Here is a 57,671-nt window from a genome sequence, read left to right as displayed (position 1 = left end):
GAGAGACGCTGATTAATTTTCCCAGCTCATCCCGCCTGGCCACCAAACGACGGCGAATTTCCACATCATGCTCAAGAATACCCTCTAACAGCTCTGCCTTGCGCTTCCTTGCCGCCTCATCAAGCACCGTTTCGGCATCACGCGAGCGCAACGCCTCAACGGACATCACATAGTGGGTGCGTTGCTCAATCAGCTCTGCCCACTGCTCCGCATTGGCGAGTTCGTGCATTTGTCTAACACACGTGAGTAGCTTGGCGTACGCATCGATGAGCGTTTGCTGGGCATTTTCACGAGCAGTTTCAGAAGCCGACATGCTTTGCCTCACGCACTTTGCTGTTGACCGATTTCACGCCATGCAGAGGCGATATCTTCAAGCAAGCGCTCTGCCTGATTGAGACTGTCTTCATCGTTTCGAAGGTTAGCCGCTAATAGTAAGCGGGCAATATAGTCATAGAGCGACGCTAGACGCTCTGCGATATCCCCCCCTTTTTCTTGATCTAATGCAGCTGCCAGGCCGTTATTGATGATATCCAGCGCCTTGGAAATCGACTTTCCTTTTTCAGCCGTATTGCCCGCTTGCATATGAATACGCGCCGCGCGGATGGCTGCCTGGGCACCATCAAACAACATAACGATGAGCTGATGAGGATCAGCTGACATAACGCCGCTTTCCACGCCAACGCGAGCGTAGGCGTTGGCACCTCGGCCATAAACAGTGCCGCCGCGAGAGTATGTCATAAGCGGGTCTCTCCTATATTGATGCGAATAACAGCATTGATGCGAATAACAGCGACCACAACCGCCGACACGCGCTGTTCTATTATCATTCAGAAACAAGCTTATTAGCTCAGTTACAACATATATCGGCGTCTCGCTAATAGACTTTAATATTTAACCTATATTTCACTCAGAAAATTTTACGTCTTTTCTGAGCAGGCTAGCCGACTATGTGGACACCGCCACTTCACGTTTTGGCTTACCTAATCGTTCAAGTACATCGCCTCGCAGAGTGTTGCCCAATGTCTCGCGCATGGGCGACTCTGCCTGATTTGTCAGCGTCACTTCAGCAGGAGCACCCTGCGCATCAAGGCGGATAATCCACGCCATCTGCTCACTGGAAAAGTGCGCAAGCGACCCCACCGGCAGTGGTTTGAAGTGCTCGATATAGCGCTTGGTCCAACGGGGGTCAAATTGATGCGGATGGCTCAGTAAATGCCGATAGATTTGTTGCGCTGTTTTGGCAGGACGATCTGCCCGATCGCGCCGCATTGCCTCTACCACATCTACCACTGCGCTCGCTTTGGCAAGTTCGTTAATGTCACTACCGGTTAAGCCATCAGGATAGCCACTGCCGTCCAAGCGTTCATTAATGCCACCTATGACCGCTTGGGCAACGGCAGCGGAAAGCCACTGGCAATGCTGTAAGCGGCCTAGTAACAACGACACATGCTCACTCATAGCTTGGCGATGAGTAGCTTCAAAATGCGGGGCCTTAAACAGTATTTGCGGAATAAGCGCCTTACCAAGGTCATGCACCAAACCACTCGCGACGATCGCCTTACGTACGTCACGAGGCATATTTGCACCAACCAAATCAAGCAAATGCACCGCTACCGCGATTCCATGGCGAACTAATAGCGGCTCTGGCGATAGACATCGTGTCGCAAACAGCAATGCCTCGCGATCCTCTTCATGCAGCTGCAAAAGACGATCTGCGTTGCGTGACAGCTGGCGAGAGTCAATGTCGCTCCCTTGCTGTAAAAGCAGCAACTGAGCATCTAAATAAGCCGCTATTTTCACCAACCGCCGTGCCATAGGCGTGGCATAGCGACGGATATCTCGCCGCCCCACGTGCTCATTTCCTGGCGCGCGCTTGCTTGGTTGTTCAAACAGCGGCGATGGCTGACGATCCTCTTGCGCTTCTTTGCTGTAACGGGCAGCTTCGCGCTCAATTTCACAAACAAAATACCAAATTTGTCGCTCTTGCTCGGACGAGCAATTGGCGAAATGGAAACCTACCCGCAATAAGTGTCGCTCAGGATCGGTTTTTTGATGGCGCGGCACTCCTTGCACTTCAAAATAGGTGCCATCTGGAAACGTAAAAGCAAGTGCAAGGGGCCTATCAGCTTCAGAAAGCACACCGCTGGCGGTTAGCGGTAGCTCTATTTGGCAGCCATCCTGGGAAAGGTCTCGCAGTTCCCCCACAATATGTTCGCCACTTTCACCGCTCAACGAGGCTGGTACGGCCATACCAAACCGCAGCTCGGCGCGAAACGATTCGCGGCGTTGCAGCACGTCTAGAGTGGCGGGGTAATCGCTGCAGCATAAAAAGCGTCCACCCGCATGACGAGTCTCTGTCAGCGATAAAAGCGGCGTGCGCACCACCTTACCCTGGGATTGGCCACGTAGAAAAAACGACTCACCTTGCTGTAAGCGGCTTAACAGATGATCAACTGAAGATAAGTCCATCACCAATGTCTTCCCAGCGTGTTGCTCCATCAACACGATAGGCTCTGGGCGAGCGTCCTCGGTAGCTAAACAAAGCGATACGCCCCCCCCTTCAATCAAGGTAGTTAAAAGAGAGCTGACTGCTGCAGGACTGGTAACACTTTCGTATTCATCTGGTCGGACTGACATTCTCGTTTCGCTTCCCTACCACGTTGTTATTACAGCACGTTATTACGCCAAGTTATTACGCTACGTCTATATACCCATCACAACGCGGCAAAGCATACCAGAAGGCCTCTGGCTACCGTACGCTCATGAAAAAACTAACTCCCCCTCCCATTTCATCTATAGTAAAGGAGCAACAACGGCGGGAAGCGACCGCTAGTGTGATAGCCTGCACCGATAAGCAGCCCTGCGCTTTATAAACAATGACATTGATTATACGTTTGCCGATAAAAATGAAAGAGGCTCATAGCGGCATGATGAATGGCCTCGTCACCTTTTCTTTGCTGCCTCTTGCGCGGCTTTTTTTAAAGGATTAACTATTATGGGCCCACTCTTCATTGACGACCTTGCCTCTACGGCATCAATACCTTACCAACCAATGCCCGTCCAACCCGCGCACACCCTAAAAGTTCAGTCTCTGCAGCCACCGCTTAGCACGTTGACAAGCACCTTACCAGGTACGCCGAGCAGCCAACCAAATGAACCTAGCCTGCTGTCTAAAGAAGCGCTCTTACCCCCTATACAGCGCATCAATGAAACACTACGGCCACGTGGGCTGGAATTTGCCCTAAGCGAGCAGTCTGAGCGGATTATCACGAAAGTCATCGACCGTGAAACGGGGGATGTTATTCGCCAAATACCAGCAGAAGAAGTACTGCTCGTTGCAGAGCGACTGGAGGAATTACAAGGCCGACTTATTTCTCTAGAAGCCTAATCGAGTGATGGGAGAGGAGACGTCGCTACCGCTGGCTTGGCACCCTCTCTTACTCCCCCACTTCGTTTCCTTCTTTGTTTCTTTCGTAAGCGTTTTTATCAATTCCGTATTAACGCCAGCGAATAAGTGTTATTTATACCTGCATATTCATTACGTCGCGGTAGGCGGTTACCAGGCGATTACGCACTTGCAACCCCATCTGAAAAGCGACGCTCGCTTTTTGCATATCGACCATCACATCACTCAGCTCAATATTCGGCTCACCTGCCTGAAACGCCATCGCCTTGGTATTCGCAGCCTGCTGCAAACGGTTGATGCGCTGAATAGATGCTTGTAGCTCACTACCAAAACCGCCTTGCCCCACCGCTGTGGCAACATGCTCTCCCTTAATAGGTTGGGCTGCTTGGGTAGCTAAGCCTTGCATTTGCTGTAGCGCTGACTGTATGGCAGGTGAACTCATAAACACGCCTCATCCAAAGGAAGGTGGAGTAATACCAAAAGCCTACCATTGGTAGTAGAACACTCATACGTACAAATACGCATTAAAAGCCGACCTGTTCGTTCATTTATGCTCGACTTGCCCCAGGATAATGGCGTTCATCACAATTCCGCTTCATTTTTTAGCGGATAACCGCGATTGACGGATATCAGCCTATGCTTTCTTTGGTGATGCGCCTGAGCCGTCATCAGTTTTGCCTGCCTTTATGGAGGCACGCATGAGCGAAACTGATGCTACGGCAGGCCGTCAGAACAGCACGACACAACAGACACCCCGCAGTGGAACGCCAGAAAATGACACTAAAAGTCCCTCAACGGTTGAGCGCACGTTAAAGCAACTGCGCGGTAACCCATTGGTTGTGCTATTGGTCGCTGCGGCGGCTTCTATTGCGATCATTGCTGCGCTTTTCATGTGGGCTAACAGCCCAGAGTATCGGGTTCTGTACAGCAACCTGAATGAAGCCGATGGCGGCCGTATTATTGCGGAGCTGGATAGTCGCGGCGTGCCCTACCAATTTAGCGAAGGTGGTCAGGCGCTGCTAATCCCTAGCGAACAAGTGCATACGCTAAGATTACAACTTGCTGAGCAAGGGCTCCCCCGTGGCGGTAACTTGGGCTTTGAGCTGATGGAGAATCAAGCGTTCGGTATCAGTCAATTTGCTGAGCAAGTTAACTTCCAGCGCGGTCTTGAAGGTGAGCTGTCCCGCTCCATTGAATCACTGGGTCCCGTTGATAAGGTCCGCGTACACCTTTCAATGGCCAAGCCTTCCGTTTTTATTCGTGACCGAGAGCCTGCCAAAGCATCCGTTGTTCTGACACTGCTACCTGGACGCGTACTAGGTGAAGGGCAAGTCAGCGCCATCGTTCATATGGTCTCCAGCAGTGTTCCTGAACTAGCGGCGGAAGACGTCACCATTGTCGATCAAAATGGACGACTGCTTTCCGCTAACACATCACAAGGTAATGACCTAGACGGCTCTCAACTTGAGTATATAGCGGAAGTTGAACGCTCCTATCAACGGCGTATCGAAAACATCCTTTCACCCATACTGGGTAGTGATAACGTCCGCGCGCAGGTGGCCGCACAGATCGACTTTTCGCGCCGTGAACAAACCTCTGAGCGCTATGCACCCAACCAGGCGCCCAATGAATCTGCGGTTCGTAGCCGCCAGCTTAGCCTATCTTTCGATGGTGAAGACCCGCTGGCAACCGGTATCCCAGGAGCCTTAACCAACACCCCTCCTGGCGTAGCACCCGCGCTGATCAATCAGCCCGACGCTGATGAAGAGGAAGAGGATGTCCCTGAAAACGCCCTCCAGAACCTGCGCCAAGAAGATGTCGTTAACTATGAAGTTGACCGCAGTATTGAACACATTCAGCATCGGCTAGGCCAGGTAGAGCGTCTATCGGCAGCGGTCGTCGTAAACTTTCGCCGTGTTATCAATGAAGAAGGCGAAGCAGAACAAGTTGCCCTAAGCCCTGAAGAAGTTGCTCAGCTTGAACGCTTAGTCCAACAGGCAATGGGCTTTTCGCAAGCGCGTGGTGATCAGGTAGAGGTCGTCAATACACCGTTCGCTACTACTGATGACAGTGCGTCTGACGTTGTTTGGTGGCAGCAGCCAGAAACACTCGCCATTGCTGCTACCTTGGGTCGCTATTTGCTAGTTGCCCTTGCGGCCTTGTTGCTTTACCTGCTGATTTTACGGCCTCTGATCAAGCGTTACACCCAGCCGCCGGTGATGGCTGCCGCAATGCCTGGCAGTACCTTTAGCGCTAGTGTCGGGGGTGAAGAAGATGAGCAAGAGAGTGGACAGTCTGCAGAGGCTGAAGACACCTATAGCAATAAACCTAAGCGTCGTCGTAAAACCTCGTTGTACGAACACAACCTCAACGACCTACGCGAAATGGCCCAGGAAGACCCCCGCATGGTCGCAATGATTATCCGCAGCTGGATGAACACCCATGAGTAGCCCGATTGCCGAGATGACCGGCGCACGTAAAAGCGCCATTCTCTTGCTTGCGTTGGATGAGGATAGCGCCGCTGAGGTGTTCAAGTACCTTAGCGCCAGCGAAGTACAAGACATCAGTATGGAAATGGCTCGCTTACATCAAGTCTCACACGAGGATATGAAAGCCGTACTAGAAGCCTTCCATAACGAAACAGAAGAGTTTGTGGCGCTTAACCTCAACTCCAGTGAGCATATTCGCTCTGTGCTTACAAAAGCACTAGGTAGCGAACGTGCAACGAGCCTTATTGAGGATATTCTCGAGACCACCGGTGGCAACTCAGGCATTGATGCGCTGAACCTTATGGAAGCCAACATGGTGTCTGAGCTGATTCGTGATGAACATCCGCAGATCATCGCCACTATTTTGGTTCATCTGGATCGGCACCAAGCCGCTGATATTCTTGAGCTGTTTGAAGAGAAACTGCGTAACGATGTGGTACTACGGATTGCGACGTTCAGCGGCGTTCAGCCCGCCGCGCTGCAAGAACTGACGGAAGTACTAACCAGCATGCTAGATGGTCAAAACCTCAAACGCAGCAAGATGGGTGGCGTAAGAACGGCGGCCGAAATTCTCAACTTGATGAACTCGTCTCAGGAAGAAGTGGCCATCGAAACCGTTCGCTCTCACAGCGAAGACTTGGCTCAAAAAATTATCGACGAAATGTTCCTCTTCGAGAACCTACTCGACCTGGACAACCGTGCTATTCAGATGGTGCTTCAAGAAGTCGAAACCAATTCCCTGGTGGTGGCCCTCAAGGGAGCCCAGGACGCGTTGGTCGACAAGTTCCTGCGCAACATGTCACAGCGGGCAGCAGACCTGGTTCGCGAAGATATGGAAGCCCGCGGCCCTATTCGCGTGTCACAGGTAGAAACCGAACAGAAAGCTATTTTGCAGGTAGTCCGTCGACTGGCTGATTCCGGCGAGATCGTCTTAGCGGGCGGAGACGATGAGTATGTCTAACGCCAAAACGCCGGAGTTTGACCGGCACGGCAGCTGGCGGCGTTGGCAGATGGATGAATTGACGCAGCAACCGAAAAACTCCCAACCGAGTGATGCGCCAACACCTTCCGCTCAGCAGCGCAAAGTAGAAGCAGCGAAGAAAGCCGCTGAACAGGCTCGTCAGCGTGAGGAAAAAGAGCGTCAAGCGTTCTACGAACGCATTCGTCAGGAAGCAGAGGAAACCGGCTATCAGGCTGGCTTAGCACGCGGCCATCAAGAAGGGCTTGAACAGGGTCTTAGCGAAGGACGCGCCCAAGCAGAGAAAGAGCTTGAGCAACAGGTGCGTAAAACCGTGGCTCCGCTGCGTTCACTTGCCAAGCAATTTTCTGATGCACTAGAGCGTATTGATGAGACAGTGGCACACGATCTTGCTGAACTCGCACTGGCTACTGGCAAACAGTTAGCCGCAGATGCACTGCGAGAACGCCCTGAGCAAGTATTAGAGATTGTCCGTGAGCTGCTCCACACCGAGCCTCCGCTTGTGGGTCAGCAACGCCTTTGGCTTAACCCGCAAGATCACACGCTAGTCAAAGAGCATCTTGGCAGCGAGCTACTGGCGGCCAGCTGGACCTTACAGCCCGATGACCAACTTGCGCGGGGCGGGTGCCGGATCACCAGTGCCCAAGGGGAGCTAGATGCTACGTTTGAAAGCCGCTGGCAGTCGATCGTTGCACAGTTACGCAAGCGCCATCATAGCCATGAACCTCCATCCTCTTAGTCACAGGTAATGCCATGAGCGACGCGACGTGCCCTCATCTATACCGCTGGCGCAAAGCCCTGCACCGAACAACGCAGCGCGTTAGTCAGTTGCCTCACTACCGTACCAGTGGCCGTGTGATACGTGCTACGGGCATGGTCATTGAGGTAGTGGGGTTACGCGTGGCAGTAGGAAGTGCTTGTCGCATCGAATTACCTGGCGCGGATGGGCGGTTAAACGATAGCGACAAACATGCAGAAGCAGAAGTTGTCGGGTTTTCTGGCGACAAGCTGTTTCTGATGCCATTAGAAGAAATTTCTGGCCTTATGCCAGGTGCCAGAGTCTCTCCGCTTAGCGATGGCAGTGGTCACAGCGCTCGCCGTTTTCCAATTGGCGATGACTTGCTAGGGCGAGTGCTCGATGGCAACGGCAACCCGTTGGACGACCGTGAAAGCGTTGAAGATACGCCGCGAGCAACCCTTAAAGCAACGCTGCTTAACCCGCTTTCCCGCGCGCCTATTGAGGAGCAAATCGATGTAGGCATTCGGGCGATTAATGCACTACTAAGCGTCGGCCGAGGTCAGCGCATGGGGCTATTTGCCGGCTCTGGGGTGGGTAAATCAGTTTTACTGGGCATGATGGCTCGCTACACCCAAGCGGATGTCATTGTGGTCGGACTCATCGGCGAGCGTGGCCGTGAGGTACAAGACTTCATCGACAACATTCTGGGGCCTGAAGGCCGCCGGCGTGCGGTGGTAGTGGCGGCACCTGCTGACACCTCACCACTGCAACGCTTACAAGGGGCCGCTTACGCGACGCGGCTTGCTGAAGGGTTCCGCGATGCAGGGCGAAACGTGCTGCTGATTATGGATTCGCTGACACGCTACGCCATGGCCCAGCGTGAAATTGCCCTCGCCATTGGGGAGCCACCGGCTACCAAGGGGTACCCACCTTCGGTATTCGCTAAGTTACCCGGCCTTGTTGAGCGTGCCGGAAACGCTGAGCGTGGTGGCGGTTCCATCACCGCGTTTTATACCGTGCTAACCGAAGGCGATGACCAGCAAGACCCCATTGCCGATTCAGCCAGGGCGATTTTGGATGGCCACATCGTACTTTCTCGAACACTAGCCGAGGCAGGGCACTACCCGGCAATTGATATTGAGGCCTCGATCAGTCGTGCGATGACCGCTATTAGCTCGCCTGAACAGCTACAAGAGGCGCGCACTTTTAAACAGCTTTTTTCACGCTATCAGCGCAATCGTGACTTGATCAGCGTAGGGGCTTATAGCCCAGGACATGATCCAAGACTGGACGAAGCGGTAAACCGCTTTCCATCATTGGAGCGATTTCTTCAGCAAAACATTGATGAGTGTGCAACGCTTGAAGCATCACGCCAAGCACTGCACGCGGTAGTGGGAGGTTAGCGATGAGTCATTCACAGCTCGACATGCTGACAGGCTTAGCCCGTGATGCCCGGGATAAAGCCGGGAAATTACTGGCTGAAGAACGCCAAACACAGCAGCAAACAGAAGCACAGCTTCAATCACTTAACCGCTATCGCGCTGAATATGCCGAGCGTTTACAAAAGGCGATGAGCGACGGCATCGACCCCGCCACCATGTACAACTACCAGCAATTCCTAGGGTCATTAGATGCCGCTCTCAGCCGAGCACGGCAAGCACTTGTGGCCCAGCAAAAACGTGTGCAGCAAAGCCAACAGCATTGGCAGCAGGAACAGCGTAAGCTCTCCTCCTACGACACGCTGACCTCGAGACGCGTATCAGAAGAGCATCGCCGTCAAGAGCGTTACGAGCAGAAAACTAACGATGACTTTGTAACTAACCGTTTAGCCCGCCAGCCGAATGATCAGTCGCATTAGCGCCGCGCCGAGGAGCTGTATCTATGACTATTGAGCTATTGCTAACCATGCAGGGTCAGGGGGCGAGCGCGTCATCAAGCCACCCTGCCGCCTCTAGCTCCCCGCGTGCGACACATGGCATGTTCCTTCAGGCGTTGACCCAGGCTGCAACAAGCCAACATCAGGCACGCACGCCCACTAACGCTCAGGCAGAAAACACGTCAACCGTTCCAATGAGCGATATCGTTGACCAGATAGCATCTCTCGATAGTGAGCTGGATGGGGAAGCGTTGGCGAACGTAGTGGCAAACGTAGCAGCAAATGTCGTGGCGAATGTAAACGCACACAAACAGCCTGCTGATAACCGCGCCACTAGTATCGATACCCAGGCATCTAGCCAATCGCTAGACATAGCACCAGCAGCGCCAGAGCAAGCGCTGACATCTGAACACGCTTCCGCGTTACTGGCCAACGACAGCGCTGAGACCTCGACACCGATAACTATTGAAGAGGTCGCTGCGCGCTTAGCCCTTATCGCTTCGTATTCTGCGCCGTCACCGGTGCGCAACGAAGCGGTTTCCAGTGCCAGCACTAACAGTGCAGCGCCAAAAGCAGCCTCAAGCCTAGAAACGGCGACTACTCAAGCGTCGTCGGATAATCCTTCAGATAGCCATTCAGATAGCTATTCAGATAGCGTGAAGCCTGCTAACGCTTCACCTTTCGCAGCTTCTTTTTTTGAGCACACAGCACTACCAATGCACACGGCGTTAGCTGATCGCGCGTTAGCCACGGAGCCTACTCCACTGGCACGGACACAAGGTCAGAATCAGACTCAAACACTGAGCCCTAACCAGCTGCCGTCTGTGCAAACATCTTTTACGGCGGCAAATAGTGGCGCTTCCTCTGTAGCGCCACAGCCAGCAGCACAGGCAGCGGCTAATACTAGCTCGCCACCGGTGGCGTCTTCCACGACGAATCTTGCCACGCCTGAGGCACTGTCAGCAGCTGCGCCCAGTGCCAACGCCGCACCAGCCGCGCCGCCGTTGACTGCTAATGGCGGCACGACTAGCGCTACTATGCCTATCGTTACTATGCCTACCGTTACGATGACCAACGCTAGTACGGCCACCGCGCTGCAGGACACTCCCACCAGCGCTATCCCACGTGAGGTGCAGATAGCACTCACTGGCGAAAGCGCCGTGGCAAACACACCGCAGCCAGCGGCACAAGCGCTAACACAGGCCACAACACAGGCAGCAGCTAATACTGGTTCGCCACAGGTGGCGTCTTCCACAACGAATCTTGCCTCGCCTCAGGCACTGTCAGCAGCTGCGCCCAGTGCCAACGCCGCACCAGCCGCGCCGCCGTTGACTGCTAATGACGGCACGACTAGCGCTACTATGCCTATCGTTACTATGCCTACCGTTACGATGACCAACGCTAGTACGGCCACCGCGTTGCAGGACACTCCTACCAGCGCTATCCCACGTGAGGTGCAGATAGCACTCACTGGCGAAAGCGCCGTGGCAAACGCACCGCAGCCAGTAGCACAAGCGCTAACACAGGCCACAACACAGGCAGCAGCTAATACTGGTTCGCCACAGGTGGCGTCTTCCACGACGAATCTTGCCTCGCCTCAGGCACTGTCAGCTGCGCCCAGCGACGGTGCTGCACCAGCCGCGCCGCCGTTGACTGCTAATGGCGGCACGACTAGCGCTACTATGCCTACCGTTACTATGCCCACCGTTACGATGACCAACGCTAGTACGGCCACCACGCTGCAGGACACTCCCACCAGCGCTATCCCACGTGAGGTGCAGATAGCACTCTCTGGCGAAAGCGCCGTGGCAAACGCACCACAGCCAGCGGCACAAGCGCTAACACAGGCCACAACACAGGCAACGGCTCATTTAGGCTCCTCATCGCTGGCCAGTGCCTTGGCAGCTGCAACACAGCAAACGGTTAGCAATACCTCTCTACGCCCAACCACACCAACTGCTAACGCGCGGTCTGCGGAAACAGTCAGCTCCCCAGCCAATGCCCCGACCTTAATGGCATCGCTGGAAACTATTCCAACCCAGCCGTTTACTACCATGCCACCAGGCATGCACGCGCTTTCTCCACTCAATACTGCACTCGCATCAGCACCTGCCATGAGCGCTGACGCGATGGTCGGTTTGCCTGCTGATGCAGAATCAGCGAATGCAATCAACAGCACTAGCAAAGGCAGCGAGCAGTCGTTGCCTACATCGCTAACTTCTCAACCTCAACCAATGCCTAATAGCCCAGCGACAGCAACTTTAAATACGCCGCTTGCCAGTCCCGCATGGCCTTCTCAGCTAGGGCAACAGCTGATTCAATTTGCTCAGCGCGGTGGAGAGCATCAGGTTAAAATGCAGCTGCACCCTACCGAGTTAGGGCCTTTGTCGATCACTCTTAAGGTGACTGAACAGGGCACCCAAGCGCACTTTTTATCGTCACATGCCCCCGTTCGTCAGGCGATTGAGCAAGCTATTCCTCAATTGCGTGAAGCACTTGCTGAGCAGGGTATTTCACTAGGTGAAACCTCAGTAGGTGAGCAGCAAACTCCCAACGAGCAGGCCTTTGCTCAGCAAATGCCTAACCAAACCGCTGGTGATCGCCTCACTGAGTCAGGCGGCGAAAGCGTGCCACTTAAAGAGACAAGCACTCTCCCGTTGCAGGATGGTCGTGTCGATCTCTATGCCTAAAAAGCGCTATGTCTGAGAATCGCTATGCCCGAAATAAAGTGTTGGCATTCAGTATGACAACACTGACTATTACGGCATCACGTAACTAAACCAAAAGATAGGCTCATCCAATGAGCCTGTTCATTTCATCATTTGTAACAGCGTTAGGCATAATGCTTAGCGAGCGTTACGGGTGACATTGATGGGAACAGCAAATGGCAGAAGCAAGCAGCGGGTCTAAAAAACTGCTTTGGATAATGATTGTACTAGTACTGCTATCGTCGGCGGGTGCCGCGGCAGCAATCTATTTAGTGCTTGATCAACGTAGCGGAAGTGCTGAAAACGATGAAACACAGCAAAGCGTTGAACATGTACCGCCTGTTTTCACACGCATTGACCCGTTTACTGTCAATCTAGCCGATGACCGTTATGGCTCCCGCTTACTTTATACCGGCATTACGCTTCGGGTTGGCAACGAACAAAGCAAGACGATTATTGAAGAGCACATGCCTCAGGTACGTAGCCGCTTGCTTATCTTATTATCAGGCAAGCAAGCCGATGAATTAACGTCTACTGAGGGTAAAGAAGAGCTAGCTCAAGCTATTATCAGCCGCTTGAACGTTCCTCTTACCGAAAATCAGCCTCCCTTAGATTTACGGGAAGTGCTGTTTACCGAATTTATTGTGCAATAACCCCGGGAACTGGAGCCGTTCATGTCGCAGGACGATCTACTGTCCCAGGAAGAAATTGATGCCTTGCTAAAGGGCGTTAGTGGAGATGATGAGCCTGCCACTTCGTCATCATCTGCGCAGGATGAAAACCGCGTTCGTCCCTACGACCCAGCAACACAGCATAGGGTCATCCGTGAACGCTTACATGCATTAGATTTTATCAATGAACGTTTCGCTCGCTACTTCCGTAATGGCTTGTTTAATTTGATTCGTCGTAGTGCGGACATCACCGTTGAGTCGATGCGGTACCAAAGCTTTAGCGATTTTTCGCGTAACGTTCCGGTACCCACTAACTTAAACCTTGTATCAATGAAGCCGTTACGCGGATCAGCACTCGTTGTTTTTCCACCAAACTTGGTATTTATGGTGGTAGATAACCTGTTTGGTGGCGACGGTCGTTTTGTGACAAAGTCAGATGGTCGCGAGTTTACCAACACCGAACAGCGTATTATCCAGCGTCTGCTCAACTTGGCTATTGATGCCTACCAAGAAGCCTGGAAGGTAGTTTATCCCCTGGAAGCGTTCTTTTTACGCTCCGAAGTTCAGTCTAAGTTTGCCAACATCACCAACTCGCCCAACGAGATTGTGGTGAATACCAAATTTAATATCGAAGTGGGCAACCTATCGAGCAACTTTCAGATTTGCATGCCCTACGCCATGATTGAGCCACTTAGGGATCTACTCGCCAACCCTATTAACGACAGTAACCATGATCATGACGGCACATGGTCACGGCGTATGGCGAGCGAGCTTCGTCAATCAGAAGTTGAGCTAGTCGCTGAGTTTGCACAAATACCCAGCCGCATTGCCCATGTAATGGGGCTAAAAAAGGGCGATGTATTGCCCATGGATATCCCCAACACAATCACCGCTCGTGTCGACGGTGTTCCGGTGATGGAGTGCGAGTACGGGAGCCAACAGCAGCAACGCGCATTACGCGTGCTACGTATGATCGACCATGCCGCTATGAACAACCTATCGTCCAAGGACTTTATTAAAGGTTCAACGCGACAGAAAGCCAAGGAACCCAAAGCATGACTGATCCAAACAACCCCGATCAAAAAGTCTCTGATGACGATTGGGCGGACGCCATGTCTGAGCAAGAAGAACCCACAAGTGCCGATGCCACAGGTGAGGAGGATCCTTGGGCAGCGGCGATGGCCGAGCAAGAAGCTGCGGAAGAGATCGATTCCTCAAGCAACGAGCCAGAGCAAGAAGCGCCTGTCGCTAAACCGGCAAGTGATGAAGTATTTCGCCCATTAACTGCTGAGAGTGGCCATTCTGAGTCTCGCGACTTGGAAATGATCATGGACATCCCGGTCAAGTTGACGGTGGAGTTAGGTCGTACAAAGCTGACCATCAAGCAACTCCTTGAACTTGCCCAGGGTTCGGTGATTGAGTTGGAAGGTCTCGCTGGCGAGCCTATGGATATTTTGATCAACGGCTATTTAATCGCCCAAGGGGAAGTCGTCGTGGTGGATGATAAATATGGCATCCGAATTACCGAGATTATCACTCCCTCTGAGCGCATTCATAAACTCAACCGATGAGCGCCGTACCCTCTTCTTCATCAGGCTCTTCACTTGATGCCATAAGCGGCAGTGGTGATGCCTTAATAGGCATGGCAGCACTCGGCAAAACAGCAGCGTCACTCGCGCTGGTCATTGCCATTATTTTGCTGTGCACAGCGGTACTGAAACGCTGGCAAACCGCGCGTCATCAACACGGAGCCCACTTAAAAATTGTGGGTAACACTGCGGTAGGCAATCGCGAACGTATTGTCGTGGTTGAAATAGAGGATACCTGGCTGGTGGTCGGCGTGAGCAGTGGGCGGATAACCAAACTGCATGAACGACCTGCGCCGACTGACCGCCCTAACTCGCCCCCCCCCGAGGCGCCTTCGCGTTTTTCTCAGCGTTTAGCCCAGGCACTTGCCAGCCACCGGGGCAAACAGGATAGCCCGCCTTCTACCGCCCCCGATTCAAACCACACATCATGAGATACAAGATGCATGTCGCTTGGCCTGTTGGGCGGCGTTGGTGGCTAATACTTGCCGCTATCGCCTGCTGCTTATTTATTCTACCTGCTCACGCTCAACAGCTGCCTGGGCTGGTGTCTCAACCGTTGGATAATGGCGGCCAACAGTGGTCGCTGTCGTTACAAACGCTCCTGTTCTTAAGCTCTTTGGCCTTTTTGCCAGCCATGCTACTAATGATGACCAGTTTTACGCGCATCATTATTGTACTTAGCTTGCTGCGGACCGCCATGGGCACCCAGGCAACGCCACCGAACCAAGTTTTATTGGGTATCGCGTTGTTTTTGACGTTTTTTATTATGTCGCCTGTTTTAAACCAAGTGTATGACGCCGCTTGGCTGCCGCTCACGAATGAAACAATCAATTTTGAAGAGTTCTTACTGCGGGCTCAGCAACCGTTTCGAGAATTCATGCTCGCCCAAACCCGCGAGCCTGACTTAGCGCTATTTGTTCGCCTTGCCGATGTTGGCCCGATGCAAGGCCCCGAAGAGTTACCTATGCGGGTCTTACTACCCGCCTTCGTTACCAGTGAGCTTAAGACTGCGTTTCAGATTGGTTTTACGATTTTTATTCCTTTTCTGATTATTGATTTAGTCGTGGCGAGTACGCTAATGGCACTCGGTATGATGATGGTGCCACCAATCACAATTTCACTACCTTTTAAGCTCATGCTGTTTGTGTTGGTAGATGGCTGGCAGTTAATTATAGGCTCACTTGCAGAAAGCTTTTACATGATTTGAGCGTCGCGTTCAGCGGCCAGGAGTATCTATGACCCCGGAAATGGTGATGAGCATTGCTTACCAAGGTATGCGGGTAACGCTTTTGCTTGCAGGCCCCATGCTGCTGGCCGCCCTTTTCACTGGCCTAATCATTAGCTTGTTCCAGGCGGCCACCCAAATAAATGAAATGACGCTAACCTTTATTCCTAAAATATTAGCCGTCTTTGCCGTTCTGGTACTTGCTGGGCCCTGGCTAATTGGTTTGATCACCGACTTCACGCATCGCCTCTTCACTAATATCCCCAGCATGGTGATGTAACGCCATGGTGGAGGTGACATTCGCCCAGTTACAGGCGTGGTTAGTGGCGTTTCTTTGGCCGTTTACTCGCATTACTGCCTTTATGGCAGCCTCGCCCTTATGGGGCCACTCCAGCGTTCCGAATCAGGCTAAGGTGGCACTAGCGGCTATTATTGCCATTGTAATTGCCCCGATATTGCCTGCCATGCCTGACGTTCCCATCATGTCGTGGGCGAGCCTGGGCATCATGATTGAGCAGCTGTTGATAGGCGTTGCTATTGGCTTAGTCATGCATATTATTTTCGCCGTGGTTCAAGCTGCCGGCGAGTTTATCGGCTTACAGATGGGGTTGGCGTTTGCCAGTTTTTTCGATATGTCGAGCGGCACCAACATTATGGTGCTATCACGTATTCTTTATATGATTACGCTGTTGATGTTTCTTGCCTTGAATGGCCACCTGATGGTGTTAGAAACATTAATAATGAGCTTTGAAACACTGCCTATCGGCATTGGTGCCTTAAACCCGAATGCGTTTGAGCTGCTGGCACGCTATGCGGGAACTATTTTTGCCTCCGGCATGTTACTCGCGCTACCGCTGGTCGGCTCACTGTTAATCATTAACTTAGCGCTCGGCATCCTCAACCGTTCAGCACCACAATTGACGGTATTCAATATCGGCTTCCCTGCCTCATTAACCGTGGGACTAATTCTGTTGATGGTGCTAATGACCGATATTGGCCGTTTTTTACAGCACCTTTTTAGCCAAGGGCTCGCCTTTATGCAGAGCTTGATCGAAACGATGGCTCCCTTGGGCTAAGTCATAAACCACTACATATAATCGAATAGCGACATGCCGCGAATATCGACGAACGCTTTCTGAGCGGCCTGTAGTCCTACTTGCCGCAGGCTATATTCAGAAATCGCGTCGGCATAATCCAAATCGACTAAGTCAGACAGCGTTTGCTCATAGTTAAGCATTCGGTTGCCGCCTACCGCATCAACCACATCTAGTTCATTCAGCCGGGCACCCGCCGATGCACGAACGGTCAGTACGTTATCAAGGGCGTTATCAAGGTCGCGCATTGACGTGTTTAGTGTATTACGCAAGGCGGCTTTATCCGTCGCACTTTGAGCTGGCGTTTCTAGTACGCTAATAGCCGCTTCCATGGTGCGAAACAGGTCAGCACCGCGCTGTTCACTGCCCGCTTGGGCGATCAGAATTTCATCATCAGGCTCAGCGCTGCCGGTTAGCGTGACATTAATACCACCAAAGCTAAGCTGCTGACCGTCGCCGACATATTCGCCACTGGCCACTGCGCTCGCCGCATCCTCTTGCCACGCACCTCCACTAAAGCGCTGTACGTGATAGCTGATGCCGCTGTCCAGCGACGTATCTTCTTTGAACACGACACGGTAGCTATCGCCATAGCCGGAAGCGTTAACGTCCGTCAGCTGGGGGCCGCTGAAAGTAACGCTTCCTTGATTCTCTGCATTGGCTTCAGCGATATAGCCGGCGCCACTGGGTACGCCCTGAAAAACGGTGACACCATTTTCAGCAACTGGCATCAAGCGGGAGGCATCAACACGCTGCTGGCGCACACTACTGTCACCGTTATACTCCACGCCGCCTTCCGCGGATTTTACAAATGGCGGCGCATTATCTTTGTAACCACCGAACAGGTAGCGACCATTACCATCGGTGGCATTCGCCTGCCCCAACATGGTTTCGTAGATACCTTTTAGCTCACTGGCAATGGACTCACGGTCCACATCACTCAGCGTATCGCTCGAGGCTTGGATTAATAGTGTTTTTGCACTAGTAACCGCATCACTGACGCTGTTCAGAATGCTCTCTGTCTGCGATAGCGAATTGCGTGCCGTCACCCGAGCATCGGCAAACTGTTGGGTCATCGCTTTGGATTGATCAACGCCCACGGCACGCGACGCAGCTTGGGGGTCATCAGAAGGATTAACCACGCGACGACCGCTGGCAATCTGTTGACTAACTTTTAAGAAATCACTTTGCTGACGGTTAATAGAAGCCGTGCTCTGCTCAAACATGGTGACCGTGCTGATACGCATCGCCTAAGCTCCTTATTAATTCCGCAGGTTCAAAATGGTGTCCATCATCGCGCCTGCGGTATCAATCACACGCGCATTCGCTTGGTAATACTGTTGGTAGCGAATCAGGTTAGCTGCTTCTTCATCAAGGTTAACGCCCGACTCAGATTGCTGAACGGCTTTCAATTGATCGGTTAACCCTTGGCGTGCATCTAAGTTCACCTGCGTAATATTAGTACGGTTACCCACATCGCTGACAATCACGCCATACGCGCCACTCACCGATGCGCTACCTCCCACAATGGGTTTTTGCTGTAGGTCCTGTAACGCCAAGGCATTGCGGTTATCACCAGCGCCCGCCGTTACCCAATCCTCAGGATTGTCTTCAGGGTTTGATGGCTTACCCGCTGCGATACGGTCTAGGTCATTGACCGCCACATTCATATCGCTAGCACCACGGCGTACTGGTTGCACTTCAAACCGGTCGCCATTGGCAGGTGTGTTGCTAAACGTGAGAGCGACTCCACCAAACGTCAGCGCGCCGGTTCCCGCATTCCAGTCAACATCGTCTACCGTCTCGCCGTTATCGTTGCGCGTTACCGTTGGCGTATTGCCTTCAAAACGAACGGTATAATCTGTTGCGCGAAGCTGATCTAGCGTGTCGATATCAAACTCAGCAGACTCAACGATGGCAACACCGCTGTTATCATCATGGCTGATCGTCTGAGGTGATCGTACAGTGAAGAAGTCTCCCCCTTGCTCACCATTCAGGTCGACCCCCTGCTTGTGCTGCTCATTAAACGCCACAGAAAGTGACACTGCCAGTTGGCCAATTTGATTCTGCGTTTTATCCAGAGTTTCTGAGCGAAACGTCATTAAACCACCCAACGCACCGCCTTTAATCGTTGACTCTTCCAGCTGAGTCACTTTTCCTTGGCCATCGCGATAGCCCACCACCGTTCGCTGTGGATCAGCCTCAGAAGGTATGGCTTCCAGCCTAAACGCATTGGTACCTGTTACCAGCGGCTGACCGTTTGGTAGGCTGAGATTGTAGCTTTTTCCATCTTGGATATTTAAACGTATATCCATGCGCTCATTAAGTTCAGAAATAAAATGATCGCGCTGGTTTAAAAGGCTATTTGGGGCTTCTCCACTGCGAGCACGAGCCAGAGCAATCTCACGATTTAGTCCAGCAATTTGCTCTACGGTGTTATTGACCTGGGTAATTTCGTCCCTAATCTGACTATTAACGTTGCTCTGCATGTCTTGCAGGTAACCATCAAAGGAACGGAACTGAGCGCTAAGTGTATTGGCATTACCTACGACCCCTTGGCGGGCCGCTGGGTCCGATGGTGCGCCGGCTAAATCTTCTAGCGATGAGAAAAACGACTGCATCAATGGCGACAAACCCGCTTCACGATCCGCGAGTAAGTTATCAATTTGGGTCACTTGGTTATTGTAAGTGTTCAACGCACTTGATTGCGTTTTGGCGTTGTTAAGCTGGTTCGAGACATAGGTATTGAATTGGCGTTCGATACTGTCAACTTTAACGCCGCCCCCAACCGGCCCTTGGCCAAGCTGAGCCAGCTCACGGTTATACCCAGGCGTATAAACGTTACTGATATTGTTGCTGGTAGTACTGAGGGCATTCTGCGCCGCATTGAGGCCGCTTAAGCCGATTGAAAACATGCTCATGGTCAATTCCTTAGGCCGATAACAAGTCTATCGGCAGTGCGCAGAAAAACTTGAATCGTGCGTTAGCGGGAATCTGCAAGAAAATCGCGTCCTGGTGCAATCGGCCCCATGGTATTCATAACGGCGACCAGTTTGTCAGCGTATTGGGGGTCCGTCGCATAACCGCCTCGTTGTAACTCGTGAGCGGCTTGATGCGCATCAGCGGCCTGGACTACGCCCGCGTAACGAGGATTATTGCCAATCAAATTGGCATAGTCGGTAAACGCATGTTCAAACGAATCATACACGCGGAAAGAGTCCACAATTTGAGTTCGACGGCCGTTAATGTATTCATGTGTCACGATATCGGTCGTCTTGCCTTGCCAGTGGCTGCCCGCTTTAATACCAAACAAATTGTGGCTATTACCACCGTGTTGGGTGGCAATTTCATGGCGTCCCCAGCCTGTTTCCAGTGCTGCTTGTGCCAAAATAAGCTCAGCCGGAACGCCGGTGGCATGACTTGCCGCCTGAGCTGGAGCCGCTAATGTCGTTAAGAAGCGCTGAACGTGATCAGGCGCATGGCTGAAACTAGCAGGTGTCGCGGCGGACGTAGGCGTAGCAGAGGAGAGCGCTGTAGAGGACGTGCTGGTATTGCTCACCTCAGCGGCTGACCGTTGGCTTATCGCGTCTAGCTCAGCTAAGAAGCGTCCATTACCCGACTCGGGGGCATAACCATGATTAGTCGGCTGCAGCGGATCATCCAGCACTTTAGGAGTACCACGGGGTATCCCAGCAATTAACGCCTGTAGTTCTTGATCGCCACCCTCTACCTTATTATTGACGACGCCCTGGCGCTGCAGCTGCTCTACTAGCATATCCGCCAACCCCATGCCTTTCGATGAGATGACTTGCGACCACTGTTGATCCAGCATCTGCTGATAGGTATCGGTGGTTGAACTACTCAACAAACCAGAAGAGGGAGTGGCATCGCGCATGCTTTTCATCATCATCTGCACAAAGAGCGCTTCAAACTGCTGCGCAGCACCATGAACACCGGCATCAGGGTTCATCCGAGCGTTATGCTGCAAGCGCTGGAAGCCATTCATATCCAGCGCAAATTGGCTGGTCATATCGCCAATGCTCATTAAATAACCTCAAGCTCTGCGCGAAGCGATCCGGAGGCCTTCAACGCTTCAAGAATCGACATTAAATCTTGGGGGGTGGCTCCTAAGGCATTGAGCGCATTAACCACTTCGTTCAACTGGGCGCCTTCTACAATTTGTAGAAAGGCTTCCTGCTGCTCAATTTCAATATCTGTATCAGGTACCACTACTGTTTCGCCTTCACCAAAAGGAGCTGGCTGGCTAACCCCGAACTGGGTGTCAATCATAATAGATAAATTACCGTGGGCGACCGCTGCTTGGCGAAGGGTCACCGCGCTATTCATCACTACGGAGCCGGTACGGGCATTGAGCACCACGCGCGCGGGGGCATCCATCGGCGTTACCTGGACATTTTCTACCCGCGCCATAAAGTTAACGCGGGCATTGTCATCCATAGGACCATCAAGTGCGATCACCCGTCCATTGCGCGCATAGGCTACCGATTGACCAAATTCATTATTAATCGCCGTGACCATGCGCTGGACCGTGCCAAAATCTGACTCGTTAAGCTGTAATTCTAACCGTCCACCGTTACCGCCGAGATTTAAAGGCACTTCCCGCTCAACCAACGCGCCGTTAGGAATACGGCCGGATGCTTGCTGATTGATCTGCACACTACTGCCGCCTGCTTGAGCACCCGCACCGCCCACCAGCATATTGCCTTGGGCAATGGCATAGGTATCGCCATCAGCACCTTTTAGAGGGGTCATCAACAGCGTTCCACCACGTAAGCTACGGGCATTGGCAATCGAAGATACAACGATATCCAAGCGCTGGCCTGGGCGTGAAAACGGCGGTAAGTCAGCAGTGACCATGACAGCAGCAACGTTGCGAAGCTGCAAGTTCGTGCCAGCCGGCACCGTAACGCCTAACTGCGAGAGCATGTTCGTTAAACTTTGGCTAGTAAACGGTGCCTGGGTAGTTTGGTCACCAGTGCTATCTAGCCCCACGACCAAACCGTATCCAACCAGCTGGTTGTCGCGCACCCCGGCAAAGCTTGATAATTCTCGTACTCGTTCCGCCGCTGCTGGCATGGCCAGTAAACAACTCGTTGTCACTACAGCCACATAGCGTAGCCAGCGTTTAACATCACGATAACGGTTTACCATGCTAGGTCTCTTTTCGCGGGCCGAATAACTCACTTAAAACGGCGATACATTTAAGAAAAAGCGTTGCAACCAGCCCATGTGCTGCGCTTCGTTTATATAGCCATCGCCAACATACTCAATTCTTGCATCTGCCACTTGGGTCGAAGGCACGGTGTTTTGCGCGGTAATTGTGCGTGGATTAACCACCCCAGAGAAACGAATGAATTCTGTTCCCTGGTTAATCGCTATCTGTTTTTCACCGCGTACCCGTAAGTTACCGTTATTCATCACTTCTAATACCGATACGGTGATGGTGCCCGTAAAGGTATTATTGGCCTGGGAACCGCCGCCACCAGCAAAGTCACTTGCCCCCGACACATCGAAACCATACTCGGCCAACGTATCCAGCACATCAGGCAACTGCGCAAGCTCTAAGCTGGCATTGCCTGCACGATTAGCGTTGGACTGAGCATTTTTGCTAGCGCTTACCTCTTCATCAAGTACGATAGTCAAAATATCGCCAATAGATCGCGGGCGGCGATCTTCAAATAGCGGCTGGTAACCCCGGCGTGCTTGATAAATGGAGCCATTAGCAATCGGCGGCGGCCGATCGACAATACTAATCTGCTCTTGCTCACCCACTACCGAGGCACGCGGAATTTGTGCACAACCGGCCGCTACTAAGATAAAAAGAGTAAGACTAACTAACGTAAAAAGACGTAAAGCAGCGTGTAAATCCAACATATTGGGACCTGTTAGTAAGCCCTATTCATCAATAGCTCATCAATAACATTAGAGCTGGCTCAAACGCGCTAACATCTCGTCGCTGGTTGATACCGCTTTACTATTAATTTCGTAGGCGCGTTGGGTTTGGATCATATTGACCATCTCCTCAACTACGTTCACGTTGGAGGTTTCAACATAACCTTGGAATAACCTGCCAGCACCGTTATTGCCGGGGGCATTTTGGTTAGGCGCGCCCGATGCACCGGTTTCTAAGTACAAGTTACCGCCAACACTCTCTAGGCCTGCTGGATTGATAAACGACGCCACGTTGATCTGACCAATATCGGCATCTTGCGCAATACCTGGTTGGCGCACACTAACAGTGCCGTCTTCACCAATGGAGACCGACAGCGCGTTTGCGGGAACAAAAATGGCAGGCTCAAGTGGGTAACCATTAGCAGTGACCATTTGGCCGTTTTCATTCAGCTGAAAACTACCATCCCGCGTGTAGCCCACGGTGCCATCAGGTAGCAGCACTTGAAAAAAGCCGTCGCCATTAATCGCCAGATCGCGAGAATTCCCGGTTTCCTCAAGGCCGCCTTGGGTATGCAGGCGCTCCGTAGCCACCGCACGCACACCGGTGCCTATTTGCATACCAGAAGGCAAACGATCCTGAATATTATTTTGCGCGCCAGGCTGGCGCATATTTTGATAGAGCAGATCTTCAAACACCGGACGTGAGCGTTTAAAGCCGTTCGTGCTTACGTTTGCTAGGTTATTCGAGAGTACATCTAACTTTGTTTGCTGAGCCTCTAGCCCCGTCTTAGCGGTCCACAAGGATTTAATCATTATCGTGTTCCCTCAACTGACAGACTGCCATCAGCCCTGAATAGATAGAATACTGTTAGCTCGCTGAGCGTTTTCGTCCGCTGTGCTAAGCATTTTCATTTGCATGTCATAACGCCGTGAAGCGTCAATCATAGACACCATGGCATCAACGGCACTAACGTTACTGCCCTCTAGTGCGCCACTGACAATTCGGGCGCCTTCATCACCTGGCAGCACCGCAGCAAAACCTTCTTCATTCAGTGGCCCACGAAATAGGCCATCTTCACCTCGCGTTAATGCCTGCGCTTCAGGTGTTACCAGCTTGATCCGGCCGACATCTACTAATGCCTCTGGTCCCTCTCCCTGTGGAATAGCGCTAATGGTGCCATCCGCGCCAATGAATACTTCTGCGCCTTGTGGTAATGCAATAGGCCCACCTTCGCCCATCACAGGGCGCCCAACACTGAGCAGTACGCCGTCACTGTCCAGCTGTAGGTCGCCGCGCCGCGTGTATGTTTCGGTGCCATCGTCTGCGAGTACCGCCATCCAGGCATCATCCTGCATAGCGATATCAAGCATTCGTCCTGTGCGTTCAATAGGGCCCTGCGAGAAGTCAGTGCCTGGGGTAGTGGTCACTGCCGATACCCGCGTATCAAGCAGCCCTGCGCCTTCCACTGGCACCGAGCGTGCCGCTTGTAGCTGAGCGCGAAAACCCGCAGTGGATACGTTCGACAGATTGTTACTTATCACTGCCTGCTGATCCATCGTGTGTTTAGCACCGCTCATGGCGGTATATAGCATACGATCCACAACTGACTCCTTAGCGCAGCATTACGCCATTATCACGAATGACTACAGGTTAATAATGGTCTGCAGGAGCTCGTCCTGGGTGCTGATAGTGTTGGAGTTAGCCTGGTATGAGCGCTGAGCGACAATGGTATCTACCAGCTCACTAGCCAAGTCAACGTTAGATGCTTCTACCGCTTCTGCTTGGATCTGACCCAGACGACCAGTACCCGGTGCCCCTAGGTTTTCTAGACCGGAGGTATTTGTCGCCGCCCACAGGTTGTTACCCAGTGGTTGAAGTCCTTCTTCATTGCGGAAGCTAGCTAGCGCAATCTGACCGGCTGCACGGGTTTCACCGTTGGTGAAATTACGCTGAATAACGCCAGTGTCAGTAACAGTAATGCCAGCCAGTGCACCAGAGGTATACCCATCTTGGCTCAACTCTTTTTGCAACGAGTCAGCGGCAAACTGAGTGGTACCATCGAATTTAAGTTCAAGATTAAGGGGCTCTGCATCGACACCGCCGGGAATGCCAGCAATAACGGCACTAGCATTGCCGCCATTAACGCCTGTCACAACACCATCCGCATCGGTTTGCAATCTGCCGCTTTGCGTAAAGTCCAATGTGAAGGTGCCTCTAGCCACCCCATTAGTAACGGCAGTGACATCCCACTGGTTACTGTTTCCTACCCTTTCAAAATAGGTAGAGACATTAACGGTATTACCCAAGGAGTCATAGGCAGTAAAGTTATTGGAAAAGTGGTAATCCAATTCATCCCCATTTGCCAATTCAAGCGTATTTAAATCTTGGCCACTGACTGCCCTAGCATCCAAGTTTAGTAGTGCATCAACTTCGGTGGTGGCTTTAGCCGGAATGTCATCAACGGGCACATTTAATGCTTGTGGGGCTCCGCCTACCAATACGTTTGAGAACGGGAACGCCTGCTGATCGTCAGTATCTTCGGTAACGCCTCGATCCATACCGTAGCCCATTAAACGATCGCCCTGGGCGTTAACGATATCGCCAGCAGCGGTGATGCCGAACTCACCGTTACGTGAATAACCGACTTCGCCAGTAGAACGCTCAAGACGGTAGAAACCTTCACCGGAAATCGCTAAGTCCAAATTACGGCCGGTACTTTCGATGCTGCCCTGGGTAAAGTTCTGGCGCACATCTGATACTTGAACACCAATGCCGCGTGAGGCCGCAAACACATCGGCAAACAAAACGTCAGAACGTTTGTAGCCCACCGTTTGCGAGTTGGCAATATTGTTACCCGCCGAGTTTAGCTTCTCTGATTGTGCGTTAAGACCAGCGACAGCTGTTGTAAATGACATAATACTTTCCTCATCAAAACGTCTTTTTCATTGAGACGTTCTTACTGTAAAAACGTCGTTCTACTTGAAGGTTGCTCAAAGAATCTGTTTGACCTGATCAAGCTGAACCTGTCCGTAAATAGCGCCTAAATCCAGCCGAACATTTCCGTTACCATCGTTAGGCGTCACGCTATTAACAACCGCATAGTTCAATGCCGTTGAATCTAGCGTTTCACCTTCGGCATCTTGAGCCTCAAGCTGAACTGTATAACGACCACTGGCAGCGGCTTCACCCTGCTCGTTTTTACCGTCCCACTGGAAAGACTGCACGCCGGCCTCTACCGCACCCAAGTTATAGCGTCTGATCACCTCACCACCTTGACCAACAATCACCGCGGTAAGCTGGTCTGCTGGCTTAGCAAGCTCGATACCAAACGGCGTCGTATAGGGCTTTCCTTCACTATCTTGCTCTAGCATGACCTTGTCACCAGGCACCATCACGCCTTGGCCAATCAAGCCACTTGCTTGCAGAGCTTGGTTAGCATCCATTTGGCTAGTAATGCTTTCCAACGTGGTATTTAACTGCTCAATCCCACTCACCGTATTAATTTGTGCGATCTGGGAAGTCATTTCCGCATTTTCCATTGGATTCAGCGGATCTTGGTTCTGCAACTGGGTAATCAGTAGCGTCAGAAAACTACTACGCAGCTCATCTGATGCACTTTGCTTTAACTGGGCACCGCCGCCGCCATTAATTGTCGAAAGTGTTGTCGGGTCGATTGTACTCATGACTATCCCTCTCCCAGCGATAGCGTCTGCACCATCATCTGCTTCGTTGTGTTGAACACTTCTACGTTGGCTTGATAGGAGCGTGATGCCGAGATCATATTGACCATTTCATGCACGGGTTCAACATTGGACTTGGCGACGTACCCTTCTTCGTCGGCAGCAGGGTGGTTAGGCATATATTCCAAACGTAGCGGAGAGTCATCTTCAACCACTTCATTGACACGTACGCCACCGACGCCATATCGATTATTATGTGCCTGGGTTTCAAACATCACGTGTTTGGCCCGATAGGTCTCGCCATCAGGTCCCGCAACGCTGTCGGCATTGGCCATATTGCTAGCAGTAACATTCATACGCTGCGCTTGAGCGCTCATCGCCGAACTAGCAATATCAAAGGCTGAAAACATCGACATAAATTACTTTTCTCCTACCGCTAAATTATTCCGGCTGCATCGCGTTTTTCAGGCCCTGAATTCGGCGATTCATAATAGTTAGCGCAGCTTGGTAACGAACGGCATTGTCTGCAAACTGTGTCCGCTCACGATCCATATCAACCGTATTACCATCAAGGCTAGGTTGATCAGGGACACGATAAAGCAGCTCTGCACTGCCTGCACCACGCCAAGCAGGCCCTTCCCCTTGCAGATGACGATCTGAGGTTCGTGCGAGCGTTAGCGCGCCATTTTGTTGCTGCTGTGGCTGGCTACCCGCAACGGCCTTCTTTAGCTCACTGGCAAAATCAAGATCGCGCGCTTTATAGTTAGGCGTATCAGCGTTAGCAATATTGGCTGCCAGCACATCGTGACGAGCTTGACGCAGCCCCAGCGCCTGCTGGTGATAATTAAAGGCAGATTCAAGTTGATCAATCATGCCGGTCCTCGTTCGCTGAGAGGCAACATACAGTGGATATTATTGATGATGAATAATAGGCTTCGACTCGTCAGCCTAAAGCATGGAACAGCTGCCGTTTACACCAGCATTTCATATGATGCACAGACTACTTTTGCACTACACTTCACGGCTGATGCTTATCATCCGCCTCCTTTCGATTGAGCGACTCACCCATGCCCCATCCGCTGCAATACTGCTTGGCGATACTTAAGCAACTACTTTTATTATTGTTGTTCAGTCTTTGCCTTTCATTGCAGGCACATGCCAGCAATGACCTGCTAATGGATACCGTTCAACAATTTCTTTACCAAGAATCCCAAGCACTTGGGCAAGAGGTGATGATCGACATCACGCCTCCTTCTCCTCATTTACCTACTTGTGTTTCGCCCGAACCCTTCTTTCCAAATGCCAATCACCCCCCTCTCGGGCGCGTGTCAGTTGGCGTACGCTGCGGCGAAAATCGGCGTCAAGTGCGGTATATACAGGCACAGATTGATATTATCGGTAGCTACGCCGTGGCTGGGCAGGATATTGATAGAGGCACACTTATTACGGGTGATATGCTGACATTACGAGAAGGCAATCTTGGAGATCTTGCTTCCCAAGCACTTACTGACCAAAACGACATTGTTGGCATGGTCGCGCAGCGTCCTATTCGTAGCGGCAGTACTTTCCAGTCCCATTACCTTCAAGCGCCTCAAGTGGTGAAACGAGGGCAGCGTGTCACTGTCATAGCAGAAGGCGCAGGTTTTCGAGTGTCACGCGAAGGAGAGGCCTTGTCTGATGGTGCACAAGGCGAACGTATACGCGTGCGCTTTGATACGCGGGAATTAGTCACTGCGCGCGTCATTGGCCAAGGTACATTGGTGATAGATTTTTGATTCAAACACTAAAGTCCTTACTACTCGGGCCGATAATAAGTTATATAGCGCATGCCGCACCAACGTTGACGATGAGGCAAACAACGTGAAAATTGATAATATTAATCCGTTGCTACGTTCTAATCAGGCGCAGCAACGTGAGGAAGCCCCGAAGATAAGTGGCAGCAAGCCAACTGAAGCGGACAGTGCTACACGTTCAGCAACGCATCTTAGCCAAGCGCATATTGATAGCTCGCAGGATATTGATACAGCGAAGGTCGAAGAAATTCGCGAAGCTATTCGTGAAGGAAAACTCGACATTCGTGCGGACCGGATCGCTGATGGCTTAATTGCCAATTTAAAAGAGTTATAAGCGGACTATTATGGGCCTTACACGACTGCTTTCAGACCAGCTACAACGTCTTGATGACTTAGTACTATTGCTCTCTGATGAACAAGCAGAGCTTACTAAAGGCAGCATTGACGGTGATGCTCTCAATACTATTGCTCTGAAAAAACAGGCGCTGCTAGTTGAGCTAGAGCGCATCGAAACACTGCGCCGCAGCGTGCAAACGAAGCTTGGCTATGCAGATGGTACCCAGGGTGCCAGACAAGCGGCTAACGATGCAGGCTGTTTAAGCACATGGGAAAGCCTGCTCGAAAAAAGCGAACGTGTCTCACGAATGAATGCGCTTACGGGTCAAATGCTATCGCTAAGAATGAAGCACAACCAAGAGATGCTGAACTACATTCGACAAATCGCTGAAAAAACCCTTTATAAGCCAAACGGGCGCAATAATGCCCAACCAGGCCGCATCAACGCATCCGCTTAATAGTTAGATCTATTCTTAGTATTTACAAACATTCATAGACAAAACTTATACAAAAAGCTTCAATGTGGACATTAGTATTCACATTTGGAGCCGAACTGATGCTAGCCCACCTTCCAGAAAACTTCACTGCGGTTGTTATCGGTGCTAATGGCGGTATAGGCAACGCTGTTATTCGGACATTACTTACTGATACACATGTGGGAAAGGTCGTAGCGGTAAGCCGTTCGCCTCTTTCTTTTCAGGATTCGCCGATTCCACACTCCATAGAAACAGTTCATGCCGATATCACTACAGAAACAGGACGCAAAGCGCTTTGCGAACAGTTAAACAAACGCCCCGTACACTTGCTCTTCAATGCTATTGGCACACTGCATGATGATACGCGTAATGTGCAACCTGAAAAGCGTTTAGAGCAGCTAGATGAGTCATCATTTGCTCACGTTATGCATGTTAATGCAGCCACTCCCGCCCTACTAATTGCTGCACTTAAATCATCACTACAAGGCAAACACCCATCTATCATTGCCAGCTTGTCGGCACGCGTTGGATCCATTGGCGATAACGGTCACGGCGGCTGGTACAGTTACCGTGCCAGCAAAGCAGCGCATAACATGTTAATGAAGACCATCTCAATCGAGCTGACACGATCAAATAAGCAATCTATTGTGTTATGTCTGCACCCAGGCACCACGGACACATCGCTCTCGAAGCCTTTCCAAGCTCGGGTACCCAGCGAGAAGTTATTTACGCCAGACTTCGTTGCCCAGCAGCTTCTGTCCGTTATTTCCAAACGCACACCAGAGGATACTGGCAGTTTTTGGGATTGGGCTGGCGAACCCATCGAATGGTAAATCTCAGGCAAAAAATTCCCCAAAGGCGCAAGCCTTACGGGGATTTTCGTACAAGCGCCTGACGATAACTCGCCCCAGCCCTCCGAGCCGCTCTTGTCATTCCCGCAGGCCCTTGGCGGGAATCCATGTTGAGTTGGGGTTTTGGGCTTCAGCAAGCCAAGGTCAAGGTGGATTCCCGATACCCCCACTCGGGAATGACGGCGTGGTGACTCGGGAGTAATGGTGCAGTAAGCACCAACAAAAAACCCAGCCGGGTGGCTGGGTTTCTTGTTTAATAAGTGCCTGACGATGACCTACTCTCGCATGGGGAGACCCCACACTACCATCGGCGCTAAGCGGTTTCACTGCTGAGTTCGGCATGGGATCAGGTGGTTCACGCTCGCTATGGTCGTCAGGCGTAACAGGTAATGCATATCATGCTGACAGTGTTTTGTGGCGTCTCTTTCGTCTTAAGCCTGTCGTGTATCACGGTGGGCTTAATCCGCGTATCCGGTTTTCTAAGTGTTGTCACACTCGTTTCGTTATCACTACGACCAGACCCCTTGGGTGTTATAGGGTCAAGCCTCACGGGCCATTAGTACACGTTAGCTCAACGCCTTGCAGCGCTTCCACACCGTGCCTATCAACCAGCTGGTCTCGCTGGGCCCTTCAGGAGGCTCTAGGCCTCAGGGATGTCTCATCTTGAAGGGGGCTTCCCGCTTAGATGCTTTCAGCGGTTATCCCGTCCGCACATAGCTACCCGGCAATGCCACTGGCGTGACAACCGGAACACCAGAGGTGCGTCCACTCCGGTCCTCTCGTACTAGGAGCAGCCCTTCTCAAACATCCAACGCCCACGGCAGATAGGGACCGAACTGTCTCACGACGTTCTAAACCCAGCTCGCGTACCACTTTAAATGGCGAACAGCCATACCCTTGGGACCGACTTCAGCCCCAGGATGTGATGAGCCGACATCGAGGTGCCAAACACCGCCGTCGATGTGAACTCTTGGGCGGTATCAGCCTGTTATCCCCGGAGTACCTTTTATCCGTTGAGCGATGGCCCTTCCATACAGAACCACCGGATCACTAGAACCTGCTTTCGCACCTGCTCGACGTGTCTGTCTCGCAGTCAAGCACCCTTATGCTCTTGCACTCACTGCACGATGTCCGACCGTGCTGAGGGTACCTTCGTGCTCCTCCGTTACTCTTTGGGAGGAGACCGCCCCAGTCAAACTACCCACCACACACTGTCCTCGATCCGGATAACGGACCTGAGTGAGAACGCCAATGATGCCAGGCTGGTATTTCAAGGTTGGCTCCGCTCGAACTGGCGTCCGAGGTTCAAAGCCTCCCAGCTATCCTACACAGGCAACATCAGCGTCCAGTGTGAAGCTATAGTAAAGGTTCACGGGGTCTTTCCGTCTAGCCGCGGGTACACCGCATCTTCACGGCGATTTCAATTTCACTGAGTCTCGGGTGGAGACAGCGTGGCCATCATTACGCCATTCGTGCAGGTCGGAACTTACCCGACAAGGAATTTCGCTACCTTAGGACCGTTATAGTTACGGCCGCCGTTTACCGGGGCTTCAATCAAGAGCTTCGGCCGAAGCCTAACACCATCATTTAACCTTCCGGCACCGGGCAGGCGTCACACCCTATACGTCCGCTTGCGCGTTAGCAGAGTGCTGTGTTTTTACTAAACAGTTGCAGCCACCTGGTATCTTCGACCGGTTCGGGCTTGGAGAGCAAGTCTCGTCACCCTACGCCGGCGTGCCTTCTCCCGAAGTTACGGCACCATTTTGCCTAGTTCCTTCACCCGAGTTCTCTCAAGCGCCTTGGGATTCTCACCCTGACCACCTGTGTCGGTTTGGGGTACGGTCGCACATGATCTGAAGCTTAGAGGCTTTTCCTGGAAGCGTGGCATCAATGACTTCCTGACCGTAGTCAGTTCGTTTCGTGTCTCGGCCTTAGAGCATCCCGGATTTACCTAGGACACCAGCCTACTCACTTTCACCAGGACAACCAACGCCTGGCTCACCTAGCCTTCTCCGTCCCCCCATCGCAATCATGTCCGGTACGGGAATATTGACCCGTTTCCCATCGACTACGCCTTTCGGCCTCGCCTTAGGGGCCGACTCACTCTGCTCCGATTAGCGTCGAACAGAAACCCTTGGTCTTCCGGCGAGGGAGTTTTTCACTCCCTTTATCGTTACTCATGTCAGCATTCGCACTCGTGATACCTCCAGCGAACTTCTCAATTCACCTTCATTGGCTTACACGACGCTCCTCTACCGCTCATCCAGAGGATGAACCCGTAGCTTCGGTACCTGGTTTAGCCCCGTTACATCTTCCGCGCAGGCCGACTCGACTAGTGAGCTATTACGCTTTCTTTAAAGGATGGCTGCTTCTAAGCCAACCTCCTAGCTGTCTGAGCCTTCCCACATCGTTTCCCACTTAACCAGGATTTCGGGACCTTAGCTGACGGTCTGGGTTGTTTCCCTTTTCACGACGGACGTTAGCACCCGCCGTGTGTCTCCCACGCTTGCACTCGCCGGTATTCGGAGTTTGCCTCGGGTTGGTAAGTCGGGATGACCCCCTAGCCGAAACAGTGCTCTACCCCCGGTGGTGATACGTGAGGCGCTACCTAAATAGCTTTCGAGGAGAACCAGCTATCTCCGAGCTTGATTAGCCTTTCACTCCGATCCACAAGTCATCCAAATCTTTTTCAACAGATCCTGGTTCGGGCCTCCAGTTGATGTTACTCAACCTTCACCCTGCTCATGGATAGATCGCTCGGTTTCGGGTCTATATCCAGCGACTGTGTCGCCCAGTTAAGACTCGGTTTCCCTACGGCTCCCCTAAACGGTTAACCTCGCCACTGAATATAAGTCGCTGACCCATTATACAAAAGGTACGCAGTCACAGAACAAGTCTGCTCCTACTGCTTGTACGCACACGGTTTCAGGATCTATTTCACTCCCCTCTCCGGGGTTCTTTTCGCCTTTCCCTCACGGTACTGGTTCACTATCGGTCAGCCAGGAGTATTTAGCCTTGGAGGATGGTCCCCCCGTCTTCAGTCAAGGTTTCTCGTGCCCCGACCTACTCGATTTCACATGATCAGATTTTCGACTACGGGGCTATCACCCGCTGCGGCCGAGCTTCCCAGCTCGTTCGTCTAATCAGTCACATGCTTAAGGGCTGGTCCCCGTTCGCTCGCCGCTACTAGGGGAATCTCGGTTGATTTCTTTTCCTCAGGGTACTTAGATGTTTCAGTTCCCCTGGTTCGCCTCTTACGCCTATATATTCAGCGTAAGATACTCATCTTATGATGAGTGGGTTTCCCCATTCAGAGATGCCCGGGTCACAGGTTGTTTGCCACCTCGCCGAGCCTTATCGCAGGCTACCACGTCTTTCATCGCCTCTGGCTGCCTAGGCATCCACCGTGTGCGCTTCATTGCTTGACCCTATAACCCGAAGGAGTCTGGGGTTCGCAATGATAACGATTGCCGGATACGCTTGAGACGTATCACAAAACAATTACGTATAAACGTTTTAAAACGTTTATGTCAGCATGATATACATTGTTAAAGAGCAGCTGTTCAATGAACAGTGATAAGAAGACGTCTAACGTCGTGCTTATCAATGGTCACGAAACAATCACAAACGGGTCTTACACTTAACGTTAAGATAATGGTGGAGCCAAGCGGGATCGAACCGCTGACCTCCTGCGTGCAAGGCAGGCGCTCTCCCAGCTGAGCTATGGCCCCATTGTTTTTGCTGATCTTACCTCTTGCCATTAATTTCTGTGAGACAAGGCAAGATGCGACGACGTATAGCCTGCTATACGAGGAGCATTTTAACGCCGTATCACAGGAATTTGGTGGGTCTGGGCAGACTTGAACTGCCGACCTCACCCTTATCAGGGGTGCGCTCTAACCAACTGAGCTACAGACCCAAGAGGGGATCGTGCTTAAACCGTTTGCTCTATTATCTGATCAGGTAATTCATTGTGAGCGCTTACCGCGAGGGATGATGCATCGTTTAAGGAGGTGATCCAGCCGCAGGTTCCCCTACGGCTACCTTGTTACGACTTCACCCCAGTCATGAACCACACCGTGGTGATCGCCCTCTTGCGTTAGGCTAACCACTTCTGGTGCAGTCCACTCCCATGGTGTGACGGGCGGTGTGTACAAGGCCCGGGAACGTATTCACCGTGACATTCTGATTCACGATTACTAGCGATTCCGACTTCACGGAGTCGAGTTGCAGACTCCGATCCGGACTGAGACCGGCTTTTCGGGATTAGCTGACTCTCGCGAGCTCGCAACCCTTTGTACCGGCCATTGTAGCACGTGTGTAGCCCTACTCGTAAGGGCCATGATGACTTGACGTCGTCCCCACCTTCCTCCGGTTTGTCACCGGCAGTCTCCTTAGAGTTCCCGGCATTACCCGCTGGCAAATAAGGACAAGGGTTGCGCTCGTTACGGGACTTAACCCAACATTTCACAACACGAGCTGACGACAGCCATGCAGCACCTGTCTCTGCGTTCCCGAAGGCACCAAGTGATCTCTCACAAGTTCGCAGGATGTCAAGAGTAGGTAAGGTTCTTCGCGTTGCATCGAATTAAACCACATGCTCCACCGCTTGTGCGGGCCCCCGTCAATTCATTTGAGTTTTAACCTTGCGGCCGTACTCCCCAGGCGGTCGACTTATCGCGTTAACTTCGCCACAAAGTGCGCTAGGCACCCAACGGCTGGTCGACATCGTTTACGGCGTGGACTACCAGGGTATCTAATCCTGTTTGCTACCCACGCTTTCGCACCTCAGTGTCAGTGTCAGTCCAGAAGGCCGCCTTCGCCACTGGTATTCCTCCCGATCTCTACGCATTTCACCGCTACACCGGGAATTCTACCTTCCTCTCCTGCACTCTAGCTTGACAGTTCCGGATGCCGTTCCCAGGTTGAGCCCGGGGCTTTCACAACCGGCTTATCAAGCCACCTACGCGCGCTTTACGCCCAGTAATTCCGATTAACGCTTGCACCCTCCGTATTACCGCGGCTGCTGGCACGGAGTTAGCCGGTGCTTCTTCTGCGAGTGATGTCTTTCCTAATGGGTATTAACCACTAGGCGTTCTTCCTCGCTGAAAGTGCTTTACAACCCGAAGGCCTTCTTCACACACGCGGCATGGCTGGATCAGGGTTCCCCCCATTGTCCAATATTCCCCACTGCTGCCTCCCGTAGGAGTTCGGGCCGTGTCTCAGTCCCGATGTGGCTGATCATCCTCTCAGACCAGCTACGGATCGTTGCCTTGGTGAGCCATTACCTCACCAACTAGCTAATCCGACATAGGCTCATCCGATAGCGGGAGCCGGAGCCCCCTTTCTCCCGTAGGACGTATGCGGTATTAGCCTGGGTTTCCCCAGGTTATCCCCCACTACCGGGTAGATTCCTATGCATTACTCACCCGTCCGCCGCTCGTCAGCATCTAGCAAGCTAGATCTGTTACCGCTCGACTTGCATGTGTTAGGCCTGCCGCCAGCGTTCAATCTGAGCCATGATCAAACTCTTCAGTTTAAAATCATTGTGATGCTTACTCGTCATCCGACAACATAATGTTGACGAACAACAAAAGCGCATCAAACCTGGCTCAAGGTTCAAACGAATTCATTTCAATTTACATTGTCATGACCGCTTGCCTTGATATTTGGTGATTTATCACCCTCATCGGCAAGCGCCCACATGAATTACCTGATCAAATTGTTAAAGAGCTGTTTCGCTGCGAGGCTATCTTATCAGCCGGCTAACCGATGAACTGGTTTGCCTCAGCGAGGAAGGCGTATTCTACGCATTTCCTGGTGTTTGTCAATCACTGTTTTCAGTGAGTGAAGCGAGCGAGTTAAGAAAGCGAGATAACGATGCCTTCTCTTTTATTGCGCTAACTTCCTGACAAACCGAAGGTTTTCACCTTCTATCACCGCTGGTAACGCTGTGCGTCCCCGGCAGCGGATGCGTACTTTACGGATTCGCTGCCGTCTTGGCAAGGGCTTTTATAAAAAAACTCCAACATTCGTCTATTACCCTAATGTCAGCAACGTCACCCTTCTATATTCCCCTTTCTCTACATTACCCTTTCTATTTAAGTACAGGAATCGCGTCAGGCACTAATGACTCGGTGTTGAGATCAGCAATCGTTCGCGCGCCGGTGAGCGTCATTGCCACCCTCATCTCTTTTTCGAAAAGCTCAAGCAGGTTAGCAACCCCCGCCTCACCTGCTGCTGCCAGCGCATAGATAAAGGCGCGACCGATCAATACTGTATCTGCGCCCATGGCAACCATCCTTACTACATCCAACCCATTACGCACACCAGAATCTGCCAGGATGGCTAAGTCACCCTTAACTGCATCTGCAATAGCAGGCAGAGCACGCGCGGTAGAAGGCACGCCATCTAACTGACGGCCACCGTGATTTGAAACCACAATACCATCAGCCCCAAAGCGGACTGCATCACGGGCATCTTCAGCATCCAATATGCCCTTAATAACCATTGGGCCATCCCATTGCTCACGAATCCAATCCAGATCTTTCCAGGAAATAGAGGGATCAAAGTTATCGCCAAGCCAAGCAATATAATCCTCAAGCTCTGTCGGCTGACCACGATAATCAGACACGTTGCCTAGATCATGCGGGCGACCACGAACACCTACATCCCAAGCCCAAAGAGGATGCAATGCAGCCTGAAGCATACGTTTCATAGGCCCGCTTTTGCCGCTCATACCTGAGTGGGCATCGCGATAACGCGCCCCAGGTACAGGCATATCAACGGTGAAGATTAATGTTTTAACCCCTGCCGCCTTAGCACGCTCAAGCACGTGCTTCATAAAGCCCCGATCCTTCAGTACATAAAGCTGAAACCAAATGGGCCGCTCAACTGCCGACGCCACTTCAGCAATAGGGCATACGGATACCGTCGATAACGTAAATGGTATGCCTTTCTTGGTCGCTGCCCGCGCTGCCTGGACTTCACCACGCCTAGCGTACATGCCGGTTAGCCCCACCGGCGCCAAGGCAAGAGGCATTGCCATCTTTTCGCCAAACAGCTCGGTTTCCAGCGATAGCGACGACATATCCTTTAACACCCGCTGCCGCAACGCGACACCCGCCAGGTCTTCAACATTGCTCCGCAACGTATGCTCTGCGTACGACCCGCCGTCAGCATAGTGAAACAGAAACGGGGGAATACGACGCTTGGCAGCTTGGCGGTAGTCCGTAGGTGATGAAATGATCATGGCAGGCCCTATGCAATAAATAGATGCACTATTTATAAGTACTATCTATACACGGTCATCGAAGCGTTAATGTTAAACGCCACAAGTAAAATTGGTATTACCAATTTACAGATTGATTAGATGCCACACTAAACAGCCCCTTTCATCATGTCAATTGACAACCCCAACAAAGGCTTTTACCACGCTTATACTTTAGTTACATAAGCAAGAAGTTACTTTCTACCTAATCTCTATGGATAAGCTGAGGTTTATAATTGATGCTTGAGCAAAACATATGAAACTTTTAGAATTGGTATTACCAATTATAGGAGCATGAATTTCATGTCGTATCCGCCCCTTCGCCAACAACGTTTGGCTGATGTAATTACTGAGCGCCTTGAGGCAATGATTCTTGAAGGTAGCCTCAAGCCTGGCCAGCGCCTGCCCCCAGAAAGAGAGCTTGCCGAACGTTTTGGCGTTTCTCGCCCTTCTCTACGCGAAGCTATCCAAAAGCTTGCCGCACGAGGCCTGCTGAATAGCCGCCAAGGGGGCGGTACATTTGTTAATGAAACGCTAAACAGCGGCTACACCGACCCGCTGTTAGAAATGCTTTCACGACACAATGAGTTTCACCTGGATTTACTTGAGTTTCGCGATGCAATGGAGGGAATTTCGGCTTATTACGCAGCATTACGCTCAACACCAGCCGATAAAGCCGTTCTTATCCAACGTTTTGAAGAACTCGACGGCGGGTTTGTAGGCGCCAACCCAGCCCAAGAAGCAAAGCTAGACGCCGCCTTCCACCTCGCTATTGCAGAAGCAGCTCACAACGTATTGCTACTTCACACTATTCGAGGCATTTTTCATTTATTAGAGCAAAGCATCGTTGATAACCTCGCTCATCTTTTTGCAAAGCCAAACTCACGCGCGCAGTTAATGAAGCAGCACCGCGCACTACTGGATGCAATTTTAGAGGGTCGTGCTGAAGACGCCCGCTCCCGAGCACACGAACACCTAGTATATGTTGAGGAAGGTCTTCTCGAAATGGCCAGAGCCGAAACCCGCGCTCAGCGTGCACTGCGTCGTGCGCAGGGCACCAGCAGCACACCTGCATGAAACACTTACTTCGCCTTTCAGACCTACGCTGGCGACTGCTCTGGCTGATAGTGATTTCGCTTGGGCTTATATTTTGCATGTGGCAAGCCGCTCAATTGGCCCGTGAGCAGGCATTATCAAACTTACAAGACGATGCTGAAAACGAGCTGCGGCTTTCTGCCGCCAACCTCAACGGTTACCTACTGCGCTATGATTATTTGCCGCAGATGCTGGCGACCAGGGAAGGCGTACAACGTTTTTTAGATTCCCCAGACAGCCAAGACTCTATGCCACTCAACTTGCTGCTTGATCGTTTTCGTTTTACCTCTGGGGTATCCGATGTTTATTTACTAAACCGTGACGCCGATACCATCGCCGCCAGCAACTGGCACCGCCCCAATACATTTATTGGTCAAAACTACGCGTTCCGCAGCTATTACACCGATGCCATTACTGGGGGGCAAGGGCGTTTCTATGGTTTAGGCGTACAGTCGCTTGAGCGTGGTTACTACTTTTCTGCGCCGGTGTGGCTTGATGATACCTCCCCCGATGCAAAACCCGACGGAGTTATCGTCGTCAAAGTGCTGCTCGACGATGTTGAAGAGAGCTGGGCGGAACAGGATGCTGAGCTGTTTGTTACCGATAGCGATAATATTATTTTCATGGCCAGCCACCCTGAGCTGCGCATGAACGCTCTTTACCCTCTTACTGACAGCCAGCGCGACACTCTACGAGCAACCCGACGCTATGCAATGGAGCCTTTAACGCCTTCAGGTATTCAACTTGAAGCTCCTTACGGGGCTGATAGCTACCTTGTTAGCTTTGCTAGCGGGCCATTAGATGGCGGGCGCTATTTAAGCTTGACGCGCCCCATCCCAGAGTTTGGCTGGCAAATGCATATTTTAAAACCACTAACCCCGGTAGTGAACGCCCAATGGCTTGCAGCACTCATGGCGGGAGGCTTATATGGTGTGGTGACCTTGGGCGGTGGTATTGGTTGGCAACGCTTGCGTTTACGTCGAGAGCGCGAAGCATTTGCAGAGCGCGAACGGCAAACGTTAGCAAGAGTGCGAGATGAGCTAGAGGTTAGCGTAGAACGAAGAACACGTGACTTAGTTGCCAGTAATCAGCGGCTTTCCGATGAAATTGAAGAACGGCGAAGAGCAGAAGCTAATTTGCGCCAAACCCAAGATGAACTGATCCAAGCAGCAAAATTAGCGGTCTTAGGCCAATTGGCTGCGGGTATCAATCACGAGTTAAATCAACCGTTAGCCGCTATTCGCGCTTACGCTGAAAATGGTCGACGGTTTATTGAACTAGCGCGGGTAGATAAAGCGGATGCCAACCTAGCGCAGATTGTTGAGCTTACACAGCGCATGGCCGACATTAGCGCCCAGCTGCGCCAGTTTTCTCGTAAGAGCAGTGAGCGCCAGGAAACAATCTCTGTCCAAGCCTGTATTGAGTACGCACTGCGTTTATTTCAAAGCCGCTTACGAGATGATGGCATCACCGTGGTTCAGCAGTGGCCTGAAGACACACTTTGGGTGGAAGGTGACTTAGTACGCCTGGAGCAAGTGCTGGTAAACCTGATTAGCAACGCGCTACAGGCAATGAAAGAGGTAGCGTCACCCGTACTGACGCTACGGGTAGAAATCGCGCAACAGCAAGTGCTGATCAGCGTTGCCGATAATGGCCCGGGGGTCCCGGAACATCACTTGGGCCAAATTTTCGAACCCTTCTTCACCACGAAAGCACCCGGTAGCGGATTAGGACTAGGACTTTCGATTTCCTCACGTATTATGGAAGATCTGGGAGGCAAGTTGCAGGTAGCAAATCAGCCCACCGGCGGGGCAAGATTCACCGTTACGCTGCCCTGCTCAGCAACACCTAACGTACTGCCGCCGCCTTCAGTCAAGGAGCATAACAACCATGCATGAGCCGTCGACACTGCCGGTCATGGTGATCGACGATGAACCGCACCTGCGTATCACCGCTAGCCAAACACTTGAACTTGCCGGCTACACACCTCACTGCTTTGAATCTGCTGAGCAAGCGCTGGAAGCTCTGCCAGCGAATTTCCCCGGTGTCATTGTTAGCGATATCAGGATGCCAGGAATGGACGGCATGACGCTGTTGAATGAGCTACATAGTCGCGATGCCACACTGCCAATTATTTTAATCACTGGTCACGGTGATATATCGACGGCGGTAGAAGCAATGCGTGCAGGCGCTTGGGATTTTCTGGAAAAACCTTTCGCGGGCGACCAGCTACTTGATGTCGTGAGGCGAGGCATCGAAAAGCGCCAGCTAAGCTTGGAAAATCTGCGTTTAAAAGCTGAACTTGAGGTACAACAAGCCGCTCTTGGGCCTCGTTTAGTTGGCCGTACGGCGGTGATTTCTCGCCTAGCGGCAATGATTCAACGCATCAGCCAAGTAGAAGCTGATGTACTCCTGTTTGGCGAAACCGGCACCGGAAAAGACCTTGTTGCCCGCGCCATTCATGAACGCAGCGCCCGGCGTAATAGCCCGTTCATGGCGATCAACTGCGGCGCGGTGCCAGAAAACACCATAGAGTCAGAGCTGTTTGGCCATGAAAAAGGTGCCTTTACCGGCGCAGTAGAACGGCGAATTGGTAAATTCGAGCATGCCAATGGCGGCACCGTATTCCTGGATGAAATCGAGTCAATGCCATTGGCGCTCCAGGTTAAACTGTTACGCGTCTTGCAAGAGCGTAGTGTCGAGCGCCTTGGGGCCAACGAGACGGTGCCACTCAATATTCGTGTAATTGCTGCCACCAAAGTGGACCTTAAAGCGGCTGCCGAAGAGGGATACTTTCGCGAAGATCTCTACTATCGACTCAACGTGGTCACCCTACCGCTGCCCGCACTGCGCGAACGACGCGAAGACATCCCGCTGTTATTCCAACATTTCGCGGTGATCGCTGCCAACCGTAGTGGCTTAGAAGCCCCCACCCTGGATAGCCCTTCGATTGCTGCCCTGCTGGCTCACGACTGGCCTGGTAATGTTCGTGAACTGCGTAACCTTGCCGAGCGATATGTGCTATTGGGAGCCGCCTTTGACTACCGCTTAGATGCGCTACTAGAAGGGGTCAGTGCCGACACAGAGGAACCCACGCTACCTCGGCAGGTTGAGCTATTTGAAAAGAGCCTAATTAGCCAATCCCTGGCCCGCCACCATGGTAGAGTCACTGACGTGTGCCGCCATCTGGGAATTCCCCGCAAAACCTTCTACGACAAACTCAAAAAACACAGCTTAAGCGCTGACGATTATCGCCATAGCAGCGACCCTTGATGAAGCAATTCAACCAGTACATCCCAGGGCGGTACCCATGGCACTAGCGTTAATAGCGCAATCAGCATAAAGACATTTGATAGCGGACGTCGGCCATCACCCAGCTTCAGCGCGGTTCCAAATGAACGCTTTAGCCGCGCGCCTTCTAGATCCACACTAAAGAGTTCATCAAGACTTAAATGGATAATAAACCCTAACAGTACTGCTGCCCCGTGACACCAGGCCAGCCAAGCCGGCTGTGCCAGTAAATGAAAACTAAGCGCAGCCGTCGCTAACGCACACAACATAGCAGCCATTAGTGAATGCCAAATACCTCGATGAACCGTTAGCCGTGAGAACACCACCGCCGCAAGGTAACGTACGCTAAAGTAGATGCTTCCACAGGCCACTAGCAATAATCCAGGCGTTAACCACGGTTGCAGCAACAGTACACCCAGCACTAGTGAAGGTACTGATAGAAGGTTAAAAATCAAACGAATAGAGCGAGAACGATCTGCATCTATGTCAGGCAAAATACCGCCAAAGGCTACCAAGGCAATAATTAATAGCGCCTGAGTCGCTGGCCACCACTGTGCCTGCCAGCCGACATAAGCCATTAGCACGCCGCCTGCTGCTGCTACCGTAATGTGCGTGCGAAAATTCGCCATAGCGCGGCATCCTGGAAAACTGGATAAATTACCAGATTTTTGGCTGCCGCAACATGACTATTTAAGAAAAAAGAGTGTTAGGCCAACTGCTTAGCGCCTACATTAGAAAATTTACTGAGTGAGGAACTGATCTTTTAACTTAACGTAGTTGCCTGCCGTGTAAGGAAAGAAAGCGCGCTCTTTATCTTTGAGTGGACGCAACGCTTTCGCCGGGTTTCCAGCATAGACATAACCGCTTTCCAAACGTTTGCCTGGTGTAACAACTGCGCCAGCCGCAATAATCACCTCATCCTCGACAACTGCTCCATCCATCACAATCGCCCCCATACCCACCAAAATACGGCTACCCAGCGTACAGCCATGTAAAATCGCTTTATGGCCAATGGTGACATCATCACCAATCGTCAGTGGGAAACCATCAGGATTGAAATCGCTGGCATGGGTAATATGCAGCACGCTGCCATCCTGCACGCTAGTGCGAGCGCCAATGCGAATCCGATGCATATCCCCCCTAATCACGGTCGTCGGCCACACCGAACAGTCATCGCCCAGCTCTACATCACCAATCACCACACTGGCGGGGTCGATATAAACCCGTTCACCCAGGCGAGGCGACATACCTTGAAATGGTCGTAGGGCATTGCTCATTGCACACTCCTGTTTAACGCTACTGGATTCAAATATTCAAGGACTATAGCAACCCGCCGAGCAATACAATAAACGTCAGCGGAATCGACACCCAGCGTACAATATTACGCCAGAGTACATAGCCTCTCTCGCCAACACCCAATGCCTGTACAACCTGCGTACGGGGCATCACCCATGCCGCAAAGATAGCAATTAATAGCCCCCCCATAGGCAGAAAAATATCAGGCGGAATACTACTAACTAACTCAAACACATTACGACCAAACAACGGTCTAAAATCGGCGAGGGTAGAAAACGAAAATGCCGAAAGCAGCCCTAACAGCCATACGCTAAGCGCCACGACGGCCGTTGATACACTGCGACGCCAGCCAAGCCCTTGCAACGTTGCCACCATGGGTTCAGCGAGGTTAATCGCTGACGTCCAGGTAGCCAATAAGAGCAGCAAAAAGAACACACTTAACCAAAACGCTCCCCAAGGCAGCTCAGAAAAAGCAATAGGCAGCGTCACAAACATCAACCCAGGACCATCAGCGGGGTCCATACCTTGGGCAAATACCACCGAAAAGATCGCAATCCCTGCTAACAAGGCGACGCTGATATCGAGCATTGCAACTGCAAAAGCGGCTTTCGGTAAGCTCTGCTCATCAGGCATATAAGCCCCATAAGCCATTAGCGCGCAGGCCCCTACGGCAAGGGTAAAAAACGCATGCCCCATAGCATGCAACACCACTGAAGTCGTTACATCGCCAAAAGACGGTAAAAACAACCATGAAAGGGCTGTACCAAATCCGTCGGTGGTCGTGGCATAACCAGCCAGTAGCAACAATAAACCGTACAGCAGCGGCATTAATAGGTTGTTCAACCGCTCTAGGCCTTTGGCAACGCCAGCGGCCACGACTGTCATGGTCATAAATAGGAACAACGAGTGATTAAAAATCAACAGGCCTGGGTTTGCCAGAAACGCCTCGAAACCCGCACCTATTTCTGCGGCACTTGCGCCATCGAAATTTCCGTTTATTGAAGCGACTAAAAACTCAATCGACCAACCTGACACCACCGAGTAAAACGATAAAATACAGAAGACGGTGAATGCTCCAAACAACCCTAACCAACGCCAGTGTCGAGAAGCGCCTGCTTCAACAGCTAGCCTACTCAGTGCTTGCATAGGCCCCCGGCGCCCCGCCCGCCCAATTAAAATCTCGGCCATCATTACAGGGATACCTAACAGAAGTACGAACGCCACATAGATCAATAAAAATGCCGCACCACCGTTCTCGCCTGCAACGTACGGGAAGCGCCAAATATTACCCAACCCAACTGCAGCTCCCGTTACCGCTAAGATGAAGGCTCGCTTTGACCCCCAGCGCTCCAGCGTTTCACTCATCACTTGCTCCTGCCATTGGTGGCACTAGTTGGCGACACTAAAAGTCGGCAAGACTAGCAGGCGCTTACGCTTAGGCCAAACCTTGCTATAAGACACACGATTAAGCTTAGACATTGAAACGCAGCCCCACCGCCCGCACTGTGTCATTATTATTGCGTTTTTATGCGCCACTAACGTATTTAAAAACGTTACGAGTTAAAAATTAATGCCTACGAGGTGCCTATGTCCCGCAATCCGTTGCTAGAGCCGCATGAGCTTCCCCCTTTCGCTGACATTCGCGCCGAACACGTCGTGCCTGCGGTGGAAGCGCTGCTAAATGAAAGCCGGGAAGTCATCGACCGACTCGCTCAACAGGCCGCTACAGCGCCACCACGTTGGGATAACTTTGCTGCGCCGCTAGAGGCTGTTAATGATCGTCTTTCTCAGGCGTGGTCGCCTATCTCACATCTTAACGGCACGATGAACACCCCCGAACTGCGGGAAGCCTATCAGGCATGTTTAGAAAAGCTCTCAGCGTTTAGCACTTGGATGGGACAGCACGAAGGTCTTTTTAATGGCTGGCAGGCACTTAAGCAGAAAGATAGATGGACGCAGCTAACCCCTGCTCAGCAGCGCACAGTAGATAACGCTTTGCGCGATTTTCGTCTGGCCGGCGTCGATTTGCCCGCTGACAAAAAGACCCGCTACGGTGAGATCCAAGCACGCCTATCAACCTTATCCAACCAGTTTTCTAACAACGTGCTCGATGCTACACAAGCATGGCATAAGGATATTGGTCATCTTGATGAACTTGCCGGTGTGCCGGAAAGTGCGCTCGATACGCTGAAAGCAAACGCCCAAGCTAAAGGTGTCGATGGCTACCGCATTACTCTCGATTTCCCAAGTTTTTTCCCGATTATTAGTTACGCTGATAACCGAGAATTGCGGCGTGAGGTATATACCGCGTTTGTCACCCGTGCTTCCGATCAAGGCCCAGATACGGGGAAGTTCGACAATGCTCCCGCTCTTGAAGAGATACTGGCACTTCGCCAAGAGCTTGCTCATTTACTCGGCTTTCCTACCTACGCTGATTATTCGCTCACGACGAAGATGGCCGACTCTCCCGAACAGGTGCTTGAGTTTCTGAATGACCTCGCTCGCCGCGCCGTCCCGCAGGCCAAGGAAGAAGTCGCAGAGCTCAGCGGCTATGCCCGCGAAGAATTAGGGATTGAAACGCTTGAGCCGTGGGATGTGGCCTATGCCAGCGAAAAACTGCGCGAGGCGCGTCACTCCATCTCACAAGAGCAGCTTCGCCCTTACTTCTCTGCGCCACGGGTGGTGGATGGACTGTTTCAAGTCGTAGAGCGCCTGTATGGCGTTCGAATCGAGGCAGACCCTAAGGCGCCTAGCTATCACAACGATGTTCAGTACTTCCGTATTACTGAACAGGGAAAGCCGATCGCTGGTTTCTACTTGGACCTTTACGCTCGCGAAAGCAAACGTGGTGGTGCGTGGATGGCTGATTGCCGCGTACGCCGCCAAACTGAGAATGGCCTTCAGCTGCCAGTAGCATTTCTAACCTGTAATTTCACCGCCCCAGTTGGCGATAAACCCGCCCTACTGACACATGATGAAGTCACCACGCTGTTTCATGAGTTCGGTCACGGTTTGCATCACATGCTAACCAAACAGGATATCGCCGATATCTCTGGTATTAACGGCGTTGCTTGGGACGCCGTTGAACTGCCCAGCCAATTCATGGAGAACTACTGCTGGGAACGCGAAGGACTAGACCTGCTCGCCAAGCATGTCGATACTGACGAGCCTCTGCCCGCTGATCTGCTAGAGCGTTTACAGGCTGCCAAAAACTTCCAATCAGCCATGGGAATGGTGCGCCAAATAGAGTTTTCATTATTCGATTTGCGCCTGCACCATGAGCTGGAAGCGCCCAGCGCCAGTGATGTTCAAACGCTACTAGATGACGTACGTAGCCATACCTCTGTCGTGCCGACGGTTGACTTTAACCGCTTCCAGAATAGCTTTAGCCATATTTTTGCGGGTGGCTATGCGGCGGGCTATTACAGCTACAAATGGGCGGAAGTGCTCTCTGCTGATGCATGGAGCGCGTTTGAAGAAGCTGGTATTTTTGACCCCATCACTGGTCAACGCTTCCGCGAAGAGATCCTGGAGCCAGGTGGCGTGAGGGATGCAGCGGAGCTATTTCGCGCTTTCCGAGGCCGTGAACCAAGCGTAGAGCCATTGCTGCGCCATAGCGGTATCCGCGCAGCCTGACGTTTATTTTCACCATCACTAAGTGCGGTATCTTTATCGGCTGCCGCACCGTTGGAGCCTCTCATGTCGAGTGTGAAACGCTTTATTGCTGGAGTAACCTGCCCACGCTGCGCAGCCATGGATCGAATTCGCGCCTGGGAGCAAAACAGCATTCGTTACCGGGAATGCGTTAACTGCGACTTTTTCGAGCAGTTGCCGATTGAAGATGAGTCGGCATCAGAGTTGACTACCCGCGTTAATCAAGTACGCGAAGAGCAAAAAACGCAAGATGTGCAACCAGTACGCATTCTCGACCCCGGCAAACCTAAACGTTAACCCCCTATCCCAAGCATTATGCCATCGCTTTTAATTTAAGCCTCCACCACGTTGGAGGCCTTCAACTCCTCACTCCTCACTCCTCACTCCTCACTCCTCACTCCTCACTCCTCACTCCTCAAAGTGTGCGAAAAACCACACATCAAATAGCAAGCAGTGTGCGAAACCCCAGACACTTCGTGCTATTCCTATTTCAACCAAAGTTGAATAAGAAAATTTTAAGCTACTGATTTTAAAAACCAGGCTTTCAACTGGCATGACTATCGCTCTATATAAGCTGCTTAACGATAAAGCCACTGGCAGAACTGATACATGCCAGACGATAATCCCAATAACAGCTTAGGAAATCTCGCCATGCGCAATACGATGCCTAAAACTATCGCACTTCTTGTTGCCGGTAGTGCTTTGCTTGCCGCAGGAACTGCCCATGCAGACCGCTCCGACTGGCCTAATAATTTCACGGTAGGTACCGCAAGCCAAGGCGGCACCTACTTCGTTTATGGCTCAGGCTGGGCTAACTTTATTGCTGATGAGCTGGATGTGTCAGGCGGTGGCGAAGTCACCGGTGGCCCGACTCAAAACTTAGCGCTCGTACACAGTGGTGATATGGCCTTTGGCCTAACGACGATGGGTCCCGCTTCCGACGCTGTTAAAGGGGAAAGCCCGCTGGCACCTGGCCTGAAAATGGACAATGTTTGTGCACTGTTCCCCATGTATGAAACACCGTTCTCCATTGCGGCACTGTCAAGCTCCGGTATTGAATCCATCTCTGATATTCCTGCAGGTGCACGTATCGGTTTCGGCCCAGCAGCTTCCACATCAGACACCTATTTCCCCGCTATTCTCGAAACATTGGGCGTAGAATTTGATCGCCGTAACGGCGGTTGGTCTGACCTAGGTGGCCAGCTACAGGACGGTCTTCTGGATGTTATCGCCTTCGCAGCGGGCATCCCGATCCCAGCCGTTAGCCAACTCGAAGTACAGACCGATGTGAATATCATCGAGTTTACCGAAGAAGAAATGGCCACTGTGCTAGAAAGCTTCCCGGTTGCAGAGTTCACCATCCCGGCTAGCACCTACACAACGCTTGAAGAAGATGCACGCGCTGTGTCTATGTGGAACTTCGCCATTGCAGGCTGTGATCTGCCGGAAGACTTTATCTACGAAGTCACCAAAGCCACAATGGAAAACAATGAGCGTATGCGCTCTGTTCACCGTAGTGCTGAAACTACCATTCCGGAAAATATCGTCCACAACAACGTGCTGCCCTTCCATCCGGGCGCTGCACGCTGGTACGAAGAGAATGGCTACGACATCGCTGATGACATGATCAACTAAGCCAAGCACCTTCTTACGCTGCCCCGTTTTCCGCTGGCCGGACGGGGCAGCGTTCGCTACCGCCTCTTTTCTGCTTTTGCTGTGAGGGTGACCTCTAATGAGTCACAATACCGATCAAGACCCCAACGGCCTCAAGGATGATGCCCAAACTGCTTCATCGATACCTGAGTCAATCGCCGAGGGTGTCGATGAAGAAGTTTTCGAATCCAATCGCCGCTTGTTTGTTGGTTGGCAGTTCTTTTTATTTGCCGCACTGGCGATTGGTTATTCAGGCTTCCACCTGATTTCGCTCAATGTGTACCCGATGGAAACCTGGTCTTTTCGTATCGTGCATATTGCGGGTGCGCTAATTTTAGGTTACGGATTGTTTGCCGGTGCCCGCTTTGCTGAAGATGATCAGCAAGCTTCCCCTGCCTGGCTAAAATGGGTCAGCTATGCACTTCTCGCTCCTGCCCTTTACTCACTTGTTCACGTATTTTTAATGCAGCAGACCCTCAATGGCGGTGCTATGCGCATCGATCCAAGTATTGAGACACTGCATTACGGCTATCCCCTCATTGCCACCACGGCAATTGCCATTGTCCTTTCTTGGTTCTATCGACAGGCGCGCCACCGCTTTAATCCTGCGGACCTCGTGCTAATGGTCTGCGCTATCGCCAGCGCTGCTTACTTATTAATGGCCTTTAATACCAATATGCGTATGTCGACAGGCACTTCGTTTGCTCCTCCCGGCATTTCCTGGGCGGCCATTGCGGGGTCACTGCTGATTCTAGAGCTTACTCGTCGCGTAGCGGGTTTAGCATTGGTGGTTATTTCAGCGGTTTTCTTGGTTTATGTCTTTGCTGGTCAGTATTTACCTGGATTTTTAGGCTACCCAGGCCTGTCTGTTCAACGCTTCTTTAGTCAGGTCTATACCGATGCGGGCATTCTTGGCCCAACAACAGCGGTGTCATCCACCTATATCATTTTGTTTATTATTTTTGCGGCGTTTTTACAGGCTTCTAAAGTAGGTGATTACTTCGTCAACTTTGCGTTTGCAGCCGCTGGCCGTGCCCGTGGCGGCCCGGCGAAAGTATCTATTTTTGCTTCTGGCTTGATGGGAATGATCAACGGCACCTCAGCGGGTAACGTGGTATCGACTGGCTCGCTAACCATCCCCCTAATGAAGAAAGTAGGCTACCCCGCGCGTAGCGCTGGCGCTATTGAAGCAGCAGCATCTACCGGTGGGCAGATTATGCCGCCGATTATGGGTGCGGGCGCCTTTATTATGGCGGAAGTGACGGGCATTCCTTATACAGAAATTGCGATTGCAGCCGTCATTCCGGCTATACTTTACTTTGCTTCTATCTACTTTATGGTGGATTTTGAAGCGGCACGTAAAGGCATGCGCGGCATGCGTAAAGATGAAATTCCGCTATTCTCTAAATTGGTTAAACAAGTCTACCTATTTGCGCCTATTATCATTCTTATTGTCGCTCTCTTTATGGGCTACTCCGTCATTCGTGCCGGTACACTAGCGACAGCCTCAGCGGCAGTTGTCAGCTGGATCTCGCCCAATAAAATGGGCATCCGGGCTATTTTGCGCGCACTCCAACTAGCGGGCACTATGTCGATTCAGATCATCGCCGTATGTGCTTGTGCGGGCCTCATTGTTGGTGTCATTTCACTGACTGGTGTTGGCGCGCGTTTCTCTTCACTGCTGTTAGGCCTTGCCGGAGTTAGCCAATTATTGGCATTGGTCTTTGCGATGTTGATCAGTATTCTGCTTGGCATGGGTATGCCTACGACGGCAGCGTACGCGGTAGCCGCATCAGTAGTGGCTCCCGGCCTTATCAATATTGGCATCGAGCCTCTCGTAGCACACTTCTTCGTGTTCTATTTTGCGGTTGTATCCGCTATTACGCCGCCAGTGGCGTTAGCCTCTTACGCCGCCGCCGGTATTTCTGGGGATAACCCCATGGGTACATCGGTCGCTTCGTTCAAAATTGGTCTTGCTGCGTTTATCGTGCCGTTTATGTTCTTCTACAGCCCAGCCATGCTGATGGAAGGTTCTGCAATGCAGATACTTCGTGTCGGTGTGACCGCAACACTAGGGATCATCTTGCTTTCAGGCATGGTGCAAGCATGGTTCTTTGGGCCGGTAAACACCTTGCAGCGTGTGGTTATGCTGGTTGGCGCTATGTTCATGATTTACGGCGGCATCTACAGTGATATTGCTGGCCTGGCCATTGGCGGAGCGCTGTTCATTATGCAGCGTAAGCAGTATGGCAATAAGGCGACACCCAGTGCCACGTAACGGCGCCCGCTTTTCACTTAACCATTAGCAGTTAAGCCCAACAAAAACGCCCGCTCGAGTGCTATCGAGTGGGCGTTCTTCTTGTTCACCAGGCCAATTTCTTTAAGAGAACACTAGCCTCTCAGGTTATCAACAATTTTTAGCACCGGTGCTGCCTGGTTGAGTGTGTAAAAGTGTAAGCCCGGCGCACCACCATCAAGTAACCGCTCACACAAACGACTAACAACCTCCGTACCAAAGGCGGCAATAGCTTCGCTGTCATCACCATAGGCTTCTAGCTGCTTACGAATCCAACGGGGAATTTCTGCGCCGCAAGCGTCTGAAAAACGCGCCAATTTGGTGTAGTTAGTAATCGGCATAATGCCTGGAATAATCGGCTGCTCCACACCGAGCGCCCGTGCTTTTTCAACAAAGTGAAAGTAAGCATCTGCAGTGAAGAAGTACTGAGTAATTGCCATATTGGCGCCAGCCTTCATCTTACGAGCAAAGTTTTCCATATCCTTATCAAGGCTCGGTGCCTGTGGATGAGACTCTGGGTAGGCAGCTACCGCGATTTCAAAATGGTCGCCTGTCTCTGTACGGATAAACTCAACGAGCTCATTGGCGTAACGCAGTTCGCCGATGCTTGCCATGCCTGATGGCATGTCCCCACGTAGCGCCACTAAGCTGTCTACGCCCTCTTCACGGTACTGCGCCAGCAGGTCGCGCAGCTGGGCTTTTTCACTGCCAATGCAGGAAAGGTGTGGCGCGGTAGTGATTCCGCTCTGGCTAACGGTGCGCACGATATCGCGTGTACGCGCTTGGGTAGAACCACCGGCACCATAAGTGACCGAGAAAAAGCGCGGCTTTCGAGCGGCCAGTTCATCGCGTACGTGTATTAACTTCTCTTTTCCTGCATCGGTATTGGGCGGGAAAAATTCAAAGCTAATACCTAACGGGTGCTCTTGACTGCTCATGGGACTTCCTCGCAAAGCGTTAACATCGTGATAATTTAAGTTATTCTCCTCTTTCTACCGCGTTGGAGCTAATGAAAGATTTCACGATCGGCCTTTAATTCGGCTCATGTTAGCTATTTACAAAACTACTGGGTTACTTAGGCAACTACTGGGCTATTTAAATAACAGCGTCATCATCTAACGATTAGGATTCAGAAATGGATTTAGCACCAAGCGCCTTAATGGGGCCACTAGTAATGTTATTAGGGTTTGTAGGGTTGGGGTGGATCGCTGCACGACGTTTAACGATCGACCCGCGTCCCATCGCCACGCTACTAGTGTACTTGATTGCACCGCTGACCATTTTCCGCGCATTGATGAACGGTGGCCCCACGGCGGGTTATCTGCTGTTAACGCTGGCGCTGTTCATCCTAGTGAGTGCTATGGCGCTGGCTGTCCGCTGGTTTACACAACACCGCTTTGGGCCTCAGGAAGGGGCGCTGTTAGCGTTCTCCTCTGGAACAGGCAACACCGGTTACTTTGGTCTGCCCGTGGCGCTGATTTTACTGCCACCAGAGGGTGTCACGCTGTATCTGTTCTGCATGCTGGGAATTAATCTCTACGAGTTTACGGTGGGATTTTACTTGAGTGCCCGCGGCCACTTTTCCGTGCGCCAAAGTCTAATCAAAATTTCTCGACTGCCACTGATTTATGCGTTTTTGTCTGCACTGCTACTGAGCGCACTCGACGTGACCCTTCCCAGCGCCCTGATGAACTCGCTTGAGGTTTTCCCCGCCACTTACACCCTGCTAGGCATGATGATTATTGGCATGACGCTTAGCCAAGTAACGCTAGCTGCCTGGGACTCCCGCTTTGTTGCCACCTGCGTGGGCTTACGGTATCTACTTTGGCCGTTAGTGATGCTAATCGCCGTTCTATTACTTCAATCCCTAGGGACGCTTACGCCAGAACTCGGTATGGCATTGCTACTGCTAGGCGTGGTGCCTATGGCCTCTAACGTGGTGGTCGTGGCGATGGAGCTGGGCATTCAGCCCCAGAAAGGAGCACTGGCGGTGCTTACCACCACGCTACTAGCGCCTCTGCTAATTCCTTTCTATCTGCACGTCATGCTGCGCCTTACCGGGCTTGGAAGCTTCTAATTAAGTTAAAAGCCCTCGACACCCGCCTGTTTAAGCTGAGCAGCCAACCGCTGCACGTCTGGATGGCTGAAAAATGCCACCAGCGCGTCAGCACGTAGAGGACCAACGCCGGGTTCAGCCTGCCAATCGGTGTGTGTATAGCCTGCCAAAGTATCCCACCCCCCTAGCTGAGCGCTGCCACCAGGCGGCACTCCCAGCGCCGTTAACCATTGAGCATAGGAGGCCGTCTTTGCAGCCTCAAACTGGGCAGCAAGCGCTACTGCACGAACGTCGCCCACGCCGTGTGCCCGCTGAAGCTGTTCCGGCGTGGCTGCCAGCCAGCCCAGAAGTTCAGTCACAACACCTGCCTCCATAAGCGCTTGCCAGGTACCTTCCCCAACGCCCTGCATAGTTAACTGGTCACTTAAAAAACTAAGCCGCGCCAGCAGCTGCGCGTCGCAGTCTGTGGTGAGCGTAAAGCAACTTAATAGGTGATAGCGCTCTGGGGAGGGCACACCAAGCGGCGCCCGCTCACGGGTTTGCCACACCACTTCTGTTACTTGGGGGATAGTAAGTCCTGCCAATGTTATGGCGACGTGATCTCCCGGGCGCACGTCCCACGCTTCCCAACGTTCCAAAGACCCAAGCGACACACGGCTGATGCGTCGCCCTTCTATTGTCACTGGGTAAAGCCACAGTAATGGGGTCACCCGCCCTGTTCGGCCAACGCGAAACTCGACGCCGCGCACCTGAACTAACGCCTGCTGAGCAGGGTACTTCCACGCCACGGCCCACTCCGGTGGCGATGAAGTCCAGCGCTGCACGCCAGGGCGTCTGGCCTGTTTCAATACCACCCCGTCGGTGGCGAATGGCAGAGGCCCGTTAAACCATCTATCGCGCCAGTCGGCAGCATCATGCCGGTCATTAATCGGATGGGTGTAATCAGCGGTATCAAAGCCTAATGCGGTCAAGTGACTCAGTCTTTCACTCATCTCAGCGGGGCCATCAGGCCAATCCCACACAAACAGCCCAACTTGCACAAGGGTTTGGCGCGTAGGCGACGCCTGCGCCATAGCACCAGCAACAGCGCCCCGCGCGCCAGAGGAAGGAGTCTGTGACTGAATATGGCTATCCAATGTCCAGTAAAGCTCACCTTGGAATACGGCTGAGAGCGGCGTTGGTAGCCTATTCGGCACAGCAGGAAGCTGCTGTACACGAGCCGTCCAGTTCTGCCCGCGCTCGCCATCACCGCGGCTAACCGCTTCGACCAACACGCCTTCTTCGTAGCGCAGCGTTATCGCGACACCATCAACCTTGGGCTGAATCCAAAGATCGTCTCGGCGGCTGATAAAGCGTCGCACGCCGTCATCATCGGCTTTATTTAAGCCCGTTTGCGCGACAGGGTGATCTAAGGTGCCATCGCTACGGGTTACTCTGGTTAGTGGTCGCTGCCGGGCCATTTCACCCAGGCAGACTTGCCAGTTGGCTAACCGAGCGACTGCTTGATCGTATAACTCATCGTCAATTAGCGATTCGCCCTGATCGTGATAGGCACTGTCCCAACGTGCAATGCGCTCGCTTAACGCTTGGCTCTCTTGCACCAGCTGTGCACGGGGCCAATCAGGACACGCACTGGCCTGTGCGGATAAGGTGACACTCAGTAAGCCCGCACTTAATAACACTACGCTTAATAACGTTGCTCTTCCCAATACGAGTCTCAATAAAGCAGTGATCAATAACCATCGTCTGCATGCTTTTCTGTTGGTATCCATACGCCCTCTCAGCACCTTGTGATAGCGCTTTCCTTTTAACTAGCGGCGACTAAACAAGACGCCAGATGAGAAGAGTGACCTTAGCGCATGACTGAAAATAAACATTCAACGTAAAAAAAAGCCCCTTGGCATTGGCCAAGGGGCACGGTCTTAACTGCATATAAGGCAGTCAGATATCTTTTTATAGGCCAGCAGCCTGGCGCAGGGCGTCGGCTTTGTCGGTTTTTTCCCATGGGAAGGCGGTAAAGGTTTCGGTATGCACTTGACCTTTGTCGTCTGTCCAGTGGTAGCTGTGCTCAAATGGCGCACGACCGAAGTGACCATAGGCAGCCGTAAGGCGGTACATAGGATGTAACAAGTCGAGCATTTTGGTAATCGCGTAAGGACGCAGATCAAAATGCTGGCGCACTAAATCAACGATTTTCGTATCGTCGATTTTACCGGTGCCAAAGGTATCGATGGATACCGACGTCGGCTCGGCAACACCGATGGCGTAAGAAACCTGAATTTCACACTTGTCGGCAAGCCCTGAAGCCACCACGTTTTTAGCCACGTACCGGCCAGCGTAAGCGGCGCTGCGGTCAACCTTAGAGGGGTCTTTGCCCGAGAAAGCACCGCCACCATGACGCGCCATACCGCCGTAGGTATCGACGATAATTTTACGCCCTGTTAGGCCACAATCGCCCACCGGGCCACCAATAACAAATTTACCGGTTGGGTTAATGTGGTACTGGGTATTTTCATCAAGCCATTCAGCGGGAATCACCTGCTCGACGATCTCCCGCTTGACCATTTTACGCAGATCATCTTGAGCGATTTCTGGGTCATGCTGGGTAGACAGCACGACGGCATCTACGCCACATGGCTGACCTTCGGCATTATACCGGAAGGTAACCTGGCTCTTAGCGTCCGGGCGCAGCCACGGCAACAGACCGTTTTTGCGCAGCTCGGCCTGACGCTCAACCAAACGGTGCGAGTAGTGAATCGGCGCGGGCATGAACGAGTCGGTTTCGTTGGTTGCGTAGCCAAACATCAACCCCTGGTCGCCAGCGCCCTGGTCTTCGGGCTTGGTACGGTCAACGCCCTGAGCGATATCAACGCTCTGCTTGCCGATCAGGTTGATTACCCCACAGGTTGCGCCATCAAAGCCGACGTGAGACGAGGTGTAACCAATATCGGTGATCACATCACGCACCAGCGCTTCCAGATCAACCCACGCAGAGGTGGTGATCTCACCGGCAATAATGGCAACGCCCGTTTTCACCATGGTTTCACAGGCAACGCGGGCCTGTTTATCTCGGGCGATAATGGCATCTAGAACCGCGTCAGAAATCTGGTCGGCAATCTTATCGGGATGGCCTTCCGAGACAGACTCGGAGGTAAACAGGGAATATTCGCTCATCGCGCACTCGACCCTCTGTATGACGGCTGCATAGTGACCGCAGCATCAGCAGGAAATCACGGCAGGAGGTTCCCTGCCCATATAAAGAAGCGGTGCTACTTGTTTTGGCGACCACTTCGGGAGGCAGAGTCTACACGCTGTTGGGGATTCTTCCCAGAACGTGACCCCAGAATTTGCCGCCGCCGGGGAAGTCAGCGACAATAGCACCTTTATTATTTCCGTTTTCAGGCGAGGAGCACCCCCATGCCGTCCCGTTTTGAGCTGGCCAATGCCATTCGCGCCCTTTCCATGGATGCTGTTCAGAAGGCCAAATCTGGCCACCCTGGCGCGCCCATGGGCATGGCTGATATTGCCGAGGTGCTGTGGAATGACTACCTCAAGCACAACCCCGAAGACCCTAAGTGGGCCGATCGCGACCGGTTCGTGTTGTCTAATGGCCACGGTTCAATGCTGCTTTATTCTCTGCTGCACCTAAGCGGCTATGAATTAAGCCTGGAACAGCTGCAAAACTTCCGTCAGCTGCACTCGCCCACCGCTGGTCATCCGGAATTTGGCTACGCCCCTGGCATTGAAACGACTACCGGTCCACTGGGCCAAGGTTTTGCTAACGCCGTTGGTTTTGCGATTGCTGAAAAAACGCTAGCTGCGCAGTTTAACCGCCCTGGCCACACCATTGTTGATCATCACACTTGGTGCTTCCTGGGTGACGGCTGCTTGATGGAAGGCATTTCCCATGAAGCCGCGTCGCTGGCGGGTACACAGCAGCTTGGCAAGCTGATTGCCCTGTATGACGACAACGGCATCTCTATTGATGGTGAGGTTGAAGGCTGGTTCACCGACGACACCGCCAAGCGCTTTGAAGCGTACGGCTGGCACGTGGTGCCGAACGTCGACGGCCATAAACCGGAAGAGATCAAAGCGGCCATTGAATTAGCTAAGAGCCACAGCGATAAACCTAGCCTAATTATCTGCAAAACTATCATTGGCTTTGGCGCACCAAATAAACAAGGTAAAGAAGAGGCTCACGGCGCACCATTAGGTGACGACGAAGTTGCCCTCGCCCGTAAGCAACTCGGCTGGGAACACGCACCGTTCCATATCCCTGAGCCCATTTATTCTGCTTGGGATGCCCGTAACGCTGGCAAAACCCGCCAGCAAGAGTGGGATACCCGCTTCGCCCGTTATGCCGAAGCATACCCAGGCGAAGCTAAAGAGTTTGAACGCCGCATGAAGGCGCAGCTACCGGCAGAACTTTCTACCGCCGCTCTTATTGAGCAGGCTCAAGAGAAAGGTGAAAGCATTGCCTCGCGCAAGGCCTCTTTTGAAGCGTTAAATGTTATCGGCCCGCAAATGCCCGAGCTGCTCGGCGGTAGCGCTGATCTTGCGCCGTCTAACTTGACCTTCTGGAAGGGCGCCAAAGCAATTACTCCGGAAGACGCTAGCGGCAACTACCTGCACTACGGGGTACGTGAGTTTGGCATGGGCGCGGTGATGAATGGTATCGCCCTTCACGGTGGTTTCGTTCCTTATGGCGCGACTTTCCTGATTTTCATGGAATACATGCGTAACGCCGTGCGTATGGCAGCACTGATGGGCCAGCAAGCCATTTACGTATTTACCCATGACTCTATTGGCCTGGGCGAAGATGGTCCCACCCACCAGCCGATTGAGCAGCTGACCAGCCTGCGGACAACGCCTAACCTGAACACATGGCGCCCCTGTGACGCCGTTGAAACTGCGGCTTCCTGGGATGCCGCAGTGAAACGCCACTCTGGCCCCACCGCGTTGGTGCTCTCGCGCCAGAACCTGCCTCACCAGCAACGCACCAAGGCGCAGTTAGCTGCTATTCAGTGCGGCGGTTACGTTTTGAAAGACAGCGACGGCACGCCCGAGCTGATCTTGATTGCCACTGGCTCTGAAGTATCACTTGCCATGGACGCAGCAGCAGAACTGGAACAGCAGGGTAAAGCGGTGCGCGTGGTTTCCATGCCGTCAACCTACCGCTTTAACGGCCAGGATGCGGAATACCGTGAAAGTGTACTGCCTAAGGCAGTCACCAA

Annotated in this window: 49 protein-coding genes, 2 tRNA genes and 3 rRNA genes (2 of these 54 cut by a window edge); 27 read left to right on the top strand and 27 right to left on the bottom strand. The window is 52.2% G+C overall.

Features of this window, described 5'->3' with window-relative positions:
- From fliT to K1Y77_RS00520, 3 genes are all read right to left on the bottom strand, one after another.
- Positions 1-313 carry the 5' portion of a flagellar protein FliT gene (gene fliT / locus K1Y77_RS00530; protein ID WP_030074276.1) on the bottom strand. The gene continues 95 nt to the left of window position 1, outside the view, so only the first 313 of its 408 coding nucleotides appear in the window; it begins with the start codon at positions 311-313; its stop codon lies beyond the left edge, outside the window.
- A gap of 8 nt (positions 314-321) precedes the next feature.
- Positions 322-738 carry a flagellar export chaperone FliS gene (gene fliS, locus K1Y77_RS00525; RefSeq protein WP_030074277.1) on the bottom strand — a complete coding sequence of 139 codons (417 nt, stop codon included), beginning with the start codon at positions 736-738 and terminating at the stop codon, positions 322-324.
- Between the two features lie 207 nt (positions 739-945).
- Positions 946-2,637 (bottom strand): HD domain-containing phosphohydrolase, encoded by a 1,692-nt coding sequence (locus tag K1Y77_RS00520; protein ID WP_030074278.1) that lies wholly within the window; start codon positions 2,635-2,637, stop codon positions 946-948.
- Positions 2,638-2,995: 358 nt separating this feature from the next.
- On the opposite strand from K1Y77_RS00520, the gene K1Y77_RS00515 reads away from it, so the two are divergent.
- Positions 2,996-3,388 carry a flagellar protein FlaG gene (locus tag K1Y77_RS00515; RefSeq protein ID WP_264429771.1) on the top strand — a complete coding sequence of 131 codons (393 nt, stop codon included), beginning with the start codon at positions 2,996-2,998 and terminating at the stop codon, positions 3,386-3,388.
- Between the two features lie 133 nt (positions 3,389-3,521).
- Here K1Y77_RS00515 and fliE read toward each other — a convergent pair whose 3' ends face one another.
- Positions 3,522-3,848, bottom strand: coding sequence for a flagellar hook-basal body complex protein FliE (gene fliE / locus K1Y77_RS00510; protein WP_030074280.1), 327 nt, complete (start codon positions 3,846-3,848; stop codon positions 3,522-3,524).
- Between the two features lie 256 nt (positions 3,849-4,104).
- Between fliE and fliF the strand changes: the two genes are divergently transcribed.
- The 13 genes from fliF to fliR all read left to right on the top strand — a co-directional run bounded on the left by fliF (position 4,105) and on the right by fliR (position 16,758).
- Complete coding sequence (gene fliF / locus K1Y77_RS00505) at positions 4,105-5,856, top strand: flagellar basal-body MS-ring/collar protein FliF (protein ID WP_030074281.1); 1,752 nt, start codon at positions 4,105-4,107, stop codon at positions 5,854-5,856.
- Positions 5,849-6,856 (top strand): flagellar motor switch protein FliG, encoded by a 1,008-nt coding sequence (gene fliG, locus K1Y77_RS00500; RefSeq protein WP_030074282.1) that lies wholly within the window; start codon positions 5,849-5,851, stop codon positions 6,854-6,856. The genes fliF and fliG overlap by 8 nt, the downstream gene beginning before the upstream one ends.
- Entirely contained in the window at positions 6,849-7,613 is a 765-nt protein-coding gene (locus tag K1Y77_RS00495) for a flagellar assembly protein FliH (protein WP_264429769.1), read from the top strand. Before fliG ends, K1Y77_RS00495 begins: the two co-directional genes overlap by 8 nt.
- 14 nt (positions 7,614-7,627) lie before the next feature.
- Positions 7,628-9,016: a flagellar protein export ATPase FliI gene (gene fliI / locus K1Y77_RS00490; RefSeq protein ID WP_030074284.1), complete on the top strand. Its 1,389-nt coding sequence runs from the start codon at positions 7,628-7,630 to the stop codon at positions 9,014-9,016.
- Positions 9,017-9,018: 2 nt separating this feature from the next.
- Positions 9,019-9,471, top strand: coding sequence for a flagellar export protein FliJ (fliJ, locus tag K1Y77_RS00485; protein WP_030074285.1), 453 nt, complete (start codon positions 9,019-9,021; stop codon positions 9,469-9,471).
- Between the two features lie 23 nt (positions 9,472-9,494).
- Positions 9,495-12,179 (top strand): flagellar hook-length control protein FliK, encoded by a 2,685-nt coding sequence (locus K1Y77_RS00480; protein ID WP_264429766.1) that lies wholly within the window; start codon positions 9,495-9,497, stop codon positions 12,177-12,179.
- Between the two features lie 194 nt (positions 12,180-12,373).
- Positions 12,374-12,850 carry a flagellar basal body-associated protein FliL gene (gene fliL / locus K1Y77_RS00475; protein WP_030074288.1) on the top strand — a complete coding sequence of 159 codons (477 nt, stop codon included), beginning with the start codon at positions 12,374-12,376 and terminating at the stop codon, positions 12,848-12,850.
- A gap of 21 nt (positions 12,851-12,871) precedes the next feature.
- Positions 12,872-13,927 carry a flagellar motor switch protein FliM gene (fliM, locus tag K1Y77_RS00470; RefSeq protein WP_030074289.1) on the top strand — a complete coding sequence of 352 codons (1,056 nt, stop codon included), beginning with the start codon at positions 12,872-12,874 and terminating at the stop codon, positions 13,925-13,927.
- Positions 13,924-14,439, top strand: a complete 516-nt coding sequence (fliN, locus tag K1Y77_RS00465; RefSeq protein WP_030074290.1) for a flagellar motor switch protein FliN — start codon at positions 13,924-13,926, stop codon at positions 14,437-14,439. Before fliM ends, fliN begins: the two co-directional genes overlap by 4 nt.
- Positions 14,436-14,888, top strand: coding sequence for a flagellar biosynthetic protein FliO (gene fliO / locus K1Y77_RS00460; protein ID WP_264429764.1), 453 nt, complete (start codon positions 14,436-14,438; stop codon positions 14,886-14,888). Before fliN ends, fliO begins: the two co-directional genes overlap by 4 nt.
- 8 nt (positions 14,889-14,896) lie before the next feature.
- Positions 14,897-15,664 carry a flagellar type III secretion system pore protein FliP gene (fliP, locus tag K1Y77_RS00455; protein ID WP_030074292.1) on the top strand — a complete coding sequence of 256 codons (768 nt, stop codon included), beginning with the start codon at positions 14,897-14,899 and terminating at the stop codon, positions 15,662-15,664.
- A 28-nt stretch (positions 15,665-15,692) separates the two neighbouring features.
- Entirely contained in the window at positions 15,693-15,962 is a 270-nt protein-coding gene (fliQ, locus tag K1Y77_RS00450; RefSeq protein ID WP_027958744.1) for a flagellar biosynthesis protein FliQ, read from the top strand.
- A gap of 4 nt (positions 15,963-15,966) precedes the next feature.
- Positions 15,967-16,758 carry a flagellar biosynthetic protein FliR gene (gene fliR, locus K1Y77_RS00445; protein WP_030074293.1) on the top strand — a complete coding sequence of 264 codons (792 nt, stop codon included), beginning with the start codon at positions 15,967-15,969 and terminating at the stop codon, positions 16,756-16,758.
- Positions 16,759-16,769: 11 nt separating this feature from the next.
- On the opposite strand, the gene flgL is transcribed toward fliR, so the two are convergent.
- The 11 genes from flgL to flgB all read right to left on the bottom strand — a co-directional run bounded on the left by flgL (position 16,770) and on the right by flgB (position 27,243).
- Complete coding sequence (gene flgL, locus K1Y77_RS00440; protein ID WP_030074294.1) at positions 16,770-18,023, bottom strand: flagellar hook-associated protein FlgL; 1,254 nt, start codon at positions 18,021-18,023, stop codon at positions 16,770-16,772.
- Between the two features lie 15 nt (positions 18,024-18,038).
- Positions 18,039-19,697 carry a flagellar hook-associated protein FlgK gene (gene flgK / locus K1Y77_RS00435; protein ID WP_030074295.1) on the bottom strand — a complete coding sequence of 553 codons (1,659 nt, stop codon included), beginning with the start codon at positions 19,695-19,697 and terminating at the stop codon, positions 18,039-18,041.
- Between the two features lie 62 nt (positions 19,698-19,759).
- Complete coding sequence (gene flgJ / locus K1Y77_RS00430; protein WP_264429758.1) at positions 19,760-20,821, bottom strand: flagellar assembly peptidoglycan hydrolase FlgJ; 1,062 nt, start codon at positions 20,819-20,821, stop codon at positions 19,760-19,762.
- On the bottom strand, positions 20,821-21,948 hold the full coding sequence (locus tag K1Y77_RS00425; protein ID WP_030074297.1) for a flagellar basal body P-ring protein FlgI: 1,128 nt from the start codon (positions 21,946-21,948) through the stop codon (positions 20,821-20,823). Before K1Y77_RS00425 ends, flgJ begins: the two co-directional genes overlap by 1 nt.
- A 33-nt stretch (positions 21,949-21,981) precedes the next feature.
- On the bottom strand, positions 21,982-22,671 hold the full coding sequence (locus K1Y77_RS00420; protein ID WP_030074298.1) for a flagellar basal body L-ring protein FlgH: 690 nt from the start codon (positions 22,669-22,671) through the stop codon (positions 21,982-21,984).
- Between the two features lie 48 nt (positions 22,672-22,719).
- The gene (gene flgG, locus K1Y77_RS00415) at positions 22,720-23,502 is read right to left on the bottom strand and encodes a flagellar basal-body rod protein FlgG (protein WP_030074299.1); all 783 of its coding nucleotides are present in this window, start codon (positions 23,500-23,502) and stop codon (positions 22,720-22,722) included.
- 30 nt (positions 23,503-23,532) lie between these two features.
- Positions 23,533-24,291, bottom strand: a complete 759-nt coding sequence (locus K1Y77_RS00410; RefSeq protein ID WP_030074300.1) for a flagellar basal body rod protein FlgF — start codon at positions 24,289-24,291, stop codon at positions 23,533-23,535.
- Between the two features lie 42 nt (positions 24,292-24,333).
- The gene (gene flgE, locus K1Y77_RS00405; RefSeq protein ID WP_264019037.1) at positions 24,334-25,605 is read right to left on the bottom strand and encodes a flagellar hook protein FlgE; all 1,272 of its coding nucleotides are present in this window, start codon (positions 25,603-25,605) and stop codon (positions 24,334-24,336) included.
- Positions 25,606-25,680: 75 nt separating this feature from the next.
- Positions 25,681-26,373 (bottom strand): flagellar hook assembly protein FlgD, encoded by a 693-nt coding sequence (flgD, locus tag K1Y77_RS00400; protein WP_264019038.1) that lies wholly within the window; start codon positions 26,371-26,373, stop codon positions 25,681-25,683.
- Positions 26,374-26,375: 2 nt separating this feature from the next.
- A complete protein-coding gene (gene flgC, locus K1Y77_RS00395) occupies positions 26,376-26,786 on the bottom strand; it encodes a flagellar basal body rod protein FlgC (RefSeq protein WP_264429755.1) in 411 nt (136 codons plus the stop codon).
- Between the two features lie 25 nt (positions 26,787-26,811).
- Positions 26,812-27,243, bottom strand: a complete 432-nt coding sequence (gene flgB, locus K1Y77_RS00390) for a flagellar basal body rod protein FlgB (protein ID WP_030074304.1) — start codon at positions 27,241-27,243, stop codon at positions 26,812-26,814.
- Positions 27,244-27,437: 194 nt separating this feature from the next.
- Here flgB and flgA point away from each other — a divergent pair, with 194 nt between their 5' ends.
- The 4 genes from flgA (at position 27,438) to K1Y77_RS00370 (ending at position 29,808) form a co-directional block, all read left to right on the top strand.
- A complete protein-coding gene (gene flgA, locus K1Y77_RS00385) occupies positions 27,438-28,145 on the top strand; it encodes a flagellar basal body P-ring formation chaperone FlgA (RefSeq protein WP_030074305.1) in 708 nt (235 codons plus the stop codon).
- Positions 28,146-28,230: 85 nt separating this feature from the next.
- Positions 28,231-28,497: a flagellar biosynthesis anti-sigma factor FlgM gene (gene flgM / locus K1Y77_RS00380; RefSeq protein ID WP_030074306.1), complete on the top strand. Its 267-nt coding sequence runs from the start codon at positions 28,231-28,233 to the stop codon at positions 28,495-28,497.
- Positions 28,498-28,507: 10 nt separating this feature from the next.
- Complete coding sequence (locus tag K1Y77_RS00375) at positions 28,508-28,957, top strand: flagella synthesis protein FlgN (protein ID WP_030074307.1); 450 nt, start codon at positions 28,508-28,510, stop codon at positions 28,955-28,957.
- A 98-nt stretch (positions 28,958-29,055) separates the two neighbouring features.
- Complete coding sequence (locus K1Y77_RS00370) at positions 29,056-29,808, top strand: SDR family NAD(P)-dependent oxidoreductase (protein WP_030074308.1); 753 nt, start codon at positions 29,056-29,058, stop codon at positions 29,806-29,808.
- Between the two features lie 280 nt (positions 29,809-30,088).
- On the opposite strand, the gene rrf is transcribed toward K1Y77_RS00370, so the two are convergent.
- From rrf to lldD, 6 genes are all read right to left on the bottom strand, one after another.
- Positions 30,089-30,204 (bottom strand): 5S ribosomal RNA (gene rrf, locus K1Y77_RS00365).
- A 157-nt stretch (positions 30,205-30,361) separates the two neighbouring features.
- Positions 30,362-33,254 (bottom strand): 23S ribosomal RNA (locus K1Y77_RS00360).
- A 227-nt stretch (positions 33,255-33,481) separates the two neighbouring features.
- Positions 33,482-33,557: transfer RNA gene (locus K1Y77_RS00355), tRNA-Ala, on the bottom strand.
- Positions 33,558-33,668: 111 nt separating this feature from the next.
- Positions 33,669-33,745: transfer RNA gene (locus tag K1Y77_RS00350), tRNA-Ile, on the bottom strand.
- Between the two features lie 87 nt (positions 33,746-33,832).
- Positions 33,833-35,365, bottom strand: a 16S ribosomal RNA gene (locus K1Y77_RS00345).
- The 16S, 23S and 5S rRNA genes sit together here with 2 tRNA genes alongside, the layout of an rRNA operon.
- 558 nt (positions 35,366-35,923) lie before the next feature.
- Positions 35,924-37,078 carry an FMN-dependent L-lactate dehydrogenase LldD gene (lldD, locus tag K1Y77_RS00340; protein ID WP_264019040.1) on the bottom strand — a complete coding sequence of 385 codons (1,155 nt, stop codon included), beginning with the start codon at positions 37,076-37,078 and terminating at the stop codon, positions 35,924-35,926.
- Between the two features lie 321 nt (positions 37,079-37,399).
- Between lldD and K1Y77_RS00335 the strand changes: the two genes are divergently transcribed.
- The 3 genes from K1Y77_RS00335 to K1Y77_RS00325 are packed head-to-tail and all read left to right on the top strand — an operon-like array spanning position 37,400 to position 41,464.
- A complete protein-coding gene (locus tag K1Y77_RS00335) occupies positions 37,400-38,173 on the top strand; it encodes a GntR family transcriptional regulator (protein WP_030074335.1) in 774 nt (257 codons plus the stop codon).
- Complete coding sequence (locus K1Y77_RS00330) at positions 38,170-40,089, top strand: sensor histidine kinase (protein WP_264429753.1); 1,920 nt, start codon at positions 38,170-38,172, stop codon at positions 40,087-40,089. The genes K1Y77_RS00335 and K1Y77_RS00330 overlap by 4 nt, the downstream gene beginning before the upstream one ends.
- Complete coding sequence (locus K1Y77_RS00325; protein WP_030074333.1) at positions 40,082-41,464, top strand: sigma-54-dependent transcriptional regulator; 1,383 nt, start codon at positions 40,082-40,084, stop codon at positions 41,462-41,464. The genes K1Y77_RS00330 and K1Y77_RS00325 overlap by 8 nt, the downstream gene beginning before the upstream one ends.
- Here K1Y77_RS00325 and K1Y77_RS00320 read toward each other — a convergent pair.
- The 3 genes from K1Y77_RS00320 to K1Y77_RS00310 all read right to left on the bottom strand — a co-directional run bounded on the left by K1Y77_RS00320 (position 41,440) and on the right by K1Y77_RS00310 (position 44,143).
- Entirely contained in the window at positions 41,440-42,111 is a 672-nt protein-coding gene (locus K1Y77_RS00320; protein ID WP_030074332.1) for a metal-dependent hydrolase, read from the bottom strand. The genes K1Y77_RS00325 and K1Y77_RS00320 overlap by 25 nt on opposite strands.
- Before the next feature lie 111 nt (positions 42,112-42,222).
- On the bottom strand, positions 42,223-42,759 hold the full coding sequence (locus tag K1Y77_RS00315) for a gamma carbonic anhydrase family protein (protein WP_030074331.1): 537 nt from the start codon (positions 42,757-42,759) through the stop codon (positions 42,223-42,225).
- A gap of 43 nt (positions 42,760-42,802) precedes the next feature.
- The gene (locus K1Y77_RS00310) at positions 42,803-44,143 is read right to left on the bottom strand and encodes a sodium-dependent transporter (RefSeq protein ID WP_030074330.1); all 1,341 of its coding nucleotides are present in this window, start codon (positions 44,141-44,143) and stop codon (positions 42,803-42,805) included.
- A gap of 222 nt (positions 44,144-44,365) precedes the next feature.
- On the opposite strand from K1Y77_RS00310, the gene prlC reads away from it, so the two are divergent.
- The 4 genes from prlC to K1Y77_RS00290 all read left to right on the top strand — a co-directional run bounded on the left by prlC (position 44,366) and on the right by K1Y77_RS00290 (position 50,363).
- Positions 44,366-46,414 (top strand): oligopeptidase A, encoded by a 2,049-nt coding sequence (gene prlC, locus K1Y77_RS00305; protein ID WP_264429750.1) that lies wholly within the window; start codon positions 44,366-44,368, stop codon positions 46,412-46,414.
- Positions 46,415-46,477: 63 nt separating this feature from the next.
- Complete coding sequence (locus K1Y77_RS00300) at positions 46,478-46,729, top strand: YheV family putative zinc ribbon protein (RefSeq protein ID WP_030074328.1); 252 nt, start codon at positions 46,478-46,480, stop codon at positions 46,727-46,729.
- 354 nt (positions 46,730-47,083) lie between these two features.
- Complete coding sequence (locus K1Y77_RS00295) at positions 47,084-48,067, top strand: TAXI family TRAP transporter solute-binding subunit (RefSeq protein ID WP_030074327.1); 984 nt, start codon at positions 47,084-47,086, stop codon at positions 48,065-48,067.
- A 97-nt stretch (positions 48,068-48,164) separates the two neighbouring features.
- Positions 48,165-50,363, top strand: coding sequence for a TRAP transporter permease (locus tag K1Y77_RS00290; RefSeq protein ID WP_030074326.1), 2,199 nt, complete (start codon positions 48,165-48,167; stop codon positions 50,361-50,363).
- A gap of 113 nt (positions 50,364-50,476) precedes the next feature.
- On the opposite strand, the gene metF is transcribed toward K1Y77_RS00290, so the two are convergent.
- Positions 50,477-51,319, bottom strand: a complete 843-nt coding sequence (metF, locus tag K1Y77_RS00285; RefSeq protein WP_030074325.1) for a methylenetetrahydrofolate reductase [NAD(P)H] — start codon at positions 51,317-51,319, stop codon at positions 50,477-50,479.
- A 197-nt stretch (positions 51,320-51,516) separates the two neighbouring features.
- Between metF and K1Y77_RS00280 the strand changes: the two genes are divergently transcribed.
- The gene (locus K1Y77_RS00280; RefSeq protein ID WP_030074324.1) at positions 51,517-52,458 is read left to right on the top strand and encodes an AEC family transporter; all 942 of its coding nucleotides are present in this window, start codon (positions 51,517-51,519) and stop codon (positions 52,456-52,458) included.
- A 5-nt stretch (positions 52,459-52,463) separates the two neighbouring features.
- On the opposite strand, the gene ligB is transcribed toward K1Y77_RS00280, so the two are convergent.
- Together ligB and metK are read right to left on the bottom strand one after the other, a co-directional pair.
- Positions 52,464-54,209, bottom strand: coding sequence for an NAD-dependent DNA ligase LigB (ligB, locus tag K1Y77_RS00275; RefSeq protein ID WP_264429747.1), 1,746 nt, complete (start codon positions 54,207-54,209; stop codon positions 52,464-52,466).
- A gap of 181 nt (positions 54,210-54,390) precedes the next feature.
- The gene (gene metK, locus K1Y77_RS00270; protein WP_264019044.1) at positions 54,391-55,611 is read right to left on the bottom strand and encodes a methionine adenosyltransferase; all 1,221 of its coding nucleotides are present in this window, start codon (positions 55,609-55,611) and stop codon (positions 54,391-54,393) included.
- A 243-nt stretch (positions 55,612-55,854) separates the two neighbouring features.
- Between metK and tkt the strand changes: the two genes are divergently transcribed.
- Positions 55,855-57,671, top strand: partial view of a transketolase gene (gene tkt / locus K1Y77_RS00265; RefSeq protein ID WP_030074321.1) — the 5' portion only. 175 nt of this gene lie beyond the right edge of the window; 1,817 of the gene's 1,992 nt are visible here — the first part of the coding sequence; the start codon lies at positions 55,855-55,857; the stop codon falls past the right edge of the window.

The sequence above is a fragment of the Halomonas qaidamensis genome, assembly GCF_025917315.1.
Classification (GTDB): Bacteria; Pseudomonadota; Gammaproteobacteria; order Pseudomonadales; family Halomonadaceae; genus Vreelandella; species Vreelandella qaidamensis.
The sequence above is the reverse complement of the archived record's forward strand: the minus strand, read 5'-3'. Positions and strand labels throughout refer to the sequence as shown.

What these genes read in the sequence shown, in the direction of transcription:
- fliM (WP_030074289.1), top strand. Translation starts at nt 12,872, where the DNA reads ATGTCGCAGGACGATCTACTGTCCCAGGAAGAAATTGATGCCTTGCTA.
- metK (WP_264019044.1), bottom strand. Translation starts at nt 55,611, where the DNA reads ATGAGCGAATATTCCCTGTTTACCTCCGAGTCTGTCTCGGAAGGCCAT.
- fliG (WP_030074282.1), top strand. Translation starts at nt 5,849, where the DNA reads ATGAGTAGCCCGATTGCCGAGATGACCGGCGCACGTAAAAGCGCCATT.
- K1Y77_RS00335 (WP_030074335.1), top strand. Translation starts at nt 37,400, where the DNA reads ATGTCGTATCCGCCCCTTCGCCAACAACGTTTGGCTGATGTAATTACT.
- K1Y77_RS00295 (WP_030074327.1), top strand. Translation starts at nt 47,084, where the DNA reads ATGCGCAATACGATGCCTAAAACTATCGCACTTCTTGTTGCCGGTAGT.
- fliF (WP_030074281.1), top strand. Translation starts at nt 4,105, where the DNA reads ATGAGCGAAACTGATGCTACGGCAGGCCGTCAGAACAGCACGACACAA.
- K1Y77_RS00290 (WP_030074326.1), top strand. Translation starts at nt 48,165, where the DNA reads ATGAGTCACAATACCGATCAAGACCCCAACGGCCTCAAGGATGATGCC.
- K1Y77_RS00370 (WP_030074308.1), top strand. Translation starts at nt 29,056, where the DNA reads ATGCTAGCCCACCTTCCAGAAAACTTCACTGCGGTTGTTATCGGTGCT.
- K1Y77_RS00320 (WP_030074332.1), bottom strand. Translation starts at nt 42,111, where the DNA reads ATGGCGAATTTTCGCACGCACATTACGGTAGCAGCAGCAGGCGGCGTG.
- flgA (WP_030074305.1), top strand. Translation starts at nt 27,438, where the DNA reads ATGCCCCATCCGCTGCAATACTGCTTGGCGATACTTAAGCAACTACTT.
- K1Y77_RS00315 (WP_030074331.1), bottom strand. Translation starts at nt 42,759, where the DNA reads ATGAGCAATGCCCTACGACCATTTCAAGGTATGTCGCCTCGCCTGGGT.
- fliN (WP_030074290.1), top strand. Translation starts at nt 13,924, where the DNA reads ATGACTGATCCAAACAACCCCGATCAAAAAGTCTCTGATGACGATTGG.
- fliP (WP_030074292.1), top strand. Translation starts at nt 14,897, where the DNA reads ATGCATGTCGCTTGGCCTGTTGGGCGGCGTTGGTGGCTAATACTTGCC.
- K1Y77_RS00495 (WP_264429769.1), top strand. Translation starts at nt 6,849, where the DNA reads ATGTCTAACGCCAAAACGCCGGAGTTTGACCGGCACGGCAGCTGGCGG.
- flgG (WP_030074299.1), bottom strand. Translation starts at nt 23,502, where the DNA reads ATGATTAAATCCTTGTGGACCGCTAAGACGGGGCTAGAGGCTCAGCAA.
- fliJ (WP_030074285.1), top strand. Translation starts at nt 9,019, where the DNA reads ATGAGTCATTCACAGCTCGACATGCTGACAGGCTTAGCCCGTGATGCC.
- K1Y77_RS00425 (WP_030074297.1), bottom strand. Translation starts at nt 21,948, where the DNA reads ATGGTAAACCGTTATCGTGATGTTAAACGCTGGCTACGCTATGTGGCT.
- K1Y77_RS00310 (WP_030074330.1), bottom strand. Translation starts at nt 44,143, where the DNA reads ATGAGTGAAACGCTGGAGCGCTGGGGGTCAAAGCGAGCCTTCATCTTA.
- flgL (WP_030074294.1), bottom strand. Translation starts at nt 18,023, where the DNA reads ATGCGTATCAGCACGGTCACCATGTTTGAGCAGAGCACGGCTTCTATT.
- flgD (WP_264019038.1), bottom strand. Translation starts at nt 26,373, where the DNA reads ATGAGTACAATCGACCCGACAACACTTTCGACAATTAATGGCGGCGGC.
- K1Y77_RS00515 (WP_264429771.1), top strand. Translation starts at nt 2,996, where the DNA reads ATGGGCCCACTCTTCATTGACGACCTTGCCTCTACGGCATCAATACCT.
- fliO (WP_264429764.1), top strand. Translation starts at nt 14,436, where the DNA reads ATGAGCGCCGTACCCTCTTCTTCATCAGGCTCTTCACTTGATGCCATA.
- fliS (WP_030074277.1), bottom strand. Translation starts at nt 738, where the DNA reads ATGACATACTCTCGCGGCGGCACTGTTTATGGCCGAGGTGCCAACGCC.
- K1Y77_RS00480 (WP_264429766.1), top strand. Translation starts at nt 9,495, where the DNA reads ATGACTATTGAGCTATTGCTAACCATGCAGGGTCAGGGGGCGAGCGCG.
- fliL (WP_030074288.1), top strand. Translation starts at nt 12,374, where the DNA reads ATGGCAGAAGCAAGCAGCGGGTCTAAAAAACTGCTTTGGATAATGATT.
- fliI (WP_030074284.1), top strand. Translation starts at nt 7,628, where the DNA reads ATGAGCGACGCGACGTGCCCTCATCTATACCGCTGGCGCAAAGCCCTG.
- K1Y77_RS00325 (WP_030074333.1), top strand. Translation starts at nt 40,082, where the DNA reads ATGCATGAGCCGTCGACACTGCCGGTCATGGTGATCGACGATGAACCG.
- flgJ (WP_264429758.1), bottom strand. Translation starts at nt 20,821, where the DNA reads ATGAGCATTGGCGATATGACCAGCCAATTTGCGCTGGATATGAATGGC.
- K1Y77_RS00300 (WP_030074328.1), top strand. Translation starts at nt 46,478, where the DNA reads ATGTCGAGTGTGAAACGCTTTATTGCTGGAGTAACCTGCCCACGCTGC.
- ligB (WP_264429747.1), bottom strand. Translation starts at nt 54,209, where the DNA reads ATGGATACCAACAGAAAAGCATGCAGACGATGGTTATTGATCACTGCT.
- fliR (WP_030074293.1), top strand. Translation starts at nt 15,967, where the DNA reads ATGGTGGAGGTGACATTCGCCCAGTTACAGGCGTGGTTAGTGGCGTTT.
- prlC (WP_264429750.1), top strand. Translation starts at nt 44,366, where the DNA reads ATGTCCCGCAATCCGTTGCTAGAGCCGCATGAGCTTCCCCCTTTCGCT.
- flgB (WP_030074304.1), bottom strand. Translation starts at nt 27,243, where the DNA reads ATGATTGATCAACTTGAATCTGCCTTTAATTATCACCAGCAGGCGCTG.
- K1Y77_RS00280 (WP_030074324.1), top strand. Translation starts at nt 51,517, where the DNA reads ATGGATTTAGCACCAAGCGCCTTAATGGGGCCACTAGTAATGTTATTA.
- flgK (WP_030074295.1), bottom strand. Translation starts at nt 19,697, where the DNA reads ATGAGCATGTTTTCAATCGGCTTAAGCGGCCTCAATGCGGCGCAGAAT.
- K1Y77_RS00330 (WP_264429753.1), top strand. Translation starts at nt 38,170, where the DNA reads ATGAAACACTTACTTCGCCTTTCAGACCTACGCTGGCGACTGCTCTGG.
- metF (WP_030074325.1), bottom strand. Translation starts at nt 51,319, where the DNA reads ATGAGCAGTCAAGAGCACCCGTTAGGTATTAGCTTTGAATTTTTCCCG.
- fliQ (WP_027958744.1), top strand. Translation starts at nt 15,693, where the DNA reads ATGACCCCGGAAATGGTGATGAGCATTGCTTACCAAGGTATGCGGGTA.
- K1Y77_RS00520 (WP_030074278.1), bottom strand. Translation starts at nt 2,637, where the DNA reads ATGTCAGTCCGACCAGATGAATACGAAAGTGTTACCAGTCCTGCAGCA.
- lldD (WP_264019040.1), bottom strand. Translation starts at nt 37,078, where the DNA reads ATGATCATTTCATCACCTACGGACTACCGCCAAGCTGCCAAGCGTCGT.
- K1Y77_RS00420 (WP_030074298.1), bottom strand. Translation starts at nt 22,671, where the DNA reads ATGTTGGATTTACACGCTGCTTTACGTCTTTTTACGTTAGTTAGTCTT.
- flgC (WP_264429755.1), bottom strand. Translation starts at nt 26,786, where the DNA reads ATGTCGATGTTTTCAGCCTTTGATATTGCTAGTTCGGCGATGAGCGCT.
- K1Y77_RS00375 (WP_030074307.1), top strand. Translation starts at nt 28,508, where the DNA reads ATGGGCCTTACACGACTGCTTTCAGACCAGCTACAACGTCTTGATGAC.
- flgE (WP_264019037.1), bottom strand. Translation starts at nt 25,605, where the DNA reads ATGTCATTTACAACAGCTGTCGCTGGTCTTAACGCACAATCAGAGAAG.
- fliE (WP_030074280.1), bottom strand. Translation starts at nt 3,848, where the DNA reads ATGAGTTCACCTGCCATACAGTCAGCGCTACAGCAAATGCAAGGCTTA.